Annotated in this window: 55 protein-coding genes (2 of these 55 only partly in view); 46 read left to right on the forward strand and 9 right to left on the reverse strand. The window is 44.7% G+C overall.

Going from position 1 to position 57,671, the window contains the following annotated elements; translation table 11 throughout:
* On the forward strand, window positions 1-348 hold the final stretch of the coding sequence (locus tag BM415_RS07400; RefSeq protein WP_091156273.1) for an NAD-dependent epimerase/dehydratase family protein. The gene continues 534 nt to the left of window position 1, outside the view; only the last 348 of its 882 coding nucleotides appear in the window; its start codon lies off the left edge, out of view; its stop codon occupies window positions 346-348.
* An 86-nt stretch (window positions 349-434) separates the two neighbouring features.
* Here the strand turns inward: BM415_RS07400 and BM415_RS07405 are convergent, their stop codons facing one another.
* The gene (locus BM415_RS07405; RefSeq protein ID WP_091156276.1) at window positions 435-2,558 is read right to left on the reverse strand and encodes a serine hydrolase domain-containing protein; all 2,124 of its coding nucleotides are present in this window, start codon (window positions 2,556-2,558) and stop codon (window positions 435-437) included.
* A gap of 144 nt (window positions 2,559-2,702) precedes the next feature.
* Window positions 2,703-2,876: a hypothetical protein gene (locus tag BM415_RS25015; RefSeq protein ID WP_170862390.1), complete on the reverse strand. Its 174-nt coding sequence runs from the start codon at window positions 2,874-2,876 to the stop codon at window positions 2,703-2,705.
* 327 nt (window positions 2,877-3,203) lie between these two features.
* Between BM415_RS25015 and BM415_RS07410 the strand changes: the two genes are divergently transcribed.
* Together BM415_RS07410 and BM415_RS07415 are read left to right on the forward strand one after the other, a co-directional pair.
* Window positions 3,204-4,949 (forward strand): ABC transporter ATP-binding protein, encoded by a 1,746-nt coding sequence (locus BM415_RS07410; protein ID WP_091156278.1) that lies wholly within the window; start codon window positions 3,204-3,206, stop codon window positions 4,947-4,949.
* On the forward strand, window positions 4,946-6,718 hold the full coding sequence (locus tag BM415_RS07415; RefSeq protein WP_091156281.1) for an ABC transporter ATP-binding protein: 1,773 nt from the start codon (window positions 4,946-4,948) through the stop codon (window positions 6,716-6,718). The genes BM415_RS07410 and BM415_RS07415 overlap by 4 nt, the downstream gene beginning before the upstream one ends.
* Before the next feature lie 135 nt (window positions 6,719-6,853).
* Here the strand turns inward: BM415_RS07415 and BM415_RS07420 are convergent, their stop codons facing one another.
* The 3 genes from BM415_RS07420 to BM415_RS25900 all read right to left on the reverse strand — a co-directional run bounded on the left by BM415_RS07420 (window position 6,854) and on the right by BM415_RS25900 (window position 9,089).
* Window positions 6,854-7,960, reverse strand: coding sequence for a PdaC/SigV domain-containing protein (locus tag BM415_RS07420; protein ID WP_091156283.1), 1,107 nt, complete (start codon window positions 7,958-7,960; stop codon window positions 6,854-6,856).
* Window positions 7,961-8,234: 274 nt separating this feature from the next.
* Window positions 8,235-8,618: a sulfatase-like hydrolase/transferase gene (locus tag BM415_RS25895; RefSeq protein ID WP_348272322.1), complete on the reverse strand. Its 384-nt coding sequence runs from the start codon at window positions 8,616-8,618 to the stop codon at window positions 8,235-8,237.
* 159 nt (window positions 8,619-8,777) lie between these two features.
* Window positions 8,778-9,089 carry a sulfatase-like hydrolase/transferase gene (locus tag BM415_RS25900; protein ID WP_348272309.1) on the reverse strand — a complete coding sequence of 104 codons (312 nt, stop codon included), beginning with the start codon at window positions 9,087-9,089 and terminating at the stop codon, window positions 8,778-8,780.
* A 141-nt stretch (window positions 9,090-9,230) separates the two neighbouring features.
* Between BM415_RS25900 and BM415_RS07430 the strand changes: the two genes are divergently transcribed.
* Complete coding sequence (locus tag BM415_RS07430; protein WP_091159119.1) at window positions 9,231-10,217, forward strand: DMT family transporter; 987 nt, start codon at window positions 9,231-9,233, stop codon at window positions 10,215-10,217.
* A 61-nt stretch (window positions 10,218-10,278) separates the two neighbouring features.
* On the forward strand, window positions 10,279-10,755 hold the full coding sequence (locus BM415_RS07435; protein ID WP_170862391.1) for a GNAT family N-acetyltransferase: 477 nt from the start codon (window positions 10,279-10,281) through the stop codon (window positions 10,753-10,755).
* A 79-nt stretch (window positions 10,756-10,834) separates the two neighbouring features.
* On the opposite strand, the gene BM415_RS07440 is transcribed toward BM415_RS07435, so the two are convergent.
* Entirely contained in the window at window positions 10,835-12,007 is a 1,173-nt protein-coding gene (locus BM415_RS07440; protein ID WP_091156288.1) for a cation:proton antiporter, read from the reverse strand.
* A gap of 390 nt (window positions 12,008-12,397) precedes the next feature.
* On the reverse strand, window positions 12,398-13,228 hold the full coding sequence (locus BM415_RS07445) for a MurR/RpiR family transcriptional regulator (RefSeq protein ID WP_091156291.1): 831 nt from the start codon (window positions 13,226-13,228) through the stop codon (window positions 12,398-12,400).
* A 202-nt stretch (window positions 13,229-13,430) separates the two neighbouring features.
* On the opposite strand from BM415_RS07445, the gene BM415_RS07450 reads away from it, so the two are divergent.
* The 13 genes from BM415_RS07450 (at window position 13,431) to thiD (ending at window position 27,835) form a co-directional block, all read left to right on the forward strand.
* On the forward strand, window positions 13,431-14,309 hold the full coding sequence (locus tag BM415_RS07450; protein ID WP_091156293.1) for a DUF8171 family membrane protein: 879 nt from the start codon (window positions 13,431-13,433) through the stop codon (window positions 14,307-14,309).
* Window positions 14,302-16,116 carry an ABC transporter ATP-binding protein gene (locus BM415_RS07455; RefSeq protein WP_091156296.1) on the forward strand — a complete coding sequence of 605 codons (1,815 nt, stop codon included), beginning with the start codon at window positions 14,302-14,304 and terminating at the stop codon, window positions 16,114-16,116. Before BM415_RS07450 ends, BM415_RS07455 begins: the two co-directional genes overlap by 8 nt.
* Complete coding sequence (locus BM415_RS07460; protein WP_091156297.1) at window positions 16,077-16,910, forward strand: energy-coupling factor transporter transmembrane component T family protein; 834 nt, start codon at window positions 16,077-16,079, stop codon at window positions 16,908-16,910. The genes BM415_RS07455 and BM415_RS07460 overlap by 40 nt, the downstream gene beginning before the upstream one ends.
* Window positions 16,911-16,964: 54 nt before the next feature.
* Window positions 16,965-17,765 carry a PHP-associated domain-containing protein gene (locus tag BM415_RS07465; RefSeq protein ID WP_091156300.1) on the forward strand — a complete coding sequence of 267 codons (801 nt, stop codon included), beginning with the start codon at window positions 16,965-16,967 and terminating at the stop codon, window positions 17,763-17,765.
* 198 nt (window positions 17,766-17,963) lie between these two features.
* Entirely contained in the window at window positions 17,964-19,166 is a 1,203-nt protein-coding gene (locus tag BM415_RS07470) for an aminotransferase-like domain-containing protein (protein WP_091156394.1), read from the forward strand.
* Between the two features lie 490 nt (window positions 19,167-19,656).
* Window positions 19,657-20,241, forward strand: a complete 585-nt coding sequence (locus BM415_RS07475; protein WP_091156397.1) for a hypothetical protein — start codon at window positions 19,657-19,659, stop codon at window positions 20,239-20,241.
* A 215-nt stretch (window positions 20,242-20,456) separates the two neighbouring features.
* Entirely contained in the window at window positions 20,457-21,569 is a 1,113-nt protein-coding gene (locus BM415_RS07480) for a Gfo/Idh/MocA family protein (protein WP_170862392.1), read from the forward strand.
* Window positions 21,570-21,637: 68 nt separating this feature from the next.
* The gene (locus BM415_RS07485) at window positions 21,638-22,393 is read left to right on the forward strand and encodes a sugar phosphate isomerase/epimerase family protein (protein WP_091156399.1); all 756 of its coding nucleotides are present in this window, start codon (window positions 21,638-21,640) and stop codon (window positions 22,391-22,393) included.
* 18 nt (window positions 22,394-22,411) lie between these two features.
* A complete protein-coding gene (locus tag BM415_RS07490; RefSeq protein WP_244533177.1) occupies window positions 22,412-23,326 on the forward strand; it encodes an AraC family transcriptional regulator in 915 nt (304 codons plus the stop codon).
* A gap of 92 nt (window positions 23,327-23,418) precedes the next feature.
* Window positions 23,419-24,474 (forward strand): oxidoreductase, encoded by a 1,056-nt coding sequence (locus BM415_RS07495; protein WP_091156405.1) that lies wholly within the window; start codon window positions 23,419-23,421, stop codon window positions 24,472-24,474.
* A gap of 34 nt (window positions 24,475-24,508) precedes the next feature.
* Window positions 24,509-25,330, forward strand: coding sequence for a sugar phosphate isomerase/epimerase family protein (locus tag BM415_RS07500; protein WP_170862393.1), 822 nt, complete (start codon window positions 24,509-24,511; stop codon window positions 25,328-25,330).
* Window positions 25,320-26,699 (forward strand): MATE family efflux transporter, encoded by a 1,380-nt coding sequence (locus BM415_RS07505; protein ID WP_091156409.1) that lies wholly within the window; start codon window positions 25,320-25,322, stop codon window positions 26,697-26,699. The genes BM415_RS07500 and BM415_RS07505 overlap by 11 nt, the downstream gene beginning before the upstream one ends.
* Window positions 26,700-27,019: 320 nt before the next feature.
* A complete protein-coding gene (thiD, locus tag BM415_RS07510; protein WP_091156412.1) occupies window positions 27,020-27,835 on the forward strand; it encodes a bifunctional hydroxymethylpyrimidine kinase/phosphomethylpyrimidine kinase in 816 nt (271 codons plus the stop codon).
* Window positions 27,836-28,147: 312 nt separating this feature from the next.
* On the opposite strand, the gene glsA is transcribed toward thiD, so the two are convergent.
* Window positions 28,148-29,089: a glutaminase A gene (gene glsA, locus BM415_RS07515; protein WP_091156413.1), complete on the reverse strand. Its 942-nt coding sequence runs from the start codon at window positions 29,087-29,089 to the stop codon at window positions 28,148-28,150.
* A 265-nt stretch (window positions 29,090-29,354) separates the two neighbouring features.
* Here glsA and BM415_RS07520 point away from each other — a divergent pair, with 265 nt between their 5' ends.
* From BM415_RS07520 to BM415_RS07635, 24 genes are all read left to right on the forward strand, one after another.
* On the forward strand, window positions 29,355-30,143 hold the full coding sequence (locus BM415_RS07520) for an RnfABCDGE type electron transport complex subunit D (RefSeq protein ID WP_280142848.1): 789 nt from the start codon (window positions 29,355-29,357) through the stop codon (window positions 30,141-30,143).
* Window positions 30,144-30,227: 84 nt separating this feature from the next.
* Complete coding sequence (locus BM415_RS07525) at window positions 30,228-31,061, forward strand: RnfABCDGE type electron transport complex subunit D (protein ID WP_091156416.1); 834 nt, start codon at window positions 30,228-30,230, stop codon at window positions 31,059-31,061.
* A gap of 326 nt (window positions 31,062-31,387) precedes the next feature.
* The gene (locus tag BM415_RS07530) at window positions 31,388-32,047 is read left to right on the forward strand and encodes a helix-turn-helix transcriptional regulator (protein WP_091156418.1); all 660 of its coding nucleotides are present in this window, start codon (window positions 31,388-31,390) and stop codon (window positions 32,045-32,047) included.
* The gene (locus BM415_RS07535; RefSeq protein WP_091156420.1) at window positions 32,044-32,883 is read left to right on the forward strand and encodes a tetratricopeptide repeat protein; all 840 of its coding nucleotides are present in this window, start codon (window positions 32,044-32,046) and stop codon (window positions 32,881-32,883) included. The genes BM415_RS07530 and BM415_RS07535 overlap by 4 nt, the downstream gene beginning before the upstream one ends.
* A gap of 4 nt (window positions 32,884-32,887) precedes the next feature.
* Window positions 32,888-34,033, forward strand: a complete 1,146-nt coding sequence (locus BM415_RS07540) for a beta-ketoacyl-[acyl-carrier-protein] synthase family protein (RefSeq protein ID WP_091156422.1) — start codon at window positions 32,888-32,890, stop codon at window positions 34,031-34,033.
* A complete protein-coding gene (locus tag BM415_RS07545) occupies window positions 34,033-34,890 on the forward strand; it encodes a beta-ketoacyl synthase N-terminal-like domain-containing protein (RefSeq protein ID WP_091156424.1) in 858 nt (285 codons plus the stop codon). The genes BM415_RS07540 and BM415_RS07545 overlap by 1 nt, the downstream gene beginning before the upstream one ends.
* On the forward strand, window positions 34,887-36,140 hold the full coding sequence (locus BM415_RS07550) for a beta-ketoacyl synthase N-terminal-like domain-containing protein (protein WP_091156426.1): 1,254 nt from the start codon (window positions 34,887-34,889) through the stop codon (window positions 36,138-36,140). The genes BM415_RS07545 and BM415_RS07550 overlap by 4 nt, the downstream gene beginning before the upstream one ends.
* A 20-nt stretch (window positions 36,141-36,160) precedes the next feature.
* Window positions 36,161-36,916 carry an SDR family NAD(P)-dependent oxidoreductase gene (locus BM415_RS07555; RefSeq protein WP_170862394.1) on the forward strand — a complete coding sequence of 252 codons (756 nt, stop codon included), beginning with the start codon at window positions 36,161-36,163 and terminating at the stop codon, window positions 36,914-36,916.
* A gap of 17 nt (window positions 36,917-36,933) precedes the next feature.
* Window positions 36,934-37,167 (forward strand): acyl carrier protein, encoded by a 234-nt coding sequence (locus BM415_RS07560; RefSeq protein ID WP_091156431.1) that lies wholly within the window; start codon window positions 36,934-36,936, stop codon window positions 37,165-37,167.
* 102 nt (window positions 37,168-37,269) lie between these two features.
* Window positions 37,270-38,211 (forward strand): DUF1702 family protein, encoded by a 942-nt coding sequence (locus BM415_RS07565; RefSeq protein WP_170862395.1) that lies wholly within the window; start codon window positions 37,270-37,272, stop codon window positions 38,209-38,211.
* Window positions 38,196-39,932 carry a CRTAC1 family protein gene (locus BM415_RS07570; protein WP_091156435.1) on the forward strand — a complete coding sequence of 579 codons (1,737 nt, stop codon included), beginning with the start codon at window positions 38,196-38,198 and terminating at the stop codon, window positions 39,930-39,932. Before BM415_RS07565 ends, BM415_RS07570 begins: the two co-directional genes overlap by 16 nt.
* Window positions 39,933-40,052: 120 nt before the next feature.
* Window positions 40,053-40,520 carry a DinB family protein gene (locus BM415_RS07575; RefSeq protein WP_091156437.1) on the forward strand — a complete coding sequence of 156 codons (468 nt, stop codon included), beginning with the start codon at window positions 40,053-40,055 and terminating at the stop codon, window positions 40,518-40,520.
* Between the two features lie 235 nt (window positions 40,521-40,755).
* Window positions 40,756-41,412, forward strand: coding sequence for a helix-turn-helix transcriptional regulator (locus BM415_RS07580; RefSeq protein WP_091156439.1), 657 nt, complete (start codon window positions 40,756-40,758; stop codon window positions 41,410-41,412).
* A gap of 44 nt (window positions 41,413-41,456) precedes the next feature.
* Window positions 41,457-42,212, forward strand: a complete 756-nt coding sequence (locus tag BM415_RS07585) for a class I SAM-dependent methyltransferase (RefSeq protein ID WP_170862396.1) — start codon at window positions 41,457-41,459, stop codon at window positions 42,210-42,212.
* 18 nt (window positions 42,213-42,230) lie between these two features.
* Window positions 42,231-42,569 carry a cupin domain-containing protein gene (locus tag BM415_RS07590; protein ID WP_091156444.1) on the forward strand — a complete coding sequence of 113 codons (339 nt, stop codon included), beginning with the start codon at window positions 42,231-42,233 and terminating at the stop codon, window positions 42,567-42,569.
* A 4-nt stretch (window positions 42,570-42,573) separates the two neighbouring features.
* Window positions 42,574-43,005 (forward strand): 3-hydroxyacyl-ACP dehydratase FabZ family protein, encoded by a 432-nt coding sequence (locus tag BM415_RS07595; RefSeq protein ID WP_091156446.1) that lies wholly within the window; start codon window positions 42,574-42,576, stop codon window positions 43,003-43,005.
* A 12-nt stretch (window positions 43,006-43,017) separates the two neighbouring features.
* Complete coding sequence (locus BM415_RS07600; RefSeq protein ID WP_091156449.1) at window positions 43,018-43,452, forward strand: 3-hydroxyacyl-ACP dehydratase FabZ family protein; 435 nt, start codon at window positions 43,018-43,020, stop codon at window positions 43,450-43,452.
* Between the two features lie 105 nt (window positions 43,453-43,557).
* A complete protein-coding gene (locus tag BM415_RS07605) occupies window positions 43,558-44,082 on the forward strand; it encodes a hypothetical protein (protein ID WP_091156450.1) in 525 nt (174 codons plus the stop codon).
* A 97-nt stretch (window positions 44,083-44,179) separates the two neighbouring features.
* Window positions 44,180-45,376 carry an NAD(P)/FAD-dependent oxidoreductase gene (locus BM415_RS07610; RefSeq protein WP_091156453.1) on the forward strand — a complete coding sequence of 399 codons (1,197 nt, stop codon included), beginning with the start codon at window positions 44,180-44,182 and terminating at the stop codon, window positions 45,374-45,376.
* A gap of 17 nt (window positions 45,377-45,393) precedes the next feature.
* Window positions 45,394-46,257, forward strand: coding sequence for a PDZ domain-containing protein (locus tag BM415_RS07615; RefSeq protein WP_091156454.1), 864 nt, complete (start codon window positions 45,394-45,396; stop codon window positions 46,255-46,257).
* Window positions 46,258-46,947 carry a PDZ domain-containing protein gene (locus BM415_RS07620; protein ID WP_091156457.1) on the forward strand — a complete coding sequence of 230 codons (690 nt, stop codon included), beginning with the start codon at window positions 46,258-46,260 and terminating at the stop codon, window positions 46,945-46,947.
* A gap of 85 nt (window positions 46,948-47,032) precedes the next feature.
* Window positions 47,033-48,271, forward strand: a complete 1,239-nt coding sequence (locus tag BM415_RS07625; RefSeq protein WP_170862397.1) for an MFS transporter — start codon at window positions 47,033-47,035, stop codon at window positions 48,269-48,271.
* Between the two features lie 114 nt (window positions 48,272-48,385).
* A complete protein-coding gene (locus BM415_RS07630; protein ID WP_091156461.1) occupies window positions 48,386-49,693 on the forward strand; it encodes an aminotransferase family protein in 1,308 nt (435 codons plus the stop codon).
* 94 nt (window positions 49,694-49,787) lie between these two features.
* Window positions 49,788-50,348: a 5' nucleotidase, NT5C type gene (locus BM415_RS07635; RefSeq protein WP_091156464.1), complete on the forward strand. Its 561-nt coding sequence runs from the start codon at window positions 49,788-49,790 to the stop codon at window positions 50,346-50,348.
* Window positions 50,349-50,464: 116 nt separating this feature from the next.
* Here the strand turns inward: BM415_RS07635 and BM415_RS07640 are convergent, their stop codons facing one another.
* The gene (locus BM415_RS07640) at window positions 50,465-50,593 is read right to left on the reverse strand and encodes a DUF4023 family protein (RefSeq protein ID WP_091156467.1); all 129 of its coding nucleotides are present in this window, start codon (window positions 50,591-50,593) and stop codon (window positions 50,465-50,467) included.
* A 289-nt stretch (window positions 50,594-50,882) separates the two neighbouring features.
* Here BM415_RS07640 and metE point away from each other — a divergent pair, with 289 nt between their 5' ends.
* From metE to BM415_RS07660, 4 genes are all read left to right on the forward strand, one after another.
* The gene (metE, locus tag BM415_RS07645; RefSeq protein WP_091156469.1) at window positions 50,883-53,174 is read left to right on the forward strand and encodes a 5-methyltetrahydropteroyltriglutamate--homocysteine S-methyltransferase; all 2,292 of its coding nucleotides are present in this window, start codon (window positions 50,883-50,885) and stop codon (window positions 53,172-53,174) included.
* A gap of 241 nt (window positions 53,175-53,415) precedes the next feature.
* The gene (locus tag BM415_RS07650; protein ID WP_091156471.1) at window positions 53,416-55,812 is read left to right on the forward strand and encodes a polyprenyl synthetase family protein; all 2,397 of its coding nucleotides are present in this window, start codon (window positions 53,416-53,418) and stop codon (window positions 55,810-55,812) included.
* 97 nt (window positions 55,813-55,909) lie between these two features.
* Window positions 55,910-57,382 carry a protein adenylyltransferase SelO gene (locus tag BM415_RS07655; protein ID WP_091156473.1) on the forward strand — a complete coding sequence of 491 codons (1,473 nt, stop codon included), beginning with the start codon at window positions 55,910-55,912 and terminating at the stop codon, window positions 57,380-57,382.
* 126 nt (window positions 57,383-57,508) lie between these two features.
* On the forward strand, window positions 57,509-57,671 hold the 5' portion of the coding sequence (locus BM415_RS07660; protein WP_091156475.1) for a hypothetical protein. 557 nt of this gene lie beyond the right edge of the window; the window shows 163 of its 720 coding nt (coding positions 1-163); the start codon lies at window positions 57,509-57,511; its stop codon lies off the right edge, out of view.

Raw genomic sequence — 57,671 nt, forward strand, 5'->3', positions numbered from 1 at the left:
AGAGAAGACCGGCCAATTGGCCTGCCTAATCTGAATGCCCGAATGGGCTTTATACAATCAGAGGAAGCCGCACGCTTTCTGGCTTGGGCAGGAGAATCCAGCATTACCGGTCCTGTAAACGCGGCATCCAATCATACCATTTCTCTTGGAGAATTAATAAAGCTGATTGAAACGAAGGCAGGCAAGAAGGCTCTGCTAACGAAAGAGGCCGGTGAGGATGCTGCTTCTCCATTCGGAGTGGATGCCTCCTGGTATATGAACACGAATAAAGCGGCCGAAGCCGGGTTTGAATTTGAAGATTTGAATGAGTGGCTTCCTAAGCTGGTGGATCAGCTTGTCCTTGATTAATTCCGAATATTGAGTATAGGACGCTAATAAAAAGAACACTTCTGGTGCATATTGCAACCAGAAGTGTTCTTTCTTAACTATTTGATTTATTCGTCACCTGAAGACGCTTCTGCCTGAGCTTGCTCTGAAGCCAAGGCTGCCGCGATCTGATCTGTCGGCTGTGTTAACAATTTATAAATAAGAGCTGCATTTTCTTGTACATTCATCGGTTTCATGGACTGATAGTCGACAGAACCATCAGGATTAACTTCTACTTCCGGTCCATAAATACCAAGCCCGATCATCATCTTGACCGCAGGAGCTGCCCATTCGCTTGTGTTGCCAGACAGCTCAACCTCTGTAAAAAGTTCATCTGGATACTGTGCTTTATAGATTCTCCACAGCATCACAGCTGCTTCCTGGCGTTTAATGGCTTGATTTGGTTTAAATTGCTGTGCTTCACTCAGCATCCCAATTTCCAGAGCAGTTTGGATATAGCCAGCGGAAGGATGCTGTGACCAATCCGTTCCTTCTGCAGGTGTCGTTTTACTAGCTGGGATGTTGCTGACCTTCAAGATCTCCTCAACAAATTCAGCCCGTGTAACGATATGCTTCGGGTTAACAGACGTACTTGCGTCATTCGGATAATAGCCTAATGACTGAAGAGCGTATAAGGATTCAGCATAGGGACTGCTAGGACTTACATCTCTGAAACCAACAGGTGTTACCCCTTTGCGTTCATAACCCATTGGATTAAGGTAGGGCTCTTTCAAATATATGCTGCCAACCGTATGCTCTTTAAAAGCGGTAAACTGGCCGCTTATCTCATCGACAAACAGATGTTCCTCTACTTGGGTAAGAGTACGTGGTCCAAGAAAAGCATCCTCGATCGTCATCTTGCCTGCTTGCTCCTCCGTACCTGAGACGGAGCTGACGATTGTGCTTAGACGCAGATCGGCATACAAACCGGTATAACGCTGAAGCTCATCCGCGGATTGAGGCTCATAATCGTCAAATTCGGCTGCCTTGGCATATTGAGGGAAAAATTCATTGATAAAAGCAGGATAGAACAGGTTCCGAAGTGCGCCCGTCTGATTATAGGTAAGGAAGACACCAGTATTTTGCTCAGGAATCAGGAAGAGATAAGAACTGAATCCCATCAGATCTCCAGCCTTCGTAATAATCTTCGAACTGCTTCCCGCTCCAGGGAGCTGCATTGCAGCTTCAAATCCATAGGTTGTGTCCGGTAGAAGTGGATGGATCGCCGAACGATAAATCTCCATACTATTTACAGTCGATTCCGAAAGAATTCGGTTATCATCAGTTGTCCCGCCGTTTAGGAAGGCAATCATAAATTGGCTGATATCTTCAGCTGTCGTTAACATTCCCCCATGAGGCATTGGATTCGGAGATATCGCGTATACGTCTATTGGATTTTTCACTGCATCGTAACCGGTTGCAAGTTGTTCTTTGAACTTGTCTGTAAGCAGGAAGCTGCTATTCTCCATACCTAGCGGTTTAAAGATGTGTTCTTGCATATAATCCTCGTACTCTTGACCGCTCACCTCTTGAACGACAAGCCCCAATAAAAGTGAGGCGAAATTATCATACATATAAGAGCTCCCCGGTTCGCGAACAACAGGAGGCATATGCTCTTGAACATAATCCTCAATGGATATGTATTTATCAAAATCCGTATGAATATCTTCCTGCTGAGGATCCCGGATCTCAAATCCTGTCGTATGTGTCAGCAAATGCTCAATAGTCACCGGTTTGTCATAAGGGTTATCGAATTCGAGGTCCGTTACATATTGCTCAAAATCAGCTTTCAAGTCGAGCTTTCCTTGTTCAACCAGCTGCATCGCTGCCACAGCATTAAATGTCTTGGATACAGAGGCTACACGAAAAGCGGTTTCTTCCGGATCTACCTTCGTTTGTGCTGCAAGGTCAGAATATCCGTAGCCTTCTTGTGCAACGACTTTGCCGTCTTTAACAATAACAATGGAAGCTCCAACATATTGTGCCATTGCCTCAGGTGAATTAAAGAACTCATCCAGGAACACGGATGCTGTTTCCGAATTCAGCACCTTAACCTGCTGAGCTTGCTCTGCTGCAGCCGTTTGCTCTACAGCCAGAGCAGGCGGGGCAACAGACCCTAGTACAAGCACTGAAGCGAGAAATACGCTGGACAGTGATTTTACATGCTTGTGCAGGGTGAACTTGAATACCATGAAATCACTCCTTATTTCAATTTTTGATCATCTGGAAATATAAGGAATCCTACTCATTATAACAGAGCCATGTTAGAAGAAGGGGAGAATTATTTGAATATTGTTGGGTGCGGGATAAATAAAAAAAGGATAAACGCAATGGTGCTAACGTTCATCCTTTGTCAGATATACAGAACCGCATAACAGAATCATAGTGAAGAAGAACAGAAACATAATAAAGATAAGCAAGAGCGCAGGCCGATTCATATGCATCACAATCATCGGACCCATCAGTCCAGTCATCATCCCACTTGTTATACCGGTAATTATTGTTTGCATGTCGATCAGCCTTCCGAAAATAAATCCTGCCAGCATGGGAATTTGATTCGTTTTATACTATATTACGTACATTTCAAAATATGAGACCCGTTGCGGTTACCTTCACTGAAGTTGGGTTCTGTTCTGAATCTTTCTCATATTTCACATACACTCTTGATTAAAGCAGCTTAAGGAATTATGAAATGAATTCAGATTGGGATTATAATTATTTTTTACCTAGGAATGGATGTTCCTTTCATGTAGACTTATAAATGATTTAACGGCAAATGACCTTGGGTCAAATGAAAATAAGAGATACATATTTGTGTGTAGATGGGGGTGGGCACTGTGCCCAAGAAAGAGAAATTATCTATGTCATGGCTGCTGAGGTACCTCAAGCCAGTCAAAGGACGACTGCTCTTGCTGCTTGTAATGCTGCTGACATCAACCGGTTTGCAGCTAGTGAATCCGCAAATTGTGCAGCGGTTTATTGACATAGCAGCAGGAGGGGGAATGCTCACAGCTCTATTTCAGCTGGCAGGCATATACCTAGTTGTAGCTGTCGTAAATCAGCTTATCACCGTAGCCGTCAGCTATTTCGGTAATGATGTATCCTGGCGTGCAACCAATCAGCTGCGCGGTGATCTTTTGAAGCACTGCCTCCGGCTTGATATGAAGTTTCATAATGTGAGAACACCAGGTGAGATGATTGAGCGGGTAGATGGAGATGTTACAGCCATTTCCAATTTTTTTGCTATGTTTATCGTCCAGGTAGTCGGCAGCTTCGTATTACTCGCTGGAATCTTGGGATTCATGTTCACGATTAACGTGCCTATCGCACTGGTCATGACGGCATTTACGTTGTTATCGATCTTATTCATGGTCATTATCCGCAATCTTGGTGTCCGATCCTCCAAGGATGAGAGGGAAGTCAGCGCTTCTCTATTCGGTTTGATTGAAGAGCGGATTGCCGGAATCGAAGATGTTCAGGCTAATGGTCACGTTCCTTATGTCATGAATCGATTTCATCGGCTGATGCGCTCCGTGTTTCTTAAGGGAAGAAGAGCCTGGATGCTTCGGGTCATACCTTGGAATACAACGGTCATTCTGTTTGCACTAGCGGTGACTGCGGTCCTGCTCATCGGAGTGCATTATTACATGTCCGGAGCAATTACACTCGGTACACTGTACCTCATCTATCAATATACTCAGATGCTGAACGAACCTATTGAAATCTTGGGAGATCAAATTCAAGAATTTCAAAAAGCAAAATCTGGTATGCTGCGTTCAAGAGAACTGTTGTCCTTACGTAGTGAAATTATAGAAGGCGTTGAAGCTGAGCTTCCGGAAGGACCTTTGGGTCTGGAATTTGAGCATGTTCACTTCAGCTATAACGAAGACAAACCGATACTTTCCGACATTCATTTCGAATTGAAGCCGGGAGAACTGTTAGGGATTATCGGCCGGACTGGGAGCGGTAAATCCAGCCTCAGCCGAACACTGCTAAGGTTATACAATATTAACAGCGGCGTTATACGCGTAGGTGGTGTAGATATTACCAAGCTGTCTCTGCCTGCGCTGTATAGACGGGTAGGGATGGTTACACAGGATGTACAGCTGTTTGATGGAACACTTCGTGAGAACTTGACGCTGTTTAATCATGAAATCACGGACGATGAAATATTGCATAAAACGGAGCAATTAGGTCTAAGCAGATGGATTGAAGCTCAGCCTAACGGACTCGATACGCATCTCAATACGGGAGGTACATCTTTATCCGCAGGTGAGGCTCAATTGTTTGCATTAACCCGGGTATTCCTTACTAAACCAAGCTTAGTAATCCTTGATGAACCATCTTCGAGGCTGGATGCGGCAACAGAGACCATGCTTCAGTCCGCAGTAGATCAGATGATGAAGGAATGTACCGGAATTATGATTGCTCACCGGCTTGCTACACTGAGTCAAGTGGACAAAATTATGGTGCTGGGGGATGGCAGGATACTGGAGTTTGGAGAACGGGATGAACTCGCGAGAAATCCAGCCTCCCATTATGCAAGACTGCTCGTTACAGGCAGAGAGGAGGAACTGGCATGACAGTAGCGGGCTTTATCAGTAAGCTTTTTCGATTCAAGCCATTCTTGTTTATAATCAATGGCCTCTTATGGTGCATGTTCCATTCGCTTCCGCTTATTATCGGTCTTGCCATGCAGTGGTTCTTCGACCGGGCAGCTGCTGCGAATACGAACGATTATTTGTGGCTTGCCGTACCGCTGCTTCTTATGGTTGCTGTAAGAATCACGAGAGTAGGAACAATGCTCATCGCCTTCTATGAATGGGTAACTTATATTTTTCATATCCAAGCCATTCTGCGAACGAATATGCTGGCGGGAATTATGCGATGGCCAGGGCGGAATCTGCCTGCTTCCCCTGGGGAAGCGATGAGTCGTTTTCGTGATGATGTGAATGAGGTTGTAGAATATGTGGAATCCTGGGTTGATTTCTGGGGAATGTTCGTATTTGCTGTCGTTTCGGTTTCTATCATGGCAAGCATCAATTGGAAGATTACATTAGTTGCTGTACTGCCGTTAATCATCGTCACACTGCTGAACAATCTCTCTGGCAATCGAGCACGCAGATACGGCCAGCAGAATCAGGAAGCGACCGGACGAATTACAAGCTTTATTGCCGAAACCTTCGGGGCCGTTCAAGCATTGAAGCTGGGTCAGGCAGAAGATCATGTGCATGCACGATTTATGAAGCTGAACGAAGACCGCCGGCAGGCAGCGCTTAAGGATAACTTATTTAAGCAATGGATGAGATCCTTGAATCAGCACATTTTAAGTATTTGCACAGGATTCATCCTTCTGATGTGCGCAGCCGAGATGAGAAATGGCAATTTTACGGTTGGAGATTTCGCGCTATTTACAACCTATCTAACAAACATTGGATTTAGTATCTCGTTGTTCGGTTATATGGTGTTCCAGCACAAGCGCCTTAAGGTGTCCTATGATCGAATGCGTATGTTGTTCCGCCCAGGTGAAGAGGACCGGATTATGGATCATCGTGAAATATATCTGTATGAGGATCCTCCCGAAATACCCGTAATAAGCAAGGATCGAACGGAGAAGCTGCGAGAGGTCACGATCCGTAATCTCAGCTATCAATATCCGAATTCAAATAATGGAATCAAGGATGTAAATCTGCAGTTGAAGCGAGGTCAATTCCTTGTCATTACAGGTCGGATCGGTTCAGGTAAATCCACCTTGGTTCGAGCTATGCTCGGATTGCTTTCTAAGCAAGAAGGATCGATTCGCTGGAATGGAGCAGAGATCGATCCGGCTCAGTTCTTAACACCGCCAAGAGCGGCCTATACACCGCAAGTGCCGCGCTTGTTCAGCGATACCTTGAAGGAAAATATCGTTCAGGGAAAACGTACAAGTGTGGAAGCCTCGCTCGAGCGTGCAATGAATCTGGCTGTAATGAATAAAGATGTAGGTGATCTGGAGAAGGGACTCGACACACTTGTTGGACCAAGAGGCGTGATGTTGTCCGGCGGTCAAATTCAGCGGGCAGCCACAGCGCGCATGCTGATGACAGACTCAGATCTGTATATATTTGATGATCTCTCCAGCGCATTGGACGTTGAAACCGAGCAGCAGGTGTGGGATGGACTGTTTAAGGAAGAGGATGTGACCTGCATCGCCGTCTCTCACCGAAGAGCAGCCTTGTCTAAGGCGGATCATATTATCGTGATGAAGGATGGACGAATTGAAGCTGAAGGCAGCCTTAATGAACTGTTAGAGAGCTGTGAAGAAATGCAGCTGTTATGGCAGGGAGAACATACACCTGTAAAAGTATCATAGATAAAATCATTTCATATTTCCTACGAGTTATAAATTTGATTCGCTATGATGTGCAAAAACACCTTTGGAGGATTCCAAAGGTGTTTTTGATATCTGTACGTGGTTTCAACGTGCAGCCAGCAGATTCACACATTATTATCGTGCAGCTGCAAAAGGATCCGTTCCTTCAGGCAGCATATCTGCAAAACTGAATGTATAGGTTGGGAACCCATCGGCGTAGGATGCAATCTCATACAGTTGGAAGAACACCGTAAGCCCGCTCTCGGATACATAGAAATCGGGATCTTCCTTCAACCCATTAAATCCAAAGTCATATTTGTCCGCAGCTGTTTGCTTCTTCAGCATTTGATCCAGCTTCTTCTTGGCAGCATCTGAAGAATGAAGCAGATCGTCAATTGTCAGCTGCTGTCCATCCTTGAGAGAGAAAGTAAAGCCTTCACGGTAAGTCATTCCATGAGCACCACCTACATATTCATACAAGTCAGAGGCTATGCTGAGCACACCCTCCCGGTTAAAGGTGACGAGGAAGGTTCCGTGGAATTCGTAAGGCTGCTCAAACTCCGAATCCCGCTCTGTTGCTTTTTTCTTCGCTTCTGCTGCGAAAGCTTCTGCCTTATCTTTGAATGTTTTGTTTATAGATTCCTGCGCTTCTTTATTTGCGAGACCATTTAGTTTTGGATAACGGATGTTGATGGTTGCATTATTGTTACTGTCTGAGATCGTTTCCGAAGAGATGCTGACCTTATTCTGCTGCTGCTTTTTCAGCGTTAGTGTTTTGGCTGATGAGTTATAAGAGCCCTGAAAACCTAAATACTCCTTCAGCACTCTATATGGGACATACAGCTTTCCATTAATATTTTTGGCTTCATACTGGATACTGTTGTTGCCGATATAACGTTCATTTATATAGGTACTGATGCCGTATTCGGACACTTCTAATCTCATCTGTGTGACTCCACTTCCGACCGTGTAGGTTTTAGTCCCATTCTTACCAGCTTTATAACTTAACGCAAGTCCAAAATCATCTCTTAACACCGAGATTGGAATCATCGTGTTTCCGTTTACCAGCCTGCCTGGCGCAGAGAGAGTCTTGCCATTATATTTCATCACGACGTCTGAAGCTTTGACTGAAGTTGCGGCGGCAACGACAGCTTCGGATTGCCCACTTAAAAAGCTCGCATTACCTACCAGGAGACCTGCGGACAAAATAGCTGCGGACCATTTCATGCTTTTCTTATTCATTATTATTCCTCCCTAATCTAAGCTGTAGCTCTTCTTATTATGTATTACCCAAAAATTCCTTTTTCTTCTTATAAGAGATAACTCTTATGTTGTAAGACAAGATTTATTATAGGGAGGATATGAGGGGAAATGTTTACAGTCAGGGTTACAGTATTGTCGTCGAAATCAAGAGAATGGAGAGGATTTAGCAGTAATTAGTAAGCTCTGCGTGGATCGTTATTTCTTCAAACAGTACATTAATGTGCGAGAATCAGTGATCGAGCAGATGACAAACCTACATATTTTTGTAAGAATCACAGAAAGACAGGAAGGTAGGGGCAAGGTCAACCAGTGATTGAATGGCGTTACTTTGCTGACCGGCAGGCACATGACCGGGATAACGTACAATGAAAGGCAGCTTAATCAGATCTTCGTAGTGAAAACCGCCTTTTGCCTGTAAACCATGCTGTCCGAAGAAATGTCCATGATCTGTTGTAAAGACAACAATGGTGCTGTCGGCAAGTCCAAGCTCATCAAGCTTATCCATTATTTTGCCAATATATTTGTCCATGAGGCTTATCATTCCGTAGTAGACACCCACGAGCTTCTTCTTATCGTAATCTGTAAGCCTTGCACGCTTGCCGTATTCATAGTAATGATGGGAACGGTAACCGTGAATTCACTGACCTGTTTCCAACAAGTAAGAGAAGTCAGGATTATCCTCCTGCGTGTTACCAAACATGATCAAATCCATAGAAAGGACCATTGAACCCCCTCCAATAATCAAAATCATGCACGACAGGATGTGCTTCCAGAGAAGGGTAAGCCTCTGTGGACACTAAAGGCTGGAAGTGTGCTTTTCCAATGAGTGCAGTTTGATAGCCAGCACCCTTGAAATCCTCTCCATTTGTATGCCGATCTTCCAGCAGTTTGGTGCCCAGCGTCCACGCTCCATGTTGAATGGGTACATGCCGGTAATTATGGAGGCACGGCTAGGCGTGCATGTCGGGTTAGGACAGTAAGCTCTAAAAGTCGTTCCTTCTCTTACTAACCGATCGAGGTTAGGTGTATGCAGCTCATTATTGAATGCACCGATCGTATCCCAGTGCTGCTGATCGCTCGTAATTAACAAAATGTTAGGTTTCTTCATCGGACAGCCTCCTTCTTACGAAAATTATAAAAAAAGAACAGCACAGATGAAATAACTTAATGTATGATAGATTTATCATGTCTCCAACCGATTATCGAAATTCATATGCAGCTAATTTTGGAACATCCTGAGGTGAATTCATTGAGACCGATATTGTTAGGAATATTCGCAGCCTTCTTTTTCGCATTTACTTTCGTCTTAAACGCGTCGATGGAATTGTCCGGCGGCAGCTGGATCTGGAGCGCCTCGCTCCGTTATATATTTATGATTCCGTTTCTAATCGTGATTGTCATGCTTAGGAAGAATTTCAGACCATTGATAGCCGAGATGAAAAAACAACCGAGAATCTGGCTCTTGTGGAGCTGTGTTGGCTTTGGTTTGTTTTATGCTCCATTATGCTTTGCTGCTGTCTATTCTCCTGGATGGCTAGTTGCAGGTACATGGCAATTTACGATCATTGCAGGCATGCTGCTCGCCCCTTTATTTACGGAAACGATACATACTTCTACAGGTGTACTTCAGATAAAAGGTAGAATTCCTCTGAAGGGACTTCTGATGTCATTCATTATCTTACTTGGCATTGTGCTGATGCAGGCTCAGCATGCAAAGAGCTTTTCTCTTGAGAACTTGCTGCTAGGAGCACTCCCCGTATTTATCGCTTCTTTTGCCTATCCGCTTGGCAATCGCAAAATGATGGAGCTGTGCGAGGGAAGATTAGACGCCTATCAAAGAGTGCTGGGAATGACACTAGCAAGCCTTCCATTCTGGGTTCTGCTGTCTGTGTATGGCCTTGCTATGGAAGGCATGCCTAGTCTTGATCAGAGTATTCAGTCGCTGCTTGTGGCCTTATGTTCCGGAGTCATTGCGACGGTACTATTCTTCAAGGCAACCGATATGGTAAGGGGGAATATGCAGAAATTAGCCGCTGTAGAAGCAACGCAGTCCATGGAAGTGCTGTTTGCACTCGCAGGTGAAGTATTATTATTGTCCATTGCAATTCCTTCAGCTATTTCTTGGATTGGAATGTTTATCGTTGTGATTGGTATGGTGCTGCATAGTTATGTTTCTCGGATTGAAGATCATAGTGTAGAAAAAGGATATTCATTCAAGCATGGAGATCATTCCTAGCTCAATTGGGTAATAATATGAATATCTAGCTTCGAGCCTAATAAGACAGGAGAGATTTAATTTGGATCTAAGAATTCGTAATGCTATTGAAGGAGATATCCCATCCATTATTCAATTAAGACAGGAATATGATGAAGTCATAGCTGACAGAAGACCTGATCTGTACAAGCTTGCTGACAACTATACGGAGGAAGAAGTTCGAGGATTCCTCGGTGCTCATCATTCGGAGGTGATCGTAGCCGAGTCCACGAACAATGTGATCGCAGGTTATGCCATCGTAGATGAAGAGAAGGTGAATGAACACAAGATATACAGGGAAAGAAAGGTATTATTCATCCGTGATTTCTGTGTTCGTGAGGAGATTCGGGGAGCAGGAGTAGGTCAATCTTTAATGGAGTTTATCATAGAGCTCGGTAAAGAGAGACAGGCAAATGCAATTGAGATCGATGTACTTGCAGATAATGAGCGTGCAGAAGCCTTTCTGGAATCAAATGGAATGAGCACCAAATCGATAAGATATGAAATGGAGATTGATTAAAATTCGATTGGTCAATAGGTAATAAAAAACAGGCAGACATTTTTAGAATGTCCTGCCTGTTTTTTGATATGACTCTATTTTATTTCTGGGAACTAGCTTGACTCAATTGATTCGCGTGTTTATCTGCGAACATGATTTTTAGAAGCGGTGGCGTAACGAGCGTCGTTACAATGACCATAATAATAACCGAAGTGTAATACTGTGGATCCAATAGACCTGAAGCAAGGCCTGTTCCGGCGATAATCAAGGCGACTTCACCCCGGGATATCATTCCCGTACCAATCGAGAAGGAGGAATGCGTATTGAATCCTGTCAATTTGGCACCCAGTGCTCCACCCAGGAGCTTCGTGAGAATGGCTGCCACGCTCAGGACGATAATAAACCCGATCTGAGAACCAACGCCTTCGAAATTCACATTAAGTCCAATACTTACAAAGAATACGGGAACAAACAAGCTGTATGCGATCGGCTCAAGCTTATGCTCAACAGTGTGTTTGTACGGAGTTTGGGAAATGGCAATACCTGCTGCAAATGCTCCAATAATACCTGCAACGCCCATCCACTCGGCAAAATAAGAGAAGGCAAGTGCGATGATAACACCACCGGATATTACCGTCTCCGACACTCTAAGCTTACTGATCCACTTCATGACGAGCGGAACGACCCAGATCGCTGCTGCGATAATGACAACGAAGAACAATACTTTCTTACCGATAAGCGAACCAATACTTACGGATTCTCCTGTTCCTAACAGACTCATCATAACAGCAAGCAGTACAACGACTAGAATATCATCCACTACGGCAGCTCCCAGTATCGTCGTACCTTCGCGTGAATTCAGTTTATTCATTTCCTTCAGTGTTTGAACGGAGATACTCACCGATGTGGCACAGAGCAGAAGTCCAAGGAATAAGGCATGGCTTTGCTCAATCCCGAAAGCCAAGGCAGAGCTGTATCCGCCTACGAACGGAAGGATGATACCCCCAACGGCGACGGCCAGAGCTGCCTTCCAATTCTTACGGAGCTCCTCCAGATCCGTTTCCAGCCCAGCAATAAACATGAGGATCAAGACACCAATTTCTGAGAATTCATGAATAAATGATGTTTGATGTATCCATCCAAGCACAGCCGGACCCAGAATAACACCGGCGATCAGTTCACCAAGAACGGACGGCTGACCCAGCTTGAGGGACAAGTGACCTGCCAGTTTAGTGAAGATGAGGATGAGTACTAAGTGTAAAATAAATTCCATATCTTTCTCCTTTCGTTTCCACATTTATGTTGTTACATAATCGAAGGAAATATCCACTCTCAATTAAAAAAGGCGCATTTACGCAAGCTCTCCGTAAACACGCCTTAAAAATAAACAGAGAGGGGCCTTGTGTGGCAGGCTCCTCCCATGAACAACATATTTGGTTTTAACTGAATCATGCGTTATCAAATTGATTCAACTATAATCATTATTATAACAGTTTCAAATCATTTTGTGAATATGCTGCAACCATTTATTTTGTAAATCACATCAAGAAGGATGGTAACACGAAGAGCAATTCACACTATTCCTGCTCTAAGCCAAAGCTCCAATACCTCGGACATGATCTTTCACTGTGAGCTCTGACGAATCGCATGGTCTCTGAAACTGCTAACGCGGAAGCTTGGAATGATATCTGGCTCTTAGCTGCTGCAAATGTCTAAGCTTGCTGAGACTTTCTTCATTCATGGCAATGCCCACATTGAGAATCAAATTCTCAATTACAAACACAGGTCCAATCATGGAATGGAATTCCCATACTTCACCTCTACCGGCATACAGCACGAGATCCGCCTGACTTGCCCGAGGATATACCAAGCGGTCCGTAATCAGAATAACTCGATATCCTGCTTCTTCTGCATAATCCAATATCACTTCAATCTCCGGCTTTAACTGCACGAAACCAAAGACAAGCAGCACGTCATCAGGGCCGGCATGCATCAGCGATTCAAGCAATTCTTGACCACTTGGGGCCATAATCTGAATATGGAATCCAAATCGATGTAATCGAAACGCGAACAGTTCTGCGAGCGAAATACATGGACCTGGCGCAAAAATAAAGATCTGCCTCGCTTGCCGTATCGCTTCAGAGGCTTCGTTCAATACTTTTAGATCCAGTCGTTGACATGTCTCTTCTAAATGCTGATGAATTGTGCCCAGCAGGGTTTGTGGCAGAGGAAGTCCTTCGATCTTGCTTATCGTTTCTTCTAATTTGACCGCAGGTGCAGACTCCAGGCGGAAACGTAGCTTTGCCTTGAATTGTTTGGCATTGACGTAGCCCACCGATTTCCAGAACCTTGAGACGGAGGCAATGCTTATTCCCACCTCATCTGCAATCTCCTGTTCTGTCATATATAGAATCCGCTGCTCATTCCGCTGTATAAAATCAGCCAGCAGCCGCTGATTGGTAGAGAAATGTTTTTTACCCCATTCTTCATACATCCGATTGTATACCTCCACTAATTATGTTATCCCCGCGACTAAACACTCCTAAATATAAGGATTTATTGTTATGTAAATATTTTTACATCGTCAAAAATAATGAAAAAATGTTGATTCTGCGTTAATAAAACTGGAATTTAGCGATAATCAGACCTTCTTATAATGGTGTTATATTTCACGATTAGAGGAGGAACTTAACAAGATGAATACATTGTCTGCGCGGTACACACTGACCTCATCACAAAAAATGATGATATTTGTCCTGTCCATGTCTTTGTATGGTTTGTCCAACATGTTCACAGAACTGATTCCAAGCGTGCAGCTTGGGCCTATCGAATTATCGGTGGAGTACTTCGCGTTTATTCCGCTCACGCTGTGTATGCTGTTTCATCCGCTGTATGCGGCGGTAGGTGCATCGGTAGGAGAGATCATCTTCGGTGAGCTGATGCTCGGTCAATTCGGCGGCCTCGGAGAAGTGGAGAAATTCATCACTTTTTCCTTGGCGATGTACACAGCGGGAAGGTTGGTTACGGATCCGACGAACAAGCGTCAGGTAGGTATAGCAGCGATTACAGGGGTTGCCATTCATCAGCTGCTTAGTTCTATAGTGGATATCGTCAAGGTCTGGGTAGGTGTAGAAGAGCTTGAAGCGGTAGAGGGTCTCGCTGAAAGTATCGTCGTCATCGAAGGGGTCGGTTTCCTAAACGATGTGTTATTCTCAGGCATCTTGTTCGCCCTGCTTCCGACCCTTTATCTTGTTCCTCGGCTGTATGGAAAGATCGAACCGCTTCTAGGGATACGTCCCCGTCATAAAGGAATGAAATACGAAACAGCTGCATGGTTATCACCGAAATATGTGATCGTTAGTGTGATCCTTGCCGTCGTAGCTGTAGGAGCAGAGATTCTCTCTGAGACGGAATGGAATATTGCGGAATGGGAGGATGTCTTCACAGCCTTATCAGAACAGCAGCTAATATGGATCAGTATTGGAGCAGCTGCACTAATAACGGTCATTACGCTCATTGCAATGCGCAGCAGAGCAGGCAAGTCGGATAAAGGAACGGAGACAAAAAATGTGTGAACCCGTTATTCAATTATCCAATATATCGTTTACATATCCCGGTGATGTAATTCCTGTATTAGAAGAAGTATCGCTCACAGTGAACAAAGGTGATTTCATCGCAATCGTTGGAAGCAATGGGTCAGGCAAATCAACCTTGTGCAAGTTATTTAACGGTCTCATCCCTCATTATTATGCAGGCGAATACACAGGGGATTCAAAGGTCTGTGGATTGGCTACTGAAACAGCAGCTGTAGCAGAACTATCCCGATATGTAGGCTATGTATACCAGGATTTTGAGAATCAGCTGGTCAGGCCTACCGTCATGGACGATGTTATGTTCACACCACTGAATTACGGATATAAGGATTACGCAGCCCGCGGGGAGAGAGCACTTCGTATGATGGGTCTCTATGGTGTAAAGGATTCATTCATCTGGTCACTTAGTGGTGGACAGAAGCATTTGCTGGCACTCGCCGGTGCGCTCGCCATGGATCCTGAAATTCTGGTGATCGACGAGCCAGTATCACAGCTTGATCCGCGTCATGCCCGGCAAATATACGATATTCTAAAGCATCTGAATGAGGATTTAGGAAAAACAATTATTGTCATTGAACATCATGCAGAATTTATTGCTGATTATTGTAATGAGGTCGTATTGATGGATCGTGGTCGAATCAAGTGGAAGCGTCCTGTCCGCGAGGCATTATCTTCAGTGGAAACCTTGCTGGAGCTCGGGATCTTCCCGCCTCAGGTGACACAGGCTGCTTGGCATGTTGCCTATCCACAGAGTCCGGATTCACAGAGGGATCATTCGTCTAAGGAACAGCTTCTTCCCATAACACTAGAGGAAGCAATACATTGGTTTGCTGCTGAGGAGAGAACAGAGGTGAAGACTCTTGAGATGCCGCTTATCCACCAATCCGAAACAACAGATACGGCAAATACAATGATCCTGGCTGAAGATGTCCATCTGTCCTACCGAACAATCCTTAAAAAAATGCAGTCCGTATTAGACGGAGTTGATCTACAAATTCATTCCGGTGAATCCGTAGCCATCGTAGGTAATAACGGGGCAGGCAAATCTTCTCTCTTGAAATTGATTGCCGGAATCGTGAAGCCGACGTCGGGTTACATGCAGGTAAACGGGCAGGACGTAAGAGTAATGACACCTGAGAAAATGGCTAGGCATACAGCTTATGTATACCAAAATCCAGAGGAAATGTTCATCGAAGATTCGGTTGAAAAAGAAATTGCATACTATCTGAACGCTCATCGTGTACCCGATAAAGATCAGCGGCTTGCCGACATGCTTCAGCATTTCCGACTAGATGAGCTTAGGGACAAGGATGCCCGTCTGCTTAGCGGTGGACAGCAGCGCCGTACGGCTCTGGCGATTGGGGCAGCCATGGAGCCTGCAATTATGCTTCTTGATGAACCTACAGCAAATCTGGATATAGCGACCAAACACGAAATGCAGCAAGTATTAGCTTCGTTAAAAGATAAAGTTGAGACGGTCATTATTGCCACTCATGATATGCAGCTGGTCTCCGAGTGGGCTACGCGAATCATCGTTATGCATCAAGGGGTTGTTCTGGCAGACGGAACGAAGGAAGAAATCTTTGCTGACGGGAGATTGCTGGAGCGTGCAGGTCTAGTGTCGACTCAGCTCATGGAACTAAGCCTTGCTCTAGGATTGCCAAGGATCTGCTACACGCTTGATGAGTTTCTTGCATTTTATTCTCCTGCAAGCGGGCCTGAGCTAACGGGGGAAGGGGAGGTGAGCACATGGATATCGTCCGAAAAACGCTTGACCGCATCTCCGTAGAGCGAATCAAGCTGGAGCTGTTAGGGACTGCCTATGGCAGATCAACGACATTTATTGGAAGGCTGGATCCAAGAACCTTGCTGCTGTGGTATCTGTTCTTTGCGATCGTCCCTTGGTTTATACATAACACAACTGTACTGTTCGGTATGTTTGTGTTTATCGTTAGTATGACTGCACTCGCGCGGGTCAGCTACGTCATTCTCATTATTTTAACGCTAGGTCTCATTGGTCAAGTAGGGTGGATGTTTCTGTTCTCCATGCTGTTTGGAGGCAGCCTTGAATCATTATTGCCGCTTCTCACCCTTACACTGAAATTATCCGTTATTTCACTAGCGAGTATTGCTGTATTTTCCAGCATGGATCCAGAGAAATTGAGTGACGGACTTTCTGCGTTTGGAGTTCCTGAAGCATTCTCGTTCAGCTTATCGTATGGTTATCGGATACTACCTACACTGTTATCAGAGTTTCATCAAATCTTGTTGTCTTATCGGCTAAGAGGACGTTCGCCTGAAAGTCCTGGCGTTCTCTACATCAGGAACATCATTTACTATTTGCGCATATTGGTGCTCAGCTTCTACCCACTCATGCTGAATACGGCTAAACGTTCAAGGACGACCGTTGAGGCCCTTGAGACAAGAGGTTTTACGTACGGGATGAATCATCCTGAAGTAAAGAAGCTGAGGCTGTCCTATCTTAAGATTCAAGCAATCGATGTTTATTTTATTATTTTTTCATTGGCTTATGTCGGCTGGCTGTTCTGGTTTGGGGAGAGGCTTCCGAACTTGCTGTATTAACCGATTGACAGAATGATTCCTAACTCAAGTTATAACTAAGGAGAGATGAATACAATGTTCATAGATTTGCATACTCATGGGAAGCTATCCAAGAAATCTGATTTTTCCATTACCTATTTCAAGGAGATGCTGACAGAAGCTCGATCTAATGATATTTCGGGTATCGCACTAACCGAGCATTTCAATACTAAAAATTTTGAACGGATCTATGAAACACTTGATGAGGTTTATTCTTATAATGGGCATTATTACGAGGCTGAAGGGGTTCGTGTATTTCCGGGGATGGAGGTGGATATTAGAGAAACGGGACATATCCTTCTAATCAGTACAAGAGACGAGATCTTGGCTATTCGGGAACAGCTCAAGCCCTATCTGTCTAAAGATAACTTCATTTCTTTTGCCCAGCTGCTCGAGCTTGTGGAGGAACGGAATGTTTTGAAAATTGGAGCGCATCCTTATCGGTCATCGACTCCGCTTCATCATATTAATGTAGACCTGCTGAAGCGACTTGATGCACTGGATCTCAATGCTAAGGATCTATACAAACAAGGAGTGGATGTGTATCAAGAGAAAATCGATCCTTTTGCGAAATTGCTCGGGCTACCGATCGTTGCTGGAAGCGACAGTCATCAATGTCTTCAATTTGGGAGCGTCATGAATCGCATGAACGAGCCTGTGAACACCGTCGATGAACTAAGAGAGGCTATTAAACTTGGAGCATATCAAATTGAAATATCGGATTCATTAGAGCTGAGGGTTAAAGCTTCCGTGATGATGAAAAAGCTTCTTAAGCAGTTGCAGGGAGAGCCCCTAACAAGAGAAGAAATGGAACAGGAACACGTAGTCTTACCATAATAAGCGATACTAACTGCGGGAGTACCGCAGTTTTTTTGTATAATGAGCAACGCAAAGTGTGGATGATAACAACGGATTGATCCTAATCTTGTTGTTAAAAATACATAAGGAGTGAACGTATTTATAGATATTATAGGATTAATATTTTTTACATTCGGCATTTGCGTGTTATTATAATAGTCAAAGGAGTGTAAATGAATGGACGATAAATATTCAACTAGAGCCGGTTTTGTTAAACCGTCGGAGACAAGAGAAATTTTAAAAGTAACGGAAAAACCTGAGGTCATTTCCTTTGCAGGAGGACTTCCTGCACCTGAGCTATTCCCTGTAGATGCGATCAGAGCAGCTGCTGATGCCGTATTGACGGAGATGGGACAAGCATCGCTTCAATACAGTACGACTGAAGGATATATTCCTTTACGTACAGCCATTTGTGATCGAATGAGCGCGATTGGAATTCATTCGAAGGTGGAGCAGGTTCTCGTTACATCTGGCTCACAGCAGGCGATTGACCTGACAGGCAAGCTGTTTATTAACGAAGGTGATACTGTCATTTGTGAAAGCCCTACATATCTGGCTGCCATTAATGCATTCAAGGTATATGACGCTAAGTTCGTAGAAGTCGCTATGGATGATGATGGGATGATCATGGAGGAACTAGAGAAGACACTTCAAGCACATCCTGAAGCCAAATTCATCTATACTATTCCTGATTTCCAGAACCCGACTGGTCGGACCTTGAAGCTCGATAGAAGAAAGCGAATGGTTGAGCTGGCGAATAAATATAATGTTCTGATTGTTGAAGATAATCCATATGGTGCTGTTCGATTTGCTGGCGAATCTCTTCCACCGGTCAAGCACTTTGACACAGAGGGCAGAGTGATCTATCTCAGTACCTTCTCCAAGATATTTGCACCAGGGCTTCGTCTTGGCTGGGTTTGCGCAAGTGAAGAGATCATTGATAAGTACGTGGCGCTCAAGCAATCCGCTGATCTGCATACAGACAGCTTCGCTCAGATGCTTACGGCGAAATATATGGAGCAGAATGACATTAATGCTCATGTAGAGAAGATCAAAGCCGTATACAAAGAAAGATGCGAGACCATGCTGTCTTGTATCAAGGAGTATTTCCCTGCAAACATCAAGCACAGTGTACCCGAAGGCGGTCTATTTATATGGGTAGAGCTTCCTGAAACCGTTGATTCCAGCGTACTGTTTGTTGAATGTCTGAATAACAATGTTGCATTCGTACCTGGAGCGCCGTTCTTCCCGAACGGTGCGGTTAAGAATACACTGCGTCTCAACTATTCCAATATGCCAAATGAGCGGATTGTAGAAGGCATGAAGCGAATTGGTGCAGTGCTCCACCGCGAATTAAACGATGTTACTGTTCCGAATTAAACAACTGAATTAAACCTGCAGTATTCTTAAGAGGCATCTTGGTCAATCCAAGGTGTCTCTTTGTTGTCACTGAATGAAGCTTACACCAGTTTAACTTCCAAGCAGACTTAAATTTATTAATATCCGACTCCATAGATCAGCAGTTCCCTGTTTAAGGAAGGCTGATTATTTCTATCCAAATTATTACTTTCTGCTTTTTACAAGCGCAGTTAAGTCCATTATCAATTCAAGAGATAGAGAAGATCATCCCTTGTATAATGCAATGCGGGCTTCGTTGAATATACACTGATGCCACGGCAGATAGTCGGCTCTCGAACGTAATATCTGGACTGAGTATTGAATTAAATAGGAAATCCTATACAGCTACTGCTTACCGCAGGGCTGTATTTCTTTTTCACCTGTGATATGCCATAAGATGCCCAATCATGTACTAAACTGCGTCATACACTGATCCTATAATCCATTCTATATACATGTAGGAGGCTTCTATATGGCAATTAAGCAAACGAAGCTTAAGAAAATAGCTTATATTCCGGTGTCCCAAGTTCAATATAGTGCGAAGGTGATGCTCCCGTTCTATCGTGCGATTGCAGAGCATCGGAAATATGCTTCAGCATGGAGCCGAGCGGTGATCGCGGCAGACTTGGATAAGATGGGAGAGCTGCTCGGACTGGCTTCGAAGAAGGCCAGAGGGCTGCCACTCGGTTCCAACGGCATCGGATATTTTATTTCATTCCCTAAGAAAAATTCAATCACCGAGCTGACCAATGGGACAACAATTATACCAGGGTCTGTGCAATTTTATTTTAATACGAGAGTGCATCGTGAGATCGCTAGGGCGGTCATTCCATTGTATACTCAGATCGCTTGCAACCGTCCATTCACAGCAGCCTTATCGAGAGCAGCAGGAGCAGGAGATGTGAAATCTGTTAACAAAATGGTTCGATCTCTCGTGAAATCGAAAGCCTTGATTCGTGTTGAAGCCGGAATTGAAGAAGGAGGCATAGCTCTCAATTTCAAACCTGGCTGCAGCAAATACATTTATCGTAACCTGTTGTTCCTGGAATTACTGTAATCCAACACGGAATCACATCAAATAAATCCAGTTTATTTGCGTTACAGTCCATTGAGCTCCTGGCCGTAATGCGTAATAATAATTACACAAGAGAATCAATTTCATATTACCTTTAGCTACTTAAATCAAGGGTATATATAGCTTCAAATTTACATATTAAATTATTTATGAAATTGATTCAAGAACTCTAATAATGTGAAAAGGATGATGTGATCGTGCGTAGAATCAAAGTAGGCGTGATAGGCACGGGTGTAATCAGTGCTATATATCTGAAGAATTTAACCGGCATGTTTGATAGCATTGTTGAGGTCAAAGCGGTGTCGGACTTGGTACCGGAGCTTGCCCAAAAAAGAGCCGAGGAATACGGCATTCCTCATGTTTATACTGTAGATGAGCTCCTGGCAGATCCAGAGATTGAAATCGTTCTCAATTTGACAGCACCGAGTGCACATGCTGCACTCAATTTACAGGCATTGCATGCAGGTAAGCATGTGTACACCGAGAAGCCATTTGCACTAAACCGGGAGGATGCCGATCAAGTACTGAATCTTGCTAAGGAAAAAAACTTGCTTGTTGGCTGTGCGCCTGATACCTTCCTTGGTGCAGGGATTCAGACTTGTATCAAATTAATCAATGACGGATGGATTGGAACCCCTTATTCTGCAAGCGCAACCATTATCATGGGGAACTCGACAAGCGGTACGCATCCCAATTTCCGCAACTTCTTGAAGCTGGGTGGAGACCCCATTATGGATATGGGGCCATACTATTTGACCGCTCTAATCGCTCTGCTCGGACCAGTGAACCGTGTAACCGGATCTGCGCGTCAATTACATAAGGAAGTGATTATTCAAAATCCTAAATCTCCAGCCTTTGGTCAGTCTGTTCCAATCGAAGCTCCGACCAATGTATCGGCTGTGCTTGATTTTGACAGCGGAGCGGTGGCGAGCTTCACTGCGGCTAAGGAAGCATTTGGCTACTCTCCTCGAATGGAGATCTATGGAACCGAAGGTATACTGTACGTCCCAGACCCGAACTTCTTTGGTGGCACAATTTCCATTCAGTTTGCGAACGGCCAGACGAAGGAAATTCCACATTCTCACCCTTTTGCGGAAGAAGGACGTGGGATGGGTGTTGCCGATATGGCCTATGCAATCCAGTCTGGACGGAAAAATCGCGCCAGCGGACAGCTTGCTCGGCATGTGCTTGATATCTCACTGGGAATCTTCGAAGCTTCGGAGCAAGGAAAGCATATGAAGCTGGAATCGTCCACAGAAAGACCGGCTCCTATACCGATGGGTCTGAAATATAACACCTTGGATATGTAGTCTTTGTATGTATCGAGATTGACAAAACACTTGAATATAAATGAAGCTTAGAGAGGATGTAGGTAAGCATGAATACGTTTCCAATTGCGGTACAGCCCTATACCGTTCGTGAACAACTCAGCAAAGATTATGTGGGAACTCTAACCCAAATTGCGGAAATTGGCTATCAGGGAATTGAATTAGGTCGTCCGCCTGAAGGCATGTCCGTATCAGAACAGAAATCACTTCTGGATCATCTCGGTCTCAAGGTCATTGGCAGTCACGCTGGTTTTGATACATTTGATTTTGATCCGGATTATATTGCCGATTATTTGGAAGAAGTAGGTGGTAATAAATTTGTAGGTTTATCTCTTCGCTTTTCTTCCAAGGATGAGGTGCTTCATAAGTCCGCAAAGCTGAATGAAGTTGGGGAGAAGTTTAAGCAAAGAGGAGTTCAGCTGTTGTATCATAATCATGACTGGGAATTTGACAAGTTTGATGGAGAACTCGCTCTGGATATTCTCTTGCGGGAAACAGATCCTGAGCTTGTGAAGCTTGAGCTGGATACCTACTGGGCGAAGCGGGGCGGCGTAGACCCGGTTCAATATTTAAGCAAATTGAACAATCGCTGTCCGCTGCTGCACATTAAAGATATGGAAGCTGGTGAAGAGCAGTTTTTTGCCGAGATTGGAGAAGGCATTCTCGATTTCCATGCCATTGCAGATACAGCCAGGCAGGTTGGAACACAGTGGCTTGTCGTTGAACAGGATCAGAGTCGCAGAGATCCAATGGAAAGCCTTAGGATCAGCTTCCGGAACCTGCAGAAGCTGGGGATTAAAGCGTAAAAGAAAAGGATGAGTCGTATGTCTAACCGGGAACAACACACACATCAGGTCCAATTGCCGCGTATTCATATTGTCGGCGATATCGTCAAGAAGCCCGGTACCGCTCTCGGTCCAAGACGAATAGATGATTATGAGCTGCTGTTCTTCCCGGACAGCACTCATAGTGTTTATCGGGTAGAGGATCGCGCTTATGTGCTGAAGGAGCCGGGCTTTGTTCTTACCAGACCAGGTGAGCTTCATTCCTATGAATATGATCCGAACCAGCCGGCGAGGCACTTATTTATTCATTTTGGATTCGCCGATTCGTCTGAAATTGAACAGATCCTGCCTCTCTTTGCTCCTGGAGGTCCGAGCTGTGTTCCACTAAGTGAAGAGCTGCATATTGGATTAATGAAGCAAATTATGAATATCGCTTATGCATATCCTGGCAAACTTCAGACTCGTGGCAGCTCCTTGCTATGGTCTCTTCTTATGGAGATAGACGGACACCACTTTGACGAACCGATGATGAAGCTTGCGAATCGGGTTCCACGTCAGATCGTCAAGGCACTGGATTATATAGACCAGCATTTGGATGAGCCCATCTCGATTGAACAGCTATCACATCAGGTCGGCTGGTCGCATGAACATTTTACTAGATCATTTGTACAATTTATTGGTCGTTCTCCAAGAGAAACCATTATTCACAGACGCATTGATCGAGCGTGTCAGCTTCTTCTGTATGAAGCAGGGAGTATCAAGGAGGTTGCTTTTGCAGTAGGGTTCACGGATGAGAATTATTTTAGCCGCCTATTTAAATCGGTTAAAGGACTCACAGCCAGTCAATACCGCAAGGAATATTTCAATCCGGTCTATCGAGATCTCGTACCTGTCAAAGTATCAGAATCGCAGTATCCGATTAATCGAATTCTATATAACATTGGTTCACATTAGGGTATAGACAAACTATACCAATTTGATCCATATATACTCTTGATTATAGCAACTAAGGGTATTATAAAATTGATTCAAGCAGGTGATTAGCTATGAATACAAAAGTCCGAGTTGGAATTATTGGGTATGGCTTTGCAGCCAAAACCTTTCACGCTCCAGTTATAGCTTCTGTTAAAGGTCTTGAGCTAGCAGCGATTGTTCAGCGAAGCGGCAATTCCTGCCTGAACGATTATCCTTCGATCAAGGCTATGAAGCAGGTCGATGAGCTCTATCGTGATCCTGATATAGATCTGGTTGTCATTACGACACCGAGCACGAATCATTATACCTTTGCCAAGGACGCGCTTATGGCCGGCAAGCATGTTGTCGTTGAGAAGCCCTTCACTACAACGACCGAGGAAGCAGATGAACTGATATCCATCGCGAAGGAAAAAGGACTTGTGCTCAGCGTATTCCATAACCGCAGATGGGATGGAGATTATCTAACGCTGCAAGAAGTAGTTCGGCAGAAGCTGGTCGGTCCTATAACCGAAGCAGAATTGATATGGGACCGATACAGCCCGCTCGCGCATCCAGGAAGATGGAGAGATGCGGGAGGAGAAGGCTCGGGCACGTTCTATGACCTCGGTGTCCATCTGATTGATCAGGCACTGACTTTGTTTGGATTGCCAAGCAGTATTCAAGCCGATTTGAAGGTGCAGCGAGAAGAGGCTCAGGCCTTCGACTATTTTGATGTTACTCTTCATTATGACAGCGGACTGTCGGTGAGATTGAAGTCAACCTTGCTCTCGGTGGATCCAGCACCGAGATATCGCTTGTACGGCAAGAACGGATCTTTTGTCAAATATGGTGAAGATCCACAAGAGGATGCGCTCAAAGCAGGCGGAGTACCGGGTACACCGCATTGGGGAGAAGAACCGGCAGAGAAGTGGGGAACTTTAAACACCACGGTTGATAAGCTTCAATTCACTGGACGGATCAAGACGATTCCTGGCAGCTACGATTCTTATTATCGCAACGTATATGAAGCCATAGCAGGTGTGAGTGATCTTGCGGTTAGGGCTGAGCAGGCACGAATGGCTATACGTGTCATCGAACTCGGGATGCAAAGTCATGCCGAGCAGAGGAGAATACCGTTTACACCTTAACCATAATACATACGGAAAGAAGGAGATTTTGTTGTTGCCTTTTAAACTATGCTTGAATACATCCACGCTCCTGCCGTATCGGCTGGGTGTAAAGGAACAGATTCGGATCGCAGCTGAAGCCGGTTACCAAGGGATTGAGCTGTGGGTTAAAGATATTGATGCCTATCTTGAATCAGGTGGGAATTTATCCGAACTTCGGGGCTATATTGATGAGAACGGTCTAGAATTTGCGAATGCCATTGCTTTCTGGAGCTGGGCGGATACGAATCCAGATGAGCGGAGGCGCGGATTTGAACTTGCGGAAAAAGAACTGCATATCCTTGCAGAGCTTGGCTGTACTGCAGCAGCTGCGCCCCCTTTTGGCAATGTGAGTAATGTGTCTCTTAATGATTTTGCCACTTCTTTTGCAACACTTGCAGAGCTTGCACGGGGAATCGGTGTCGAGCCTTATCTGGAGTTCTGGGGTAAGTCCCAGCGACTCAATTGTGTTAGAGATGCCCAGTATGTAGTGAAAGGGAGTGGAGTCCATGAAGCTAAAATCTTATTGGATCCGTTCCATATGTATACAGGAGGCAGTGAAATAAGTGATCTTACAGACTGGTCCGGCGAACAGATTGGCATTGTTCATGTGAACGACTATCCTGGAGAACCTTCAAAGGAACAGATCCAGGATGCAGACCGTGTGTTCCCAGGTGACGGGATTGCTCCATCCCGAGAGCTCGCAGCTCTGTTAAGCAAGGCCGGTTACAAGGGGTACTTGTCGCTAGAGCTATTTAAGACAGAATATGGAGCATTAACAGCTCTTGAAACAGCTAAGCTGGGGATTGAGAAAATAAAGAGAGCATATGAAGTCTAACGAGAATAGCGTCCTGCCTGCAGGCGGGCTCACTCTGTTTGCCATTACCTGGCCGATCTTTATCGAATCGGCTCTGCAGATGCTGCTCCGTACTTCAGATACCTTCATGCTGAGCAGAGTATCTGATGATGCAGTAGCAGCCGTTGGAGTGGCGAATCAGATCATCATGTTTGCTGTGCTGATGTTTAATTTTGTAGCACTCGGCTCCGCTGTAGTTATCTCGCAGTACTTGGGAGCTGGCAAAAAGTCAGAGATCGGCAGACTCGCAGGATCTTCGCTTGCGCTCAATTTTCTATTTGGAATTATCGTCAGCCTCGCTGTTATTGCGTTCAGTGGTCCGTTACTCCGGTTGTTTTATCTGGATCCGGTCTTGTTCGAGCAAGCACAATACTATTTAATGATTGCTGGAGCAGGACTGGTTATACAGGCCCTTCTGAGTGCAGCGACAGCCATGATACAGTCCCATGGATTAACCCGCCAAACCATGGTTGTAACGATCTTCATGAATGTTCTTAATATATGCGGTAATTATCTGGTTATCTTTGGACCATTCGGCTTTCCCAAGCTGGGAATTGTCGGAGTAGCAATAAGCACTATAATCGCTCAATGTGCCGGTCTTATCATTAATTTAATCCTGCTGAGGAGAACGGCGGAAGTTCGTATACAGTGGAGTGATCTGTTGCAATGGCGCAGAGATCATATTGAGAAGGTGCTGCGTGTGGGAGTCCCATCTTCTGCAGTATCGTTGAGTTATTCTACCAATCAATTTGTGACGACAGCCTTTATTTCATTGCTTGGTGCAAGTGCGCTGACAACGAAGATTTACACACAAAATATTATGTTTTTTGTGATGATTCTGGCCGTTTCGCTGGGCAGAGGATGTCAGATCATCGTGGGTCAGCTCGTTGGAGCAGGAAAGTATGAAGCCACTTATAGCACTGTACTTCGTAATTTGATCCGAAGTCAGTTCATCACCTTAGGCGCAGTATTTATCCTCGTCTTATTTCGCGAACCGCTGATCCAGCTGTTCACAGCAGATCCAGATATTATTACGATGGGAGCTTCGCTGTTACTGCTTAGTTATCTGTTGGAGCCTGGCCGTAATTTCAATGTTATATTGGAGCGAGCTCTGCAGGCAACAGGAGATGCCAAAGCAGCCATGCTGGTGTCGATTCTAGTCACCTGGTGTTTCAGTGTCCCACTAACCTATATATTAGGTATCCATTTGGGTTATGGATTATATGGGATTTGGGCTGCGTTTATCGCGGATGAATGGTTGAGAGGCATTCTGCTGTTTATTCGCTGGAAGAGCAAGGCTTGGCAGCAAAAAGCATTGGTTCATACCAATCGCAATGGTGAAGCATTGTAAATCGCATCAACAGGAAGGAAGAGGAGTAGTTCGCTCCTCTTCTTTTTTAATTGGTAAGGTGACCTGTAAATAACCATTTCTCGTCCAACTTGACATTTTCCATATAAATCACTGAGTTACCTTCGCATAAACGTCATCTGCTTCTTCCATAATTTCAATCTCATCAATATCCCTCCTATTGCTAAATCATAATGTATATAACAAATTGAAGGGATGAAGAAGAGGCAAATTTCATTTTCTCAACTTTTAAACTCGTTTGACAAGCCATAGAATTCGCAGTAGGATGATTCCAACTGTATATTGTAAAGGAGAACACCATCATGACTATTCCAAAAACATTAACAATTGCTGGCTCAGATACAAGCGGAGGAGCGGGCATTCAAGCGGATCTCAAAACCTTCCAGGAGCTCGGCGTATACGGTATGACGGTTCTCACGACCGTTGTGGCTATGAAGCCTGATACGTGGGATCACCTTGTCTATCCTGTTGACCTTAGCATCGTTGAGGCACAGCTTCGTACCGTGCTTGACGGTATCGGTTTTGACGCCATGAAGACAGGCATGCTGGGCTCAGTGGAAATTATCGAACTCGTCGCTTCTGAATTGAAGCGTTCCCATCATAAAGGAATCGTTATCGACCCCGTAATGGTGTGCAAAGGTACTGACGAAGTACTTCAACCGGAAAATACGGAGGCTATGCTGAAGTATCTTATTCCTGGAGCAGATCTTGTAACACCAAACTTATTTGAAGCATCCCAGCTCGCAAAGACAGGTCCGATCCGTTCTCGTGAACAGATGCAGCAGGCTGCTGCCATTATTCATGAGCATGGAGCAAAGAATGTCCTCATCAAAGACCGGGGTGTCATTGAACCTGGACGAGCAGTAGATCTGTTATACGATGGCAAGACCTTTGAATGGCAGGAAGCCGATATCGTACAAACAAACTATACTCATGGTGCGGGATGTACAACTTCTGCGGCGGTTACGGCTGGTATTGCCAAAGGCTTGTCTGTAAAAGATGCGGTTCGTGAAGGGAAGTCCTTCATTACCAAAGCAATTGCAGGTGGTTTTCCGCTGAATCGTTTTGTAGGCCCTACACTGCACGCGGCTCACAGACTTAACAAATCGGTTAAATAACATAACATGATTCGTGGTAATTCATACGAAGAGGATAGGCGAAGAAGTTCGGCATAGCAGAAGTTTGATGTTCGCAGACTTTGTTATGACTGGAAAAGAGTAAAAATCAATATGAAGCAAGCGAAATAAGCATTTTAAGTGTTTATTTGGTATGTCCATTTGATTAAAATCTATTGATATGCTAAAGCTAGAAAAACAAATGTAAATTAAACAAAGAGAAGCAATATCATCGTTAACGCTGTCCGATGTATTGCTTCTCTTATTGTCGTGATCATATCCCACAAGCTGCAAGATTTAGAATGCTCTTTCCGTCTAGAACATGCTCCAGTTCATCTGCTTCGATACCGTCTCAAGCAAATGAACACCCGCTTGGCTGTTCCCCTTATCGTTCAGTGAAGGACCAATAACGCCTATACCGTATGATCCGGGAACAAGTGACAAGATCCCTCCGGATACACCGCTTTTGGCAGGCAAACCGACATCAATCGCAAATTCACCGGACGCATTGTACATTCCACACGTAGTCATAAATGTCTTCGCAATCTGCACGTACCTCTTGGGAAGCAGCCTGTTCCCCGTAAGGGGATCCACGCCATCAAAGGCGAGGATCAATCCCATTCGCGCCAAGTCTGCACACTGAACGAGGATGGAGCAATGCTTGAAGTAAATGTCTAGTACCTCATCCACGTCTCCAATTAGCACTTGATTACCCTTCAGAAAGTATGCAATCGATCGATTTAGATCGCCGCTTTCCAACTCGGAATTGAACACATCGATGTCATATGCAAGTTCCTTTTGTGACGTAAGAAGATGGAATAGATCTAATATCCTCTGCGATTTCTCCTCCATGCTCCTGCCATGAATCAAGGAAGTAATGGTGATGGCACCTGCATTGATAAACGGATTGAAGGGAATTCCCGGACGCACAAGCTCAAGCTTAAGCATGGAATTGAAATTATCTCCCGTTGGCTCCATGCCAACTCGTTTGAACACTTCTTCCTCGCCGTTGTCCATCAGTGCGAGAATGAGTGTAAACACCTTTGAGATGCTCTGCAGGGTAAACACCTGGGAACAATCTCCTGCAGATATGAGCTCTCCGTCAGGTGCAATGATGGTTATGCCAAGTGCATCGTGTGGAGCTTTGGAGAGCTCGGGAATATAAGAGGCAACCTTCCCGCTCGCAGAGCAGGGGATGCTGGCTTCCACCCAGCTCGGCAATGACTGCCGCAGGGTGTCTAATTGTTTATTGGACATTCGATTTCACTCCTTTATGCTGCTATCCATTACTTTTTTCTCTATAAGGAAATATCTAGATTTCTTAGTATTCCAGTTTACCTTATTTGGAGTTCAGTGGGAACATACGATAGGTGGGACAATATTCTTTTGAATGAATTTAGTATTGCCAGCCCTTGAAATTAACAATCTTACAATAGATACTCAGCAATATTATCAGAGGAATTGAACCGACCCAGAAGCTATTCTTATAAGCAATCTTATATGGCAAAGGGGCGGTAATGGAATGAAAATATTAAATGACCCTCGGTATTTCATACTTCTGTTTTTATTGAGTTTTACTATGGCAGGTCAGTTGTTATTGGGCTTTTTTCAAGATTGGACCGATGTTCTGGCTTCGGTTGTAACGGCCGTTGTGCTGGAGTTAATAATTGTAGGCTTTAGATACAAGACATGGAAATCCCCGCTCAGCGCATTAATTACGGGGTTAGGCATAGGACTTCTGTTAAGTTCCCATTTGACATGGCCTTATATCCTCACTTCTGTACTTGCTATTGGGATTAAGCATGCTCTACGAATAGATCGGAATCATATATTTAATCCCAATAATGTGGCCATGGTCATTATGCTGTTTTTCCTTCCTCAATATGCTGTCAGCACACCGAAGCAATGGACGAACGGATGGGAGATCATGTTTATCATCCTGTTTTTTGGCTTCCTGGCCGCATACAAAGCAGGGCGTATGGATACCGTTCTTGCATTTGCATCAGGGTATGCTCTGTTTGCCGGGATTAGACACTGGGGTCTCGGAGAGCCTTTCTATTACGCGTTTGGTCCAATGCTTGGAGCAGCATTTCAGTTATTTACCTTTTTCATGATCACTGATCCCAAGACAACTCCGTCTGGCAGGAACCAGCGGATATGGTTTGGTTTCGCCATTGCCCTGAGTGATGCCATTCTGAGAGTCGCTGAGGTGAATCACTCATTGTTCTACGCTTCTTTTCTAGTTACCTTACTTATAGGTCTCCCTCTTCGAATCTGGAAGGTGATGAATAATAGTAGACAAGCAGAATAAACCGAATACTTCCACAGATCCCACGAGCAAAATCTCGTTGAGTATCGCAATAATAAGTAATAAAAAGTATCTAGGAGGCTGCACATGAGAAATGAAGTTCGTACTAAACTGCGTCCAATTGTACATTGGGACGACTATAAGCTGGATCCAAGATATTTCATCCTTGTGTTTCTATCATTGTTCGCTATACTTGGTCAGGTGTACCTAGGTTTTTTTCAACGATGGGAGGCTGTATTCATATCCATTTCCTGTACAATGCTTACCGAGCTTGTCTTATCTCGTTGGAGGACAGGAACATGGTCGTTTCCATTAAGCGGTTTGATTACAGGTATCGGAGTAAGCCTGCTATTAAGCTCCAATGTGTTATGGATCTATGCCGTCACAGCAGTAATGTCCATTTCTCTCAAATATGTACTGCGATTTAAAGGAGGACACATATTCAACCCGAACAATGCTTCCATGGTGCTCGTGCTCGTGCTGCTTCCTCAATATGCAGTCAGCACACCGAAGCAATGGACGAACGGGATTGAAATTATGCTGTTAATTCTGATCTTGGGGATTCTCGTATGTTACGTTGCGAACAGGCTGGATTCGGTGCTCACCTTTATAGGAAGCTTCACAATTTTTGCGTTCTTAAGACATCTACTATACGGTGCTCCACTGTTTGCCGCATTAGGTCCTCTGATGGGAGCAGGACTTCAGTTGTTCGCTTTTTTTATGATGACAGATCCTAAATCCACTCCTACTACCCGTAAAGCAAGGATCCTGTTTGCTTTCCTTGTTGCATTGATGGACGCAGTCTATAGGATACAACGAATTCCTAATCCTCAATTTTATGCACTGTTTACTATTAGTCTACTTTTTATAATTCCTTATCGTTATTGGATATCAAGAAAAGAAAGTAATATAACACAGTAAAGCATTTTAACTTATATATAATATGATTTTTTGACAAGCCTCTTCTGAAAATGGAACAGGCTTGTTTATTTTTCAATTAAAGACAATTTAACCCTAATTATGATCCGATTTACAGCTGTTTCGTCAAATTATTGTTTGCTAGGATGTTATAAGACGTTGTTTTCAGCAGAAAAAATTAGAGGTTTAGCACCAGTAGCAATAAAGTGAAAAAACACTAAGAATAAACAATTTTTACATAAGAAGTATTTTTAGTTCATTGGTAGCATGTAAACAGGCGGATTATTAAGGCTCTGTTAACATAATTCAAGCGAAGAAAGGAGATTTACATGAATGTACTCGTTATTTTATGCCAGCACGAAGAGGAAGAGGCTGAAGAGATCAGATCAATGTCAAAAAAGGCAGTGATACATCTGACTACTGATTTTCATGATGCGATGCAAGCAGCTGAGTCTAACAGCTATCAATATCATGTCGTTTACACCGCGCAGGGATCATTCCCTTCTTCCTGGGATCTTCAACAATTCCTAAGCCTTGCTCCTACGTTAATCCTGACGGGCGGGATGGTTCCAGCTGATTTCCTGCTCTCCATCATTGATACGATGGAAGTCGAGAATAACACACTAGAGGAAGGCAGCACGATGTTCTGTAAATCTCTGGCTTACATTCAGAGCCATCTATGCGACCAGGATTTATCGCTTGAGAAGGCCGCTTCACAGATCTTTGTTAGCAGACACTACTATTCAAGAATGTTCCAGAAGCACGTTGGTATGGGTTTCAAGGAATACATCATTCGCAAAAGAATTGAAAAAGCGAAGAAACTGCTAAAAAGCGGTCATTCCGTTACTGATGTGTGCTATGCAATTGGTTATAACGACTTGACTCACTTCTCTAAAATTTTCAAGCGAATCGTTGGTGTTAACCCTTCGATCTTCAGGCAGAAATGGAGAGGGAGTGATTGCATTACGGAATGGGGGGGTGCTTCATGAAAAATCGATGGAAAAGAACTTTAATTGTTTCCTGTTGTACAGTAGTCGTCTTTGCGGTAATTGGTGCAGTTTCGTATCAGCAATGGATTAAACCATATGACTTGCCGAAGCTGGATTCCGGTTTGTCCATTCAAGATTACAAACTCGATTTCAAGCTGGAGAAGGAGACTCCACCTGTGAACTCGGAGCTGACCAACCGCGAGTTACTGGATTTGATAAAGCAATCTCCGGACAACCTTGTATATTCTACAGAGCTAAGGCTCAGGATGTCCCGCGAATCACAGCCAGAACAGTTTATTGATCTAATGAATCAAGTTGAGTTAACACCTGATATAGTACTGCAGCAAGCTCTAGCCTATGTTGATACGCTTCAGGATCTTGATTTAGGCACTGCCGCACTGGGTCAGAAATCTGCACAATCCATACATCTGCTGGATGAACTGCTGAGTGAGGACCCTTACAATGTCCCTGCTCACTATGCTCGTGGACTTAACAATCTTTATTGGCCCCAGGGTCTGCAACGAGCGGATAAAGCAGTTCAGGACTTCGCTTTTTGTATAGCCGTTGAACAAATGGACCCTTCTATCGATTTTGCCTTCTGGCCAGATATTTATACTGCCTTTGGTGATGCACTGGTTAAAGCGGGAGATGTCTCGGAAGGAATGACTGCCTGGAAACAAGGCTTTGAGAAATATCCGGATGACCAAGCTTTGTCTGAAAGAGCAGAAGCAGATGAGACGGAGGCATATGAAATTGTGAAACGTGATCGGGGAATTGATGGCTTCCAGCGCCCGGATCCTGCCATTTCAGATATCAGTAAATTGTGGAAGAGGTGAGATTATGGAGCCGATTGTAATCACAGGTATGGGAATTGTAACAGCTATTGGAAGTAATGTTCATGATTTTTGGCATAATATGCTGTCTGGGACACAAGGTACACGTGATATAGCTTCTTTTGACGTATCTGGGCATGCCAACAAACGTGGGTGTGAGGTGGAACATGTATTTCCCTATAGCGGGAGCATGAATCAAGGATTAGGAAAAGCTGTTGCCATGTATCTATCCGCAGCAGAAGATGCTTTGTATCAAGCCAAGCTATCGAATCCAGCTCAATTTCGAACAGGGATATGTGTGGGAACAACCATGGGCGAATCAACCCCCATCATCAAAAACGGATATCGTCAAGGTCCTCATGTTATCTCGGATCAAATTGCTGATTCCTTACAGCTGAAGGGTCCAAAATGGACGATGACCAATGCATGTGCTGCAGGGAATTTTGCGATTGCACAAGCAATGGATGAGCTTAAATATGGTCGTGCTGATTGTATGATTACTGGCGGGGTAGATGCTCTGTCTTGGACAGCGTTCACTGGATTCGGCAGTTTAAGAGCGATGTCAAGCGATTGGTGCCGGCCTTTTGATGTAAATCGAACAGGATTAATTCTCGGTGAAGGAGCTGGTGTCCTTATATTGGAACGGGAAAGTGATGCACGTGCCCGCGGAGTTTCTCCACTTGCATACCTGCTTGGTTATGGTCTTACCTCTGATGCGTACCATATTACACAGCCTGATCCTTCCGGGGTTGGTGCAATGCGTTCTATGCTTGAGGCACTGAGGATGGCTGAATTAACACTGGAGGACATCGGCTATGTTAGTGCGCACGGAACAGGAACCCCGGCTAACGATCGAACAGAAGCAAAGGCATTATTCGAGCTGTTTGGTGAAGATATACTTACCAGTTCGATTAAAGGACATATTGGACACACACTGGGAGCGGCAAGCGCCATAGAGGCAATTGCAAGTGTGAACATGCTCAGATACGGCTGGCTTCCTCACACACTTAATTTGGAGCAGCTTGATCCAGATTGCCGCGTTCGTGTTATCGCTAAGCGTCCATTACGCAAGCAGCCAAATTTCATCCTCTCCAATGCATTTGCCTTTGGAGGTATCAACTCTTCCATTGTTCTAGGAAAGGCGGGAGCATAATGGAGGCATTTATTCAAGGCAGCGCATGGCTATCCCCCATAGGCTTGCGAACAGAGATTAACCGAAGCCATGTACCTTCATCACCATATATAACGATTGAAAGCCTTAATTTATTGAATCCAATTCAATTACCTCGGATCCCCGATATCGCCAAGGCCTGTATTGCTGCAGTGCAAGAAGCAATTCATGATGCGGGTCTCTCAGATCTTTCCTTATCAGGAGTTCCGGAGCGGGCAGGACTCGTCGTTGGCAATAACCTCTCAAGTTTATTTTCGATTGAAGCCTTACAGAAGGATGCTGAGAAATATGGACCCAATCGGGTTAATCCGGCCATCTTTCCCAATACGGTGTACAACTCACTAGCCGGATATATATCCATGTACACCAATATCAAAGGTACCAACACCACATTGTCTGGAGGGGCAGGCACAGTTCCGGCCGCAATATTATATGCCTTACAGCTCCTTCAGCAAGGCAGACATGACCGAGTGATCGTATGTAATGTGCACCTAATACCGCCAGAGCACAGGATTGAGTCCGAACTATTATTGAAATCAGTTCAGTCTTCAGACCAATACTTGGAGGAACGTATCACAGTACTCCTGATCGAAAGGCCGGGTGTCAGTGCACGGCAAACGTATTCAATTCATGGACAGCTGAAAATATCCCCGATAGGACCAGCAGCATCTTTAACGACGGAGTCGGAAGATATGGATCTTGTACTGATTAAGTATGGTCAGGATAAGGGAGGTCTGGATGCATGCGAAGCCAATGGATGTTTGCCGAATAGAGATATACTGCAGCTCAAACTGGAAAAAAAAGATGATGAACGCAAGAAGGAGGCAGAGAGGATATGAATGCTCGTGTCTCTATTATCGGAGCCAGCGCGCTCGGAGCACCGGGGATAGGAAGAGAAGAGGTTTGGAAAGGAATGAAAACTTCCAGAAACAGTCCCAATCTTCGCAGATATGAAATGTATGATGGTACGACCATCAACTTCCCAGTGTACGAAATGCCTCCATTGGATTTGAAGGCTTGGCTTGCTCGAGCTGAACGCAGGTGGATTGAGCAGGAAGGACTGGATAAGGATCCAGACTTTGTGTTTATGCTTGTTGCAGCTCTTCTAGCCATTGACGAGGCTTGTCTCTCAAAAGCTGAACTGAGCAAGAGTGCACTTGTCATTGGTCATGAGAATCCAGGTATAAATCCATTTATTGATAAAATTCTTCAATCACAGAATCATATGCTGCAGCAAGGTGTATCTCCCCTTACTTCTTTTGAACAGCATAAACAAGATATTTTTCGGTTGCAGACATTCCCTTATCTATTCTATCTGGCCAAATTACTCGGTATTCAAGGTGTATCCTACATTACAAATAATGCTTGTGCCTCTGGACTCTATGCCATGGAGCTGGGCAGGCAGATCATTCAGCAGGGACAGGCTGAAAGTGTGGTTGTTGTATGTGCTGATTATGTACATGCGACCGAATATTTGTGGCTCGGGGACAAAGGCTTCCATTCACCCCGGCAAATATTGAAACCATTTGATTCAGAACGTGACGGTTCGGTGCTCGGAGATGGGGCAGCAGCGATTGTCATGACAAGTCCTGAGAAGGCAAATGCAGGTGGACGAGAGCTTGGCACATATCTCGGAGGAGCGTTTCAGCAGGATGGATGGAATCTGTCACTGCCGAATGTTGCTTCCCATTCCTATTCGAGCGTTATATCTAGAGCAATGCAGCACAGCAATCTTAAGGAGCTGGATCTGCTAATTCCACACGGAACAGGTATGCAAATGTGGGATGCTTATGAAGTGGCAGAAATAGCAAGGGCATTCGCTGATTTAAATATGCCTCTTCCGCAGATGACGGCCTTGAAAGGTTATTTCGGACATACGCTTGGTGCAAACACGCTCCTCGAAATTGTCTGCATGCTGGAGAGCATGGAGCAAGGTGTGATTCCTCCAGCGGCCAACTATAGCAGCCATCATTTCAAAATAGATTTACCTATGACGACACGATGGGAATCCCGGAGCATCAAGACTGCGGTCAAATGCGTGTCTGCCTTTGGAGGATTCCTTGCAGCTGGAGTGTTCGAAAAAAATTAACTCAGAAAGGGGCAGATACCTTGGGTTGCATTGCTTGGAATTTCAGTGGGGATCATGTATTGGTTACAGGAGGAGCTACAGGTATTGGCAGAGAGACGGTCATCAAGCTGGCTCGTGCCGGTGCGGTCGTGTACTTCACTTATTTCAATTCAGGTAAGAAGGCTCAACAACTGGTAGAAGATCTTTCAATGGAGGGGCATACAGCACACGCACTACACTGTGATTTCTCATCGGAATCCCAGATCAAGCAGTTGACGAAACAACTCGCAGATCGGATGGCTTATCCAATTAATATGATTGTCAGCAATGCTGGCATCACGGCAGACAGCTCACTATACAATATGTCAGAAGCAGAATGGGAGCAGGTGTATCAGGTCAATCTTCGAGCACTTTATTTTCTCTCAAGGTCTATGCTGAAACATCTCGCGGTAAACCGTGGGGTTATGGTGAATGTTACTTCCATCTCAGGGCAGATCGGGATGTCTGGACAGACCAATTATTCAGCAGCCAAAGCTGGAATTATAGGTTTCAGCAAGGCATTGGCCAAGGAGCTTGGACCGCTCGGCGTGAGAATCAACTGCGTAGCCCCTGGCTATATTGATACCTTAATGACTCAGGAGCTTCAGACTACGAGAAAAAAAGAACTGTCCAATTCTATTGCTTTAAAACGTATGGGTACTCCTGGCGAAGTCGCAGACCTGATTCTATATCTGTTGTCGGACAATGCGTCCTACGTTACGGGAGAAGTGGTTGGAATAAGTGGGGGACTAATATAAGGCGGAGGGTGATCAGTATGGAGGATATAAGGAACAGAATTATTGAGATTGTGGAAGAAATGACTCAGGAATCCTTGTCTGCGGATGCACTCAACAGCACCTTTGAAGAACTGGGAATTGATTCCTTGATGGCATTGGAGCTTGCGGTTCATCTGGAACGTGAATTCGGAGTTCAGTTGACTGAAGGTGAGTTGGGTACTCTACAGCATCTTCAGGACATTGTGGATATTGCCGACACAAGAAAGGAATAAGCAATGCTGAACGGTGGTCTAATGGTTGTTGTCTCAATCCTTGTTTTGGTCTTCTTGTTTATTTTTCTATATGCTCGATTAATTAGGCAAAATATACCTCAAATGTTAAAACGATTTACCGGTGGAGACGACAGCCCTTTCGGATGCCGATTCACACAGATCCTGCAAAGTTTTTTGACGGGTCACAATCTGGCATCGAATTGCGGTACTAGGATGAACAAGATTAAAACTGTGCTTGACAAAGAATTCAGCGATTTTTATCGCGGGTTCGCCTATGAAGGTGCAGGTATGGGTTTTGGAGCTCGATCGATGCTTCAGCTCAGCAATCGTGGACAAGCATTTGAGAGATATATTTATCGGCTCAATCCTGATCACATCTATCAGTACTATGTCGGATTAGGCTGGTGGCTGTATTCAGTTTATCGATTCAGAATGAGTTCTTACCAGCGCTGGATTCGAAATATGGATCCGTACTATGCGCCAATGCTCTTCGATGGAGTCGGATTCAAGGCAGGGTTGTTTGACTACGGCATCAACCCAGTCTTATTCAGCCAGCTGAGACATATGGGGACAAGCCCATTACGAGTAGGTTGCCAGGGTTATGGTCGATCATTGTGGTTTCAATGCCGATTTGAAATTTCAACCGTGCTGAATAATCTGAAGAATATGCCTGAAGAGGTTCGTCAGGATGTCATGAGCGGTGTCGGCCTTGCTGTTGCTTACAGCTTGTTTGACAATCCTGGGCGTGTTCAAGGCGTTTATCGGGTGATTCCTCAGAAGTATCATGCATCATTCAGACAGGGAATGGCTTTCGGATGGGAAGCAAGAAAGCTCCAGAATAGAAGGTATTGGGACGATATGACGAGTAAGATGGACCCGGAATGGCACAGCAAGATGGAAGAAGGCGTCAAGGTTGTTCATTTGGCACGTGAACTTGCCGGCTCTTACAATCCCGAATCGCATTATATTCGATGGATAGACAAGACAAGACAATTAATGAATGATTACGATGTGATAGGAGGATGGACATGCAGAAAAAGGTGAAAAAATACGGTTTACTGTTATCCATTATCATGATTGCGGGCTGTACATCGGGAGAATCAAGTTCGCTGGTAGATCGTGGATTTCAGTATGAGGAGATCAGTGTAAGCTCTGGCATAGAATTTACACATCTGACGGAAACATTCGATCCCAAGCTCAGTAATATTATGCCCTGGATGTCTGCAACTGGCGCTGCGGTAGCGGTTGGTGATTACAACGGAGACGGGTATATGGATTTATACTATGCCAATTCCCAACGAGGCAGCAAAAATATGCTTTATCGGAACAATGGAGATGGTACGTTCACTGAAGCCGCGGAAGAAGCCGGGATTGCAGACGTTAATCGGGAAGGAATTTCGGAAACCGTACTGTGGCTGGATATTGACAATAGCGGTCATCCCAGTTTATTTGTGGGAGCTTGGGGCAAGAGCCGCTTATATAAGAATAATGGAGACGGAACCTTTACAGATATTACGGACACCTCGGGAACAGGATATGAAGGCTATGTCAGCAAAGCCATTTCACTAGATTATAATCGGGATGGATACCTGGATATTTATTTGAGCTGTTATTTTAACGAGGAGCACGATCTTTGGAGCCTCCAATCGACCAAGATCATGCATGATGATTTTGAACGAGCTCGTAATGGCGGACGCAATGTGTTGTTAATGAACAATGGTGATCAGACCTTCACAGATGTATCCAAACAGATGAATGTTGATGACCCCGGCTGGACGCTGGCCTCCGGGGCTGCTGATCTGAACCAGGACGGGTGGCCTGATATTTATAATGCCAATGATTTTGGGCCCGACATGCTGCTGATTAATCAAGAAGGCAAAGGTTTTCAATCAGTGGTTCAAAAGAGAGGAGTAGGTGATGATACCTTCAAAGGAATGAATGTTGACTTTGCAGACTTGTTCCATGATGGCAGACTTGTCAACTTTGTCAGCAATATTAGTAAGGAAAAATATTTGCTGGAAGGTAATCAGCTGTGGCATGAGAATGAGGAAGGCCAGTTTGTAGACAGGGCCAAGGAGATGGGAGTGCAGCAGTCGGGATGGTCATGGGGAGCAAGGTTCTTTGATGCCGATAACAGCGGAAATATGAGTCTAATGGTGACCAACGGATTTATATCCGCTGACAAGAAGGATGAATACTGGTTTGATATGGGGACACTTGCGACAACCCCGGGTTATATCGTTGAGGATGCGACCAGCTGGCCTGCATTTAACAACAAGAGCATGTCTGGATATGAGCCCAAACCGCTGTATTTAAATAACGGTGAGAAGTTCATCGACGTATCGAAGGATGTCGGAATAACATTCACGGAGGACAGCCGCGGCGTGGCAGCAGTCGATCTGTTTAATAGAGGAGTCAATGATCTTGTATTTGCAAATCAGGGCTCGGAAACTAAAGTGTACAGAAATGAAATAACGAACGGGAATCATTGGATTAAACTCGACCTGATCGGTACATTTCCAAGCAATCGAGATGCCGTTGGTGCAAGAGTGACTTTCGAGGTTAACGGTGTCAAGACGGTGGTTGAAAAAGACGGTGGCAACAGCCATGGTGCTCAGAGTGACCCAAGGATTCATTTTGGGCTTGGCAAGCATGACAAAGTGGACAAGATCACGATTAAATGGCCCAGTGGACGAACACAAATGCTTGAAAATGTACCTGGAGATCGTATAATGCAGATTGAAGAACCATCAGAAACGGAGTAATCAACCTGTCCGTTTCATAGGAGCGAGATTTATTTCGCTCCTATTTTTTCGTGATGAGAAATAGAGGATTTAAAAGATATTTGTATAATATTGGTATATGACAAAAAAGGAGGGAACCTAATGGAAAGAAGACACGAGGTTTTATTTGAGCAATTGAATACATATCGGACAGAATTACTGGAGCTAGTGAAGGATATTTCAGAAGAAGAAGCAGAGATCGTACCCCAGGGCTTCAATAACAATATCAGATGGAATCTGGGGCATGTCATTATTGATCAGTACTTATGGTTAAGAGTGCTCACCAAAGAAGATCCGCCTGTATCCATGGCATTTAATGAATGGTTCGGTTATGGAACCAGCCCGTCTCAGTTCACAGATGACACTCCATCCTTGTCAGAACTGGTCACTTTGCTGAACGAACAGCCAAGGTTCATTCAGGAAACGTACAAGGATCGGATGGAAGAAGAGTTTGCCCCTACCGAGATGGGGATGCACACTATCGAGCAAGTGCTTATCAGAACTATATTTCATGAAGGGCTCCATGTCGGTGCGGTTACAGCAATAAAGAGACAAATCAAAGATAGATAGTTCGGGAGACGCTGCTTTCTAATGAAAGCAGCGTCTTTTTTTATTGCATTTTTACAGATCGTCAATTAAAGCCGAAAGAGCATTCAAATCAACAGAGTATTGAATCTACGTTCTCCTATACCATGATTATAGGCTGTATATAGTAAGCTATCACATGCATGGAGGTGAACTTATCATCTTTACTTCAACAGGAGTCCCTCATTATATTAACTTCATTCATACGGAGGGATAAACTATGGAACGATTAATCGTACTTCACGAATATTCAGAGTTCGAATGCTTAGCTTTCAAAGAAAAGATGGATTCCTACTGCGATGTAATCCTGTCCTCATTGCCGGAATTCAGTATCACTCCTTCAGCACTAAATGATTATCAAATGGTGTTTATCATTTCCAAAGCACGTGAATTGCCGGCCCATTGGGACCTCGAAGAAGTCATGAAACAAATCCCTGTAGTTCTTATCTTAAGCAGCGAATTACCGGATTTGATTATGTTTGTCGGCATGTTTGAAGTCATGGAGAGAGTGGATGCTGCTGTTCATTCGTCAGATGATTCGCAGCAGGCAAGGCTTTTTAGAAAAGCACTGATGTATATTGAAGAGAATCTGGGCAGCAATGAATTGGCGCTAGATGTGCTCTCGTCTTATTTATGCATTAGCCCTTCCTACTGCTCCCGGATCTTTCAGAAATACGCAGGAAAAGGGTTTAAAGAGTACACTATGGAGCGCCGAATACAACTCGCAAAATCCTTGCTTGAAGGCGGTTCTCTCGTCACTGACGTGTGCTTGTCAGTGGGATACGGGGATTTGACACATTTCACGCGTACCTTTCGGCGACTCATTGGAATGAACCCTTCGGAATATCGGGTTGCACACCTGCGCAAGACAGTTTAGAAACTGATATGAAAATATACATTACGAAAGGAGAGACGGCACGAATGATGGATCGTCTCGAGGATTTCTTCAAAGAAGATTATTTGCTGCTGTCACAAGCCATTATGACACCGGAACGAACAAAAGCAGAAGTGAAATGGATTCTTGACTTGCTTGTTCTCGACAAGGGCTCTTCCATCCTCGATCTCGGCTGCGGTCAAGGACGACTTAGCATACCGCTGGCACAGCAAGGATACCAAGTAACAGCCTTCGATTACTCTACTGTATCCCTGAAGCGGGCAAAAGAAGAGTCCGTGAAGTCAGGCGTTGAGGAGAACATTGAGTTCATTCAAGGATTAATGAGCAATCTGGAGGGAAGTGACGAATATGATGCGGTTCTCAATATAGGAACTGCTATCGGTTATCTCGATGAAGAGGATGATCATGCCGCTATTCAGCGGGTATTCCAAGCCCTCAAGCCAGGTGGAACCTTTCTCATTGAAACAGAGAATCGAGATTATAAAGTATCGCAATATCAGCCGCGGCGATGGGATGATATGAACGGTGTGCCGGTATGGTCGGAGCGTTTTTTCTACCCGACGACAGGACGCTGGGTAGAAAAGATTCAGTGGTTCAGGGAACGGAGTATGCGCTCAACGACACTTGATGTCCGCCTTTACTCCGCACCAGAGTTGACAACAATGCTGAAGAAAGCAGGATTTACAGATGTCTGTGTATATGGCAGCTTGCAACGGGATCCCTTGAACATATCCAGTCCACGAATGGTGCTGTCCGCTGTAAAGCCACATCGTGAACAATAAATCAAGGAGGGGAAGAAAATGAATCGAGAACATTTCATATCAAAAATCAGTGAGCGTGAGTGGAAAAAGGGAGTCTTTCACAATTCAGAATATCAGCCGCTATGGAAAGAGCAGACGGCAAAGAGCAGAACGGAAGCATTCATCGTCAAGCTGCACCCGGGCGGCTTCATTCCTGTTCACAACCATCCGGGCCGAGAATATGCTTACGTGCTTGAAGGCAGTATGCTGGCAGGCGGAGAAACGATGGTACAAGGGGATTTCCTTACTGCGGGTCCTGGTGAGCTTCACGACATCCAGACCGATACAGGAGTTATCTTTTTTATTGTCATTGAAGAACCCATCGAAATTATAGACTAGCGCCATGAACCATGTCGATTATGCAAGTTTGATTACTCAATTGCCCCAACAGCCTCCTTTTCGCTTCGTAGAGCAAATTATTCATTATGAGCCTGGCAAGAAACTAGAAGCATCGATTTGTCTGCAATCCGTTCATAAGCACATGTACGAGCTGCCCTTCTTTCCTGAAGTATGTGTATTGGAAGGACTAGCCCAATCTGCGGTGCTGCTCGTTCAGCTGGAGACGGGCCCTCTCTTAGAGGGAGAGATCCCCATTCTTGGTTCCTTGTTTATGCGTCAGTCGGAACCCGTTTCCTGGCAAGAAACACTTATATATGAAGTCAGCCCAATTCGCTTGTTTACTTCTCAAGCCAGAATTGAAGCCAGAGCATATGCAGCAGACCGATTAGTTGCTGAGGGTGAACTGAGTTTAGCCAAAATTCAATCGACTGTATAAGGGGGATAATCCATGCTGCACTCCTTGTCTCCTGAAGATCTGCTGCCCGGCTCCAAACCATGGATTCTTGTTGACAAAGTGCTGCAATCAGATGAAGCAGCCCGGATATCAACCATAAAGCTAATAAGTTTAAGCGATTATTTTTTGCAAGGACATTTTAAGAGCTACAGTATATATCCAGGTGTCTTGCTTATTGAGGGCATTCGACAAAGCCTGCATTTGCTTCTGAAGTCAGGCTGCTCTTCTAAAAATAATAATGTAGAGCTTACGAACATGCAGGTTCGATTTCTCATGCCTGTGCTTCCGGGGGATGTTATTAAATACGTGGTTCACATTCAAGAGCTTCAAGATGTAAAAAAGGACGATTTCTTTGACGTGTTCGCAGCCGGCACAGTTGAGAACAAGCCTATAATTACTTTCAAAGCAAAATGCAGGAATTGGAAATAAAAGCCGAACATTTGAGTGGATGAAGCAGAGCGCCATAGCACGATTTGGATGATAATAAAATTGTACTTCGGCCGAAGTAACAACCATTCCACGGAGGTAAGAAAAATGATTACAAAACTTCTTAAAAAAGCATCTATGACATTGCCTAACTCAAACAGTACCACGGTATTGGAGCTTGCTGACGGTCGTTCCGAAAAACTTTATTTCTCTCAAGTGAAGCCTACAGAATTTACGGTGTCTGACTCAGAATTCACAATGAAATCCGGCATCAGCGTTGAGCTTGACATCAAAAATGTTGATCTCGTAGCGACATCTGAAGTTTTGTGGCCAGGTGAAAAAGTCTATGTACGCGGAGGGAATGCATCAACTGGCAAAGCTTTGAAGGGCGAAGTGAGTATTCCACTGGGCATGAACATTAACAGCAATGTTCCGGGCGAAACTTGGCTTTACTGGGATATTGAAACACCGGAAGGTACATTCGTGAATCAAACTCCCATTCACATGACTGGAATGGTGAAAGGACTTCCACCGCAAGCTACTGAGTTTTCATCCCAGGATGTAATCTCGCTCTATGATCAGCTTGATGGCAAGTTCGCTGGCACAATCTATGCCTGCACGCAAGTTACCTAATCATTGATCTAAAGGCACATTGCAGCACAGAAGTTACAGCTCGACAAATCAGTCTTCGGACTGATTTGTCGAGATTTTCTTGAAGGGAGACGAATGAATGTATGATGCCGTTATCGTTGGGGCCAGGTGTGCCGGAGCAGCACTTGCCATTTTTCTGGCTCAAAAGGGTTACAAAGTCGCTATGGTAGATCGCGATACGTTCCCTAGTCATACGACTTCTACGCATGTGACGGGTGAGATTGATATCTATCAAAGGCTGGGTGTGCTGGAACAGCTTGAAGCCGCTGGAGCTCCTTCGCTCCGACGAATGCATGTTCATCTGGGTACCAGCAGCTTTGAATCAGATATGCTGGTGACACCAAGAGCTATTGGGCTTCGCCGTTACCATTTTGACCAAATTCTCATTCAAAAAGCGATGTCATACCCTACGGTAAGCTTTGAACAAGGGAGCTTGGTTACCGGGCTGATCCAGGATCGGGGAAAGGTTCAGGGAATAAGCATCAGAAAAGGAGCCGTTCAAAAAGAATTAATGGCAAACGTCATTGTTGGAGCAGACGGATATTTTTCCTTTGTCGCAAGCAGGGTGAATGCCGCATCGTATGAGACCTCTCCGTTAATGAGGCCAGCTTATTACGGTTATTTCAGGAATGTTAAACCGTTGCCTATACCGGCAGTTGAGTGGTTCTGGAACGAGGAGGATATCATTTTCTGCAACCCGACTGATGACGACCTTCATACCGTATTGGTAATGCCGCCTATGTCGGAGATGAAACGCTGGATGAGAAGTCCAAAGGATATGCTGCTAGAACGAATAACAAAAATACCCGGACTGCATGAACGGATGCAAGCAGCACAGCTGTCTGATCGAGTTCGAGGCATTGGAGCGAGACCCATGTATTTAAAGCAAGCATATGGACAAGGCTGGGCTCTTGTAGGAGACGCAGGAGCGTATGTACATCCGGTTACCGGTTCAGGAATGGATAATGCCGTAGGAAGCGCGGAGCTATTGAGCAAGGCACTCCATGAAGTGTTCACTGGACAGGCTTCTTGGGAAAACGCTTTGAAGACCTATCAGACCAAGCGTGATGAGCTAATCAAGCCGCAGATGCATGGGGCCCATGTATCCATGAACAGGGCTGATCAAGCCATTAACTACGAGAAGCTTCAATGGCTGCAAGCCTTATGCACTTTTCCTGGCTTGACTCATGACTTAGCAGCAAACGTGAAAGAGGTTGCCAGAATACTCGGCAATGAACGGTATGAACAGCTCGAAAAAATGATGATGCCAAATTAACGGAGGGGGAAGCGAACATGCTTAGCGAAGACAGAAGACATACGGTCAATGTGATTCATCTGGAGTCTACACCTGAAACGGTATGGAGGATGATTGCCACTGTTTCCGGCTCAAATGCCTATTTGAGCGATTTCGGAAGCAGCACCGGGGATCCAGACCATCCGCAGGCGGGTGACAAATTCCGTTTTACTTATGGGGATATCGAAAATGAAACGGAATGTATAGCTTCTCAATTTCCACACATGTACAAGCTATCGGATTGTTATGTCTCTATTCTGTCTAACGGCGATACAGTCGAGTATAATTTGCAAACTACTTTTTTGATAGAACAGCAAGGCCCTTTTGTGATACTTACCGTAGAAGTTGAAGGATATGGGAACGAAGGACATGGTTTATGGCTCAGGGAGTGTATGGAGACCGGGTGGAGAAGATCACTCACGAATTTGAAATGTGTGCTTGAACTTGGGCTGGATTTAAGGCTGAATTTGTTCGGCTACCCAAGACTCGGAGTCACCAATACAGGACACTCGGAAATTTATGAGAAAGAAACCGGATTACGTGCGGGTAAAGGTAATTACATCATGCAAGCTTTTTCTCAAGGTCCGGCTTACAAGGCAGGAATTAGAAGTGGTGATGTCATTCTTACTGTGAATGGAGCTGAAGTCAACACCCATAAAGCACTGGTTGTTGCTTTGTCCAAGCAATATAACAATCCGGCACCAATCAAGGTGCTGTACGCAAGAGATCGGCAGCTTTATGAAACGGAAGTTCATCTGTCCTACGACGAGAAATTCACAGGCTTTGTCGATGCGAAGACGAAGGAAGAGCTGCAAAGACTGAAGAGAGAACGAAGTATGGCTGCGGATAAGGAGGGAATATGATTGAACACGTCAACCCGCTTCCGAAATGAGATTCATATAATGGGAGATCAAGAGGAAATCTGGGGCTACTTGTCCACTTTAGAAGGGTACCTATCCTTCTTTGCAGACAGCGGTGTACAGCATGGAGATGAACTTGTTATGGAGTACGGAGGTATTACTAATCGGGTTGAAATCCATGTACTAACAACGAATCAATCACTCCAGTGGAGACATGCTTACGAGATTTCAGGGAAAGAGTATCCGCTCATCACCACCTTTTACCTTCAGAGCTCTAGCCCATATGTTATTGTCCGTGTCGAAGTCAGTGGATTCGGTCAAGAACCGGATGATTTGTTTGTTAAGGATCTGATGGATGAGACATGGACAAGAACGTTATTTAATTTAAAAAGTGTGGTGGAACTGGGAAGCGATATTCGCCAAGCCCTGTTCGGACATCGCCGTCTCGGTATTCTAAGCACAGGAATAAGTGATGGAAACCGGGTTTTATATTGCTTTGAAGGAAGCCCAGCGGCAGCAGCAGGTCTTAGAGCAGGAGATATCATTCGATCTATTGATGATCGTCCTGTCACGAATCACAAAGCCCTGGTCCGTGAATTGGCACGCAATACACTGCGGAAGTCAGAGATTGTCTTGAACTATGAGCGCGAAGGAATTCTTCATAATACCATGGTAAAATGGCTTGACGAATAATATAGAAATATTTCACAATTAAACTAAATATTATTGCTTCATCTCAAACTAATGAATGATAGAAGAGGGAGGTCGAAGTTTAATAATGGAATCTGCACGTGCTCCACTGCCAATCACGTTCCAGCTTGGAAGATTCTTTGCACATACCGTACTTGTTAATTTTTTGCTGTGGCTGCCCATGTGGATCATTTTTTTGCAGCAGGTCAGGGGAATGAGTCTAGGACTTATCGGGATCATGCAAGGAGTTGGTTTTGTCATAGCAGCCATTGCTGAAGTTCCTGCGGGAGCGGTTGCAGACAGATATGGACGCAAGGTGTCTTTGTTCATTGGATCAGTTGCCTTCGGTATCTTGACGATACTATATGGATTGGTTTCCTGGATTCCCCTGCTATTATTAATTCATATTTTGTGGAGTGTAGCACAGACCTTCTTCAGTGGGACGGATGTAGCAGTTCTGTATGACGGATTAAAGAGTGCCGGCCGTGAGGAGGAATACGCCAAAATTATGGGCCGCTATACGGCTGTTGTGCAAGGAACTCAGGCTGCAGCTGCACTAATTGGAAGCCTGCTGGCAGGCTATACGATGCTTCAGCCCTTCCTATGGAGTGGCCTGGCATGTATAGTGGGTGGATTTCTGTTATTTAAATTTCGTGAGCCTCCTGTAGGACAACCCTCCCAGGAAAATAAAGGAATTTCCGCTGATTTAAAGGAGGCATTCCATTTAAGTCTTCAATTTAAAACGCTGCGTAATTTCATCTTTTTTTCGACGGTTCTTTCCCTACCTACTTTTATGCTAATATTTTTCTTCATTCAGCCCTATGTTCTTACCAGTGATATTCCTATTGGCTGGGTCGGTGCAATTATCCTGCTCCTTCGTGTCGCCAGTATTACAGGGTCCGCCTTATCCCATCGATTGACAAAGAAACTCAAGGAATCTTTAATTTTGCTGCTGCTGCCCTTGATTATGACTTTGTGCTTGGCTGCCGCAGGATTGGCTCCTGTAGTATGGGGAATTGTTATTTTATTTGTGATGGGCTTCTGCTCTTCTGCATTGCGGCCAGCGCTCGCTGCCATGCTGAATCGGATGATCCCATCCAATCGGCGTGCTACGGTATTATCCATGCAATCTTTATTATTTACGTTAATGCTGGCCGGAACGCAGACCCTGCTTAGTACCGTTGTTGATTACTCAGGATTCCCTACATTCTTCCTCATTTTATCGGCTCTGGTCGGTATTACAGGAGCTGTGTTTCTTCTGTTTAATTTGCGGCAGGTGGATGAAGGCGCCAGTCAGTCCGCTACCACGATCTCATCGGACAATTGAGAGGAGAGAGTGTCAAGGAGACAAGCCAGCCTTGCTATTTGCACCAGTATAACTGAGCTCCTCTCCTCGGAGTTCAGTTTTTTTATGCCTTTCATTTCAAGGAGCTGAGATAAAATGTATAAATCAACCCAATTAACATATCCATTCCTGCATCCCTTTACCTATATGCCACCAGTGGATCAGCAGTCCCTTCCGCCATTTATGATGCTGGATAGAGGGGAGGGCTCGTGGGTATATGACGAAGCCGGGAACAAATTCATGTATCTAACAACCGCAGTTCCCTCAATCGGACTAGGAAATTCTCGGATCATTGATCGCATTTGCAAGCAATTTCAGCGTTTGAGCTATGCATCGACCTGCGAACAGAATCACGCTGCTGCTGCAACCCTTGCCGAACGGTTGATCTCGATTGCAGGCAAGCCGATGAGCATGGCATTCTTTACTATGGATGGATCTGGTGCAGTAGAGACAGCAATGAAGCTGGCCCGCCAATACTTCATCACTCAGCAGCAGCCTCAGCGCACGAAATTTGTTAGTATCGAAGGGAATTACCATGGGACAACCTTTGGGTCGGGGTCGGTAACTCATATGGGCATTCAAGCCTCCTTCGGCCCTGGTCTAGAAGGATGCTATTCTATCCCGTCTCCCTATCATCATAATGAGCAAAAAGAAGCAGAACGATCAGCAACCAGTCTGCAGGAGCTTCGAAGTATTATACAGGAGCATGGTGGTGATTCCATCGCTGCATTCGTTGTAGAGCTGGTTCAAGGGGTTAATGGTGCAGTTCCTATGCCCAAGGCATTCATTCAAGAGCTGGCAGCATTGACATCAGACCATGGTATTTTGCTCATTGTGGATGAAGTCACGACTGGGCTAGGAAGGACAGGAAGCTGGCTTGCTTCTCATGATTACCTAATCAATCCTGACATCATTCTCTTATCCAAAGGTTTGACTGGAGGCTACTTTCCCATGGGCGCAGCACTCTTCTCCGAACAGTTGAGAGACTCCATGTTTGGCAGAGGAGGAGTATTTCTCCATGGATCAACGCAAAACGGTCACCCGGTCGGCTGTGAGGCCGCATTAGCAGTGCTTGATATGATAGAAGAGGGACAGCTCGTGAGAAACGCTCAATTGCAAGGTATGCAGATTTTGACCCGGCTGCGTTCCGAGCTCGAAGGATACCCCTATATTTTAGACATTAGAGGGAAAGGCCTGATGATTGGCATTGAGTTTGTAGATCCACATAGCAAAAGTGGAATTACAATGGAGTGGGGAGGAAGACTCAGCGCAAATTTGAGACGCGAAGGAATATTAGGAAACTTTTTTAATGGGGCGTTAATTATTTACCCACCTTTGAATATCACCAGTACTGAAGCTGAATTCATTTGGAAAGGAATCGTCAATGCCATCCGTGCAATGTAACCCTTAATCGTTTGTAATTGACAAATGTTCTTGTCTAATGTATCAATAAATTGAATTAGCAATATTGAGATTTGAGCCAAAAGCAGGAGGATCTATGACGAAGCCAGTTGTAGCAGTAGACATGGACGATACGATATGTCATTTCATCAGAAGAGCAATATTTCATAACAACAACGATTTTCCGACACATCCACTACGTTATGAAGACATGATTGACTGGAATACGGATCACCTGCGCCATCCAGACAGTACCCATGATGTATTCTTTAACCGGCCGCGAATTTATGAAGAGCTGGAGTTATTTGATGATCATGTTGTCGCCGAAATGGAAAAGCTTGATGAAGCATACGATCTGATTATAGTGACAGCGGGGGACCCTTCATCGGCAGCTGAGAAGTGGAATTGGCTGCAGAAGCATATGCCCTTTATTTCATTGCAGCAGCTGTTTGTATGTAAAAGAAAGTCTTTGATTGAATATGATCTACTCATCGATGACGGTATGCATAATCTATTGCCCGCCATAGAGCGAGGGAAAAAGGTTCTATGTATCCCCCATCCATGGAATCTTAAGGCACTGGAGCAGTATAAAGTACCTGTTATGGAATCATGGGAAGGTGCTAAAGAAAGAATTGATGCTATCTTCAGTATGGATTGATCTTGAATGATTGAAAAAGCCTGACAAGTCAGGCTTTTTTCTATAGGTCTCGTCTTGATTCAGTCAGTCGCTAATCAAGAAGATCTTACGACAAAAACAGCGATGAAAAGATGTCGTTATTTATTGGTGCTGTGCTGCTTGGATGGGAGCTTATCGCCAGGAGTGCCTTTACCGTTGTTTTTGTTATGACGCTGTTTTTCGGCATTTTCGTTTAATTTCTTTACATAATCCTTCGTGCTGTCCATGAATTATTGCCTCCTTGTTAAGTTCCTCATCGATCATTTACCTAGCTTAATATAACCACGTTAGGCCCAATATATTTCGTGTTTCGACATAGTTATATCCATATTTTTGTCGTTACACTGCGCTTATTATTCGACAATTTCGATTAACATTACTTGACGAATAATGACTACTCTCTGCTGTTTGCTATAGCCGCAGGCTATAACCAGGTATAGTTTATTACAGTTACACTATAACCTCTTAACCGTGATATCTTTTGTTTAACAATTTGTCAGATAGGAGTGTTAAGAGATGGTTAAGAGCAGCATATTAGGATATCCACGAATTGGAGCTCAGAGAGAATGGAAAAAAGCACTGGAGGCTTACTGGGCGGGCAAGCTTGAAGAAGCAGCGTTTCATGAACAATTACGTGAGATTCGCTTGAGTCATTTGAGAAAACAAAAAGAACAAGGGATTGACCTAATTCCTGTCGGTGACTTCAGCTATTACGATCAAGTGCTGGATACGGCAACGATGTTTGGTATCGTGCCTCAGCGCTTTACATACGATGGCGGCACCGTGCCACTATCCGTTTATTATGGAATCGCTCGTGGAACGAAAGAAGCGACAGCGAGTGAAATGACAAAATGGTTCAATACCAATTATCACTATATTGTTCCTGAATTGGACGGAGCCGCTCCAACACTTACAGAAAATAAACCTCTCATCGCATACAAAGAAGCGAAGGAAGCTCTCGGAATTGAAGGGAAGCCGGTAATTATTGGACCCCTTACCTTGCTGAAGCTGTCCAAAGGCTATAAGGAAGAAGAGCTGGATCACTATCTCGATCAGCTGCTCCCCTTGTATAATCAAATTCTCCAGGAGTTGTCAGATGAAGGCGTGGAATGGGTACAGTTGGATGAACCGATTCTTGTGACCAAGCTGTCCTCACTAGATATCCAGCGACTACAGAAGATCTATAGTACATTTGCAGCTGCAGCGCCTAAGCTCCAAATCATGCTGCAAACCTATTTCGAATCCGTTGAGAACTACGAAGATATCATTCAGCTGCCGGTTCACGGTATTGGACTTGATCTGGTGCATGGATATTCAGGTAATGTGAAGTCGCTTGAAAAACATGGATTCCCTCAAGACAAAGTGCTTGGAGCTGGCATTATTGATGGGCGCGGAATTTGGAAAGCCTCTTTGCGTGACAAGCTTGAACAGCTCAAAGTAATCAACAAATGGGTATCTGAGGATCGTCTCATACTCCAATCTTCTTGCAGCTTGCTTCATGTGCCAGTATCGCTCGCAAGCGAGACAGCGCTTGCGAGCGAATTAAAAGGCGCTTTGGCCTTTGCCGACGAGAAACTGAATGAGCTGGTCCTTCTGACCAAGGGGATCAATCAAGGAAGCGAGGCCATCCAAGCAGAGCTTACCGATTGTGATCTGGCTCTAAATGCGCTGGAACAGTCACCAGATCGCAATCGTAACGATATTCGTCAGCAGGTCGCAGCCATTAGTTCCGTCAACCCAGAGAGAAGTCAGCCATTCTCGAAGCGTCACTTGCTTCAGCAGGATAAATGGAATTTGCCATTACTTCCGACAACTACGATTGGCAGCTTCCCGCAATCGGCTGAAGTACGGAAAGCTCGCAGACTCTGGCGTAAGGGCGAGTGGAGCGATAGCAAGTATGAAGGCTTCATTGAGGAGCAGATCGATACTTGGATCCATCTGCAAGAAGAGATTGGACTGGATGTGCTTGTACACGGAGAATTCGAACGGACAGACATGGTTGAATTTTTCGGTGAGAAGCTTGGCGGATTTGCCTTCACTCAGAACGGCTGGGTACAATCCTATGGCTCCCGCTGCGTGAAGCCGCCCGTCATCTTTGGGGACATCCGATTTGAAGAACCGATGACGGTAAAAGAAACCAAGTATGCCCAATCCAAAACATCGCGCCCTGTTAAGGGGATGCTGACGGGTCCGATTACCATTATGAACTGGTCATTTGTGAGAGATGACATTTCAAGAGAGCAGATTGCTTATCAGCTCGCTTACGCACTAAGACAAGAGGTTGAAGCACTGGAACTGGCTGGCATTGGGATGATTCAAGTGGATGAGCCTGCAGTTCGTGAAGGTCTCCCATTAAAGGAAGAAGAGCAAGCAGAATACTTGGCATGGTCAGTTAAGGCTTTCCGATTGACCACAAGTACGGTGAAGGACTCAACCCAGATTCATACTCATATGTGCTACTGTGAGTTCCGTGATATGATTGATTCAATTGAAGACATGGACGCAGATGTGATCTCGATCGAAACATCACGTAGTCACGGTGAGCTTATTCATAGCTTTGAGGATAATACTTACAAGCTGGGAATTGGACTTGGGGTCTACGATATCCACAGCCCGCGTGTTCCAAAAGTCGAAGAAATGACCTCCATGATTGATCGAGCTTTGCGAGTGCTGGATCCTAAATTATTCTGGATCAATCCCGACTGCGGTTTAAAAACAAGAGGAACTGAAGAAACGGTTCAATCACTTAAGCATATGGTTGAAGCGACCAAAGCGGCTCGCGATAAATATGCGGTTTCCATTAAATAATGACTTATACTTCATAAATGTTACGCAAGCATGCGAACCTGGCAGACAGCCAGGTTCTTTTTTGTATTTTCACGAAAAGGATGTTAATTTACAGTAAGTATTATTCCTCAAGTTGCTTACTTCATGAGAATAAATAAAGACATTTGTAACCCATCAGTCCGTAATACGTATAGGAACAAAGAGAAATGATGATATCCAGAGTTATTTTTATCTAAAAACAGAAACTGAGGTCATACAACAAATGATTAAGCAACATACAAGTCAAGCTGAAGCATGGTACCTGCAATCCGAACAGAAGGCGGCCGAGTACTTTAAACTGTTAGCACAGCAGGTATCGGATAAGAGTTATGTAACTGCGCTGACGGATGATTTCAAAGTATGGAAGAATAAACATATCCATCGACGTTCAATTTGGTCTTTTTTTGCAAATGACAAACAGAAGATGGACGCGAGCAATTATCATAAATACCTTGCTTATTTGAACATAACCGGTAAACTAGATGATTACTTAGATCGTAGTGTGTCGTATTTTTACTTAAGAGATATGGGTAAGTACCTTAATTCACCTCATACCGAGCGCAAGGTGCAGCAGATGGTCACCATGATTAAACGTCATTTGATAGAGCCTAAGCGCAGTAATGAGAAGGCGAAGACACAGCCTGAATTTGTGAGCCTGGCTTCTTTTTATCGTTGGGCTCAGAAGGAAGGGGTAGAACCGGCAGCCATCTGGGTAATGAACAAGCTGGGGAGCGTTTCCTCCCACATCCCTGAGCAGATGAATGCCGAGCAGGCTCAGCGCAAGCTGATTAAGATTATATTTGGCGTTGTTATGCATGTTCTGGATGATATAGGCGATGATACGCAGGCTGCAGAACGTGCACGGAGAATTGATGAGGCGATAAGACTTGGGTATTCCTATGGTCTGACTTATCCATATATTGACGATCTGCTGGATTCCGAGACGTTAAGCGCACAGGAGAAGGAAAGGTACTCTCAATTCATTCGAACGGCCCTGCTTACTGGAAAAGTCCCTGAACTCTCTATTCAAGAATGGTCCGGTGCGAATGCAGCACTGATGGAATTTATTCATTCTGAGCTTAAGGACGCATTTGAGTATATTAAGAATTATCAAAGCCCTGAGAAGATAAACACTTTTTTTGAACAATCCTATGTGTTCTTTGAAGCTCAGGACATTGACCGTATAAAAAGCCTTGAGCACACAAGCTACACCAATGAAGAGCTGTACCTTCCGGTTATTCTCAAATCTGCCTCCTCCCGGCTCATTGTACGTTCAGTCATAAGTGCACCTGAGGATGAAGGCTTTGATTATCGAACCTTCTACTATGGAATTTATAATCAGCTTGCGGATGATTTCGCGGATATGTTCGAAGACTTGGAGGATGGAGCAGTTACGCCCTACACGTACTATTTAACCCACCGGGATAAAAGACCGGATTTAGTTAATCCCTTTGAATTATACTGGGCCGTGATCTCGAACCTGATTCATAATGTATACGATTCTGATCCGAAGACTAGAGAAGTGATATTGGATCGTGCCATCAATGGTCTCAAACGCTGCAAGAAACGTGTCGGTCAACTTAAATACAACGAAATCATGCAGATTTTTTCATCCGGACATCCTGAGTTTAACAAGCTCATTCAGTATATGGTGGATAAAGCAGAGGACGTCGACTTCTTCGATAAATTGCTGCGAGATGAGATGCTGAACGTCATGAAGCATGATCAATCCGAGAAAGAAAAGTTTCTAGAGACACTGAAATCAGCTCAGAACGAGATCAACCGTGTGCTTGAAATTACGAAGCCTGAAGGAATCTCTTCGATGAAGGAGCCGCTTATCGATGCTGCCAACTATAGTCTTGAAGGAGGAGGCAAACGTCTGCGCCCGCTACTAGCCTGGGTTATGGGTGTAAATGAATATGGTCTAGAGTATCCATCCATTATCCCGCTCCTTCGATCACTGGAGTATATGCATACCGCTTCCTTGATCTTCGATGATCTTCCATCACAGGATAATGCACCAACCCGCAGAGGCCGGGCTACACTGCATGAGGTGCATAGCAGCGCTACAGCTGAGTTAACCGGTTTGTTCTTGATTCAAAAAGCCACCGAGGAGCAAGCCTCCCTGCATCAATTTGATCCAGCTTCGGTGCTCTCGCTGATACAGTATTCATCCCAAAAAGCAGGAGAGATTTGTATGGGGCAAGCGATGGACCTGAATTCCAAGGGGAAGCCGCTGACCCTTGCTGAGCTCGATATGATTTGTTTCTACAAAACAGGAATTGGATTTGAAGCCTCCCTGGTGATGCCGGCTATACTTGCTAAGGCGGATGAAGCCGAAATGAATCTGCTTAAAAAATATGCATACCATGCGGGTATTGCCTTCCAGATCAAGGATGATCTGCTTGATGCAGAAGGTGATGTGGAGGCTCTAGGAAAGCCGGTCCAACAGGATGTCGAGAACAATAACTCCACCTTTGTCACTGTCCTCGGCAAGGAGGGTGCCAGTAAAATGATGTGGGACCACTATTGTAACGCTATAGAAGCTCTAAATGAAATGCCGCGAAAGACCGATTTTCTGAAGCATTTATTGGACTACATCATTAATCGAAACAATTAATCTGATACGTGCTGCGGATAAGTTTTTTCTTGCGGCAAACAATACAGGAATATGAAATAACTTTCTTTTAAAATACATTAAGAATATAGGAGATATGATGACAAATATTAAATCAGGCAAGGACGAAGGCTGGAATTTCGATCATAGCTACTCTAGATTGCCGAATCTGCTATTTCGACCTACAGAACCTACTAAAGTTAAAGCTCCAAGCATGGTCATATTGAACAAGCCGCTTGCGCAATCACTGGGATTGAATACAGATTTGTTAAACAGTGAAGAAGGAGCAGCTCTACTGGCAGGAAATATCATTCCTGAAGGAGCTTTCCCCATAGCCCAGGCATATGCAGGTCATCAATTTGGACATTTCAATATGCTTGGGGACGGCCGTGCTATTCTGTTGGGTGAACAAATAACGCCTGAAGGGGATCGTGTAGATATTCAACTGAAAGGTGCGGGCCGGACTCCTTACTCCAGAGGTGGCGATGGTCGAGCGGCGCTCGGACCGATGCTTCGTGAATACATTATTAGTGAGGCCATGCATGGGCTTGGCATAGCTACAACCCGCAGTCTGGGAGTCGTCGCCACAGGAGAACCTGTATATCGCGAGGTTGTGCTGCCTGGTGCAATTCTCACCCGTATAGCAGATAGTCATCTGCGTGTGGGCACGTTTCAGTACGTAAGGAACTGGGGCAGTATTGAGGATCTGCGGACGCTGGCTGATTACACTTTACTTAGGCATTATGCTGATATTGAGCAGGATGAGGGGCGATATTTGCAGCTCCTAAAAAAAGTGGTGGAACGACAAGCTGAGCTCATCGCAAAATGGCAGCTGGTTGGCTTTATTCATGGGGTTATGAATACGGACAATATGGCAGTGAGCGGAATTACGATTGATTATGGTCCGTGTGCTTTTATGGATACATATGACCCCGCAACCGTATTCAGCTCCATCGATCGAGAGGGCCGCTATGCATATGGGAATCAGCCGCAGATCGGAGCATGGAATTTGGCGCGTTTTGCAGAAACGCTGCTGCCCCTGCTAGATGAGGATGAATCGACAGCCGTGAAGATGGCCGAAGAGACGTTATCAGCGTACTTCAGCTTATTTCATCAGACGTGGCTGTCGGGACTTCGATTCAAGCTGGGAATGTATAATGAAGAACAGGAAGATGAAACATTAATTGCCGAGCTGTTAGAGATGATGCAGCAGCATAAGGCGGATTATACGAATACCTTCCGTTCATTAACTTTGGATCAACAGGTCGGTCAAATGATGTTTGAGACGACAGAATATAAGGAATGGCATTCCAAATGGCAGAAGCGTCTTGAGCGACAAGATCAGATCCGCGAAGAATCTCTTGCTTTAATGAAGAGGAGTAATCCTGCTGTCATTCCTCGGAACCATAGAGTAGAAGAAGCGCTGGAGGCAGCCGTGGAGGATGAGGATCTGTCGGTGATGGAGCAATTGCTGGAGGTTCTATCTGACCCTTACGCCTATACCAAGGAACAAGAAGAGTATGCTGTGTTGCCTCCGAAAGATTGTTCTTATCAGACCTTTTGTGGAACTTAGGGACGGAATTATTTCATGAATAGGTTCAAAATGCCGATATAAATAGAATCAATGAGGAGCACGCATTTCACCTAATTGGTAAATGTGTGCTTTTTTATGTCCTGATCGCGAGAGGAAGGGTTAACAATGTTAATAGACAAGATCAGTGAATTTGTTCTATTGGAGAGTATGGTGATGATTCGGGCTCAGGATCATACATTCGGAGGGCGTATTACGTATATTGATGGAGATGTGTTTGAAATTGCACTAAATGAGAACAAGAACATCTCTCTCGGGGAATCCGTGGGCA

Origin of the sequence: Paenibacillus sp. 453mf (assembly GCF_900116105.1) — a bacterium.
Taxonomy (GTDB): domain Bacteria; phylum Bacillota; class Bacilli; order Paenibacillales; family Paenibacillaceae; genus Paenibacillus; species Paenibacillus provencensis.

Coding starts and splice junctions, on each gene's coding strand:
- BM415_RS07535 (WP_091156420.1), top strand. CDS start 32,044: ATGAAAAATCGATGGAAAAGAACTTTAATTGTTTCCTGTTGTACAGTA.
- BM415_RS07630 (WP_091156461.1), top strand. CDS start 48,386: ATGTATAAATCAACCCAATTAACATATCCATTCCTGCATCCCTTTACC.
- BM415_RS07495 (WP_091156405.1), top strand. CDS start 23,419: ATGAATACAAAAGTCCGAGTTGGAATTATTGGGTATGGCTTTGCAGCC.
- BM415_RS07485 (WP_091156399.1), top strand. CDS start 21,638: ATGAATACGTTTCCAATTGCGGTACAGCCCTATACCGTTCGTGAACAA.
- BM415_RS07565 (WP_170862395.1), top strand. CDS start 37,270: ATGTTAAAACGATTTACCGGTGGAGACGACAGCCCTTTCGGATGCCGA.
- glsA (WP_091156413.1), bottom strand. CDS start 29,089: ATGTCCAATAAACAATTAGACACCCTGCGGCAGTCATTGCCGAGCTGG.
- BM415_RS07650 (WP_091156471.1), top strand. CDS start 53,416: ATGATTAAGCAACATACAAGTCAAGCTGAAGCATGGTACCTGCAATCC.
- BM415_RS07560 (WP_091156431.1), top strand. CDS start 36,934: ATGGAGGATATAAGGAACAGAATTATTGAGATTGTGGAAGAAATGACT.
- BM415_RS07585 (WP_170862396.1), top strand. CDS start 41,457: ATGATGGATCGTCTCGAGGATTTCTTCAAAGAAGATTATTTGCTGCTG.
- BM415_RS07575 (WP_091156437.1), top strand. CDS start 40,053: ATGGAAAGAAGACACGAGGTTTTATTTGAGCAATTGAATACATATCGG.
- BM415_RS07445 (WP_091156291.1), bottom strand. CDS start 13,228: ATGTATGAAGAATGGGGTAAAAAACATTTCTCTACCAATCAGCGGCTG.
- BM415_RS07440 (WP_091156288.1), bottom strand. CDS start 12,007: ATGGAATTTATTTTACACTTAGTACTCATCCTCATCTTCACTAAACTG.
- BM415_RS07455 (WP_091156296.1), top strand. CDS start 14,302: ATGTGTGAACCCGTTATTCAATTATCCAATATATCGTTTACATATCCC.
- BM415_RS07450 (WP_091156293.1), top strand. CDS start 13,431: ATGAATACATTGTCTGCGCGGTACACACTGACCTCATCACAAAAAATG.
- BM415_RS07460 (WP_091156297.1), top strand. CDS start 16,077: ATGGATATCGTCCGAAAAACGCTTGACCGCATCTCCGTAGAGCGAATC.
- BM415_RS07655 (WP_091156473.1), top strand. CDS start 55,910: ATGACAAATATTAAATCAGGCAAGGACGAAGGCTGGAATTTCGATCAT.
- BM415_RS07635 (WP_091156464.1), top strand. CDS start 49,788: ATGACGAAGCCAGTTGTAGCAGTAGACATGGACGATACGATATGTCAT.
- BM415_RS07600 (WP_091156449.1), top strand. CDS start 43,018: ATGCTGCACTCCTTGTCTCCTGAAGATCTGCTGCCCGGCTCCAAACCA.
- BM415_RS07475 (WP_091156397.1), top strand. CDS start 19,657: ATGGCAATTAAGCAAACGAAGCTTAAGAAAATAGCTTATATTCCGGTG.
- BM415_RS07595 (WP_091156446.1), top strand. CDS start 42,574: ATGAACCATGTCGATTATGCAAGTTTGATTACTCAATTGCCCCAACAG.
- BM415_RS07550 (WP_091156426.1), top strand. CDS start 34,887: ATGAATGCTCGTGTCTCTATTATCGGAGCCAGCGCGCTCGGAGCACCG.
- BM415_RS07590 (WP_091156444.1), top strand. CDS start 42,231: ATGAATCGAGAACATTTCATATCAAAAATCAGTGAGCGTGAGTGGAAA.
- BM415_RS07570 (WP_091156435.1), top strand. CDS start 38,196: ATGCAGAAAAAGGTGAAAAAATACGGTTTACTGTTATCCATTATCATG.
- thiD (WP_091156412.1), top strand. CDS start 27,020: ATGACTATTCCAAAAACATTAACAATTGCTGGCTCAGATACAAGCGGA.
- BM415_RS07640 (WP_091156467.1), bottom strand. CDS start 50,593: ATGGACAGCACGAAGGATTATGTAAAGAAATTAAACGAAAATGCCGAA.
- BM415_RS07625 (WP_170862397.1), top strand. CDS start 47,033: ATGGAATCTGCACGTGCTCCACTGCCAATCACGTTCCAGCTTGGAAGA.
- BM415_RS07540 (WP_091156422.1), top strand. CDS start 32,888: ATGGAGCCGATTGTAATCACAGGTATGGGAATTGTAACAGCTATTGGA.
- BM415_RS07520 (WP_280142848.1), top strand. CDS start 29,355: ATGAAAATATTAAATGACCCTCGGTATTTCATACTTCTGTTTTTATTG.
- BM415_RS07615 (WP_091156454.1), top strand. CDS start 45,394: ATGCTTAGCGAAGACAGAAGACATACGGTCAATGTGATTCATCTGGAG.
- metE (WP_091156469.1), top strand. CDS start 50,883: ATGGTTAAGAGCAGCATATTAGGATATCCACGAATTGGAGCTCAGAGA.
- BM415_RS25015 (WP_170862390.1), bottom strand. CDS start 2,876: ATGCAAACAATAATTACCGGTATAACAAGTGGGATGATGACTGGACTG.
- BM415_RS07465 (WP_091156300.1), top strand. CDS start 16,965: ATGTTCATAGATTTGCATACTCATGGGAAGCTATCCAAGAAATCTGAT.
- BM415_RS07490 (WP_244533177.1), top strand. CDS start 22,412: ATGTCTAACCGGGAACAACACACACATCAGGTCCAATTGCCGCGTATT.
- BM415_RS07545 (WP_091156424.1), top strand. CDS start 34,033: ATGGAGGCATTTATTCAAGGCAGCGCATGGCTATCCCCCATAGGCTTG.
- BM415_RS07580 (WP_091156439.1), top strand. CDS start 40,756: ATGGAACGATTAATCGTACTTCACGAATATTCAGAGTTCGAATGCTTA.
- BM415_RS07605 (WP_091156450.1), top strand. CDS start 43,558: ATGATTACAAAACTTCTTAAAAAAGCATCTATGACATTGCCTAACTCA.
- BM415_RS07405 (WP_091156276.1), bottom strand. CDS start 2,558: ATGGTATTCAAGTTCACCCTGCACAAGCATGTAAAATCACTGTCCAGC.
- BM415_RS07530 (WP_091156418.1), top strand. CDS start 31,388: ATGAATGTACTCGTTATTTTATGCCAGCACGAAGAGGAAGAGGCTGAA.
- BM415_RS07470 (WP_091156394.1), top strand. CDS start 17,964: ATGGACGATAAATATTCAACTAGAGCCGGTTTTGTTAAACCGTCGGAG.
- BM415_RS07420 (WP_091156283.1), bottom strand. CDS start 7,960: ATGAATAAGAAAAGCATGAAATGGTCCGCAGCTATTTTGTCCGCAGGT.
- BM415_RS07525 (WP_091156416.1), top strand. CDS start 30,228: ATGAGAAATGAAGTTCGTACTAAACTGCGTCCAATTGTACATTGGGAC.
- BM415_RS07505 (WP_091156409.1), top strand. CDS start 25,320: ATGAAGTCTAACGAGAATAGCGTCCTGCCTGCAGGCGGGCTCACTCTG.
- BM415_RS25900 (WP_348272309.1), bottom strand. CDS start 9,089: ATGAAGAAACCTAACATTTTGTTAATTACGAGCGATCAGCAGCACTGG.
- BM415_RS07610 (WP_091156453.1), top strand. CDS start 44,180: ATGTATGATGCCGTTATCGTTGGGGCCAGGTGTGCCGGAGCAGCACTT.
- BM415_RS07415 (WP_091156281.1), top strand. CDS start 4,946: ATGACAGTAGCGGGCTTTATCAGTAAGCTTTTTCGATTCAAGCCATTC.